Origin of the sequence: Sphingobium nicotianae (genome assembly GCF_018603885.1) — a bacterium.
Taxonomy (GTDB): domain Bacteria; phylum Pseudomonadota; class Alphaproteobacteria; order Sphingomonadales; family Sphingomonadaceae; genus Sphingobium; species Sphingobium nicotianae.
The window spans coordinates 277,211-333,140 of record NZ_JAHGAW010000004.1 but is presented as its reverse complement, the minus strand read 5'-3'; the positions used below and the strand labels follow the sequence as shown (position 1 = coordinate 333,140).

The 55,930-nt window shown below is 64.5% G+C and carries 55 protein-coding genes, 1 tRNA gene and 3 pseudogenes (2 of these 59 cut by a window edge); 20 read left to right on the top strand and 39 right to left on the bottom strand.

Features of this window, described 5'->3' with window-relative positions:
- The 3 genes from argC to KK488_RS08030 all read left to right on the top strand — a co-directional run.
- A protein-coding gene (gene argC, locus KK488_RS08040) for an N-acetyl-gamma-glutamyl-phosphate reductase (RefSeq protein WP_214622624.1) crosses the window boundary here: on the top strand, window positions 1-810 show its 3' portion. 111 nt of this gene lie to the left of the window's left edge; the window shows 810 of its 921 coding nt (coding positions 112-921); its start codon lies beyond the left edge, outside the window; the stop codon is at window positions 808-810.
- Between the two features lie 114 nt (window positions 811-924).
- Complete coding sequence (msrA, locus tag KK488_RS08035) at window positions 925-1,464, top strand: peptide-methionine (S)-S-oxide reductase MsrA (protein WP_214622623.1); 540 nt, start codon at window positions 925-927, stop codon at window positions 1,462-1,464.
- A 103-nt stretch (window positions 1,465-1,567) separates the two neighbouring features.
- Window positions 1,568-1,795, top strand: coding sequence for a hypothetical protein (locus tag KK488_RS08030; RefSeq protein ID WP_214622622.1), 228 nt, complete (start codon window positions 1,568-1,570; stop codon window positions 1,793-1,795).
- A gap of 27 nt (window positions 1,796-1,822) precedes the next feature.
- Here the strand turns inward: KK488_RS08030 and KK488_RS08025 are convergent, their stop codons facing one another.
- Both KK488_RS08025 and KK488_RS08020 read right to left on the bottom strand, forming a co-directional pair.
- Window positions 1,823-3,799 carry a glycosyltransferase gene (locus KK488_RS08025; protein WP_214622621.1) on the bottom strand — a complete coding sequence of 659 codons (1,977 nt, stop codon included), beginning with the start codon at window positions 3,797-3,799 and terminating at the stop codon, window positions 1,823-1,825.
- A gap of 259 nt (window positions 3,800-4,058) precedes the next feature.
- Window positions 4,059-5,015, bottom strand: a complete 957-nt coding sequence (locus KK488_RS08020; RefSeq protein WP_214622620.1) for an L-threonylcarbamoyladenylate synthase — start codon at window positions 5,013-5,015, stop codon at window positions 4,059-4,061.
- A gap of 87 nt (window positions 5,016-5,102) precedes the next feature.
- Here KK488_RS08020 and KK488_RS08015 point away from each other — a divergent pair, with 87 nt between their 5' ends.
- Window positions 5,103-5,951, top strand: a complete 849-nt coding sequence (locus KK488_RS08015) for an ATP-binding protein (protein WP_214622619.1) — start codon at window positions 5,103-5,105, stop codon at window positions 5,949-5,951.
- 653 nt (window positions 5,952-6,604) lie between these two features.
- Here KK488_RS08015 and KK488_RS08010 read toward each other — a convergent pair.
- Window positions 6,605-7,087: a GNAT family N-acetyltransferase gene (locus KK488_RS08010; protein WP_214622618.1), complete on the bottom strand. Its 483-nt coding sequence runs from the start codon at window positions 7,085-7,087 to the stop codon at window positions 6,605-6,607.
- On the bottom strand, window positions 7,084-8,466 hold the full coding sequence (locus tag KK488_RS08005) for a PQQ-dependent sugar dehydrogenase (RefSeq protein ID WP_214622617.1): 1,383 nt from the start codon (window positions 8,464-8,466) through the stop codon (window positions 7,084-7,086). The genes KK488_RS08010 and KK488_RS08005 overlap by 4 nt, the downstream gene beginning before the upstream one ends.
- Before the next feature lie 290 nt (window positions 8,467-8,756).
- On the opposite strand from KK488_RS08005, the gene KK488_RS08000 reads away from it, so the two are divergent.
- Entirely contained in the window at window positions 8,757-9,794 is a 1,038-nt protein-coding gene (locus KK488_RS08000; RefSeq protein WP_214622616.1) for a retropepsin-like aspartic protease, read from the top strand.
- Between the two features lie 16 nt (window positions 9,795-9,810).
- On the opposite strand, the gene KK488_RS07995 is transcribed toward KK488_RS08000, so the two are convergent.
- A complete protein-coding gene (locus KK488_RS07995) occupies window positions 9,811-10,005 on the bottom strand; it encodes a hypothetical protein (protein ID WP_214622659.1) in 195 nt (64 codons plus the stop codon).
- Window positions 10,006-10,212: 207 nt separating this feature from the next.
- On the opposite strand from KK488_RS07995, the gene KK488_RS07990 reads away from it, so the two are divergent.
- A complete protein-coding gene (locus KK488_RS07990) occupies window positions 10,213-10,422 on the top strand; it encodes a hypothetical protein (RefSeq protein ID WP_214622615.1) in 210 nt (69 codons plus the stop codon).
- Window positions 10,423-10,688: 266 nt separating this feature from the next.
- On the opposite strand, the gene KK488_RS07985 is transcribed toward KK488_RS07990, so the two are convergent.
- The 7 genes from KK488_RS07985 to KK488_RS07955 all read right to left on the bottom strand — a co-directional run bounded on the left by KK488_RS07985 (window position 10,689) and on the right by KK488_RS07955 (window position 18,305).
- Entirely contained in the window at window positions 10,689-12,374 is a 1,686-nt protein-coding gene (locus KK488_RS07985) for a long-chain-fatty-acid--CoA ligase (protein ID WP_214622614.1), read from the bottom strand.
- A gap of 205 nt (window positions 12,375-12,579) precedes the next feature.
- A complete protein-coding gene (locus KK488_RS07980) occupies window positions 12,580-13,248 on the bottom strand; it encodes a DUF1013 domain-containing protein (protein WP_214622658.1) in 669 nt (222 codons plus the stop codon).
- 149 nt (window positions 13,249-13,397) lie between these two features.
- The gene (locus KK488_RS07975; RefSeq protein WP_214622613.1) at window positions 13,398-14,450 is read right to left on the bottom strand and encodes a glycosyltransferase family 4 protein; all 1,053 of its coding nucleotides are present in this window, start codon (window positions 14,448-14,450) and stop codon (window positions 13,398-13,400) included.
- On the bottom strand, window positions 14,447-15,280 hold the full coding sequence (locus KK488_RS07970; protein ID WP_214622612.1) for a UDP-2,3-diacylglucosamine diphosphatase: 834 nt from the start codon (window positions 15,278-15,280) through the stop codon (window positions 14,447-14,449). The genes KK488_RS07975 and KK488_RS07970 overlap by 4 nt, the downstream gene beginning before the upstream one ends.
- Before the next feature lie 114 nt (window positions 15,281-15,394).
- The gene (locus KK488_RS07965; RefSeq protein ID WP_214622611.1) at window positions 15,395-16,015 is read right to left on the bottom strand and encodes a glutathione S-transferase family protein; all 621 of its coding nucleotides are present in this window, start codon (window positions 16,013-16,015) and stop codon (window positions 15,395-15,397) included.
- A 77-nt stretch (window positions 16,016-16,092) separates the two neighbouring features.
- Window positions 16,093-17,430: a surface lipoprotein assembly modifier gene (locus KK488_RS07960; protein WP_214622610.1), complete on the bottom strand. Its 1,338-nt coding sequence runs from the start codon at window positions 17,428-17,430 to the stop codon at window positions 16,093-16,095.
- Window positions 17,427-18,305, bottom strand: coding sequence for a transferrin-binding protein-like solute binding protein (locus KK488_RS07955; RefSeq protein WP_214622609.1), 879 nt, complete (start codon window positions 18,303-18,305; stop codon window positions 17,427-17,429). Before KK488_RS07955 ends, KK488_RS07960 begins: the two co-directional genes overlap by 4 nt.
- 539 nt (window positions 18,306-18,844) lie before the next feature.
- Here KK488_RS07955 and KK488_RS07950 point away from each other — a divergent pair.
- Entirely contained in the window at window positions 18,845-19,987 is a 1,143-nt protein-coding gene (locus KK488_RS07950) for a hypothetical protein (RefSeq protein ID WP_214622608.1), read from the top strand.
- Here the strand turns inward: KK488_RS07950 and KK488_RS07945 are convergent.
- Together KK488_RS07945 and KK488_RS07940 are read right to left on the bottom strand one after the other, a co-directional pair.
- Window positions 19,964-20,548 carry a nuclear transport factor 2 family protein gene (locus KK488_RS07945; protein ID WP_214622607.1) on the bottom strand — a complete coding sequence of 195 codons (585 nt, stop codon included), beginning with the start codon at window positions 20,546-20,548 and terminating at the stop codon, window positions 19,964-19,966. The genes KK488_RS07950 and KK488_RS07945 overlap by 24 nt on opposite strands.
- 105 nt (window positions 20,549-20,653) lie before the next feature.
- Entirely contained in the window at window positions 20,654-21,652 is a 999-nt protein-coding gene (locus KK488_RS07940; RefSeq protein WP_214622606.1) for an NAD(P)H-quinone oxidoreductase, read from the bottom strand.
- A gap of 129 nt (window positions 21,653-21,781) precedes the next feature.
- Between KK488_RS07940 and KK488_RS07935 the strand changes: the two genes are divergently transcribed.
- The 4 genes from KK488_RS07935 (at window position 21,782) to KK488_RS07920 (ending at window position 25,859) form a co-directional block, all read left to right on the top strand.
- Window positions 21,782-21,982, top strand: coding sequence for a DUF1192 domain-containing protein (locus KK488_RS07935; protein ID WP_214622605.1), 201 nt, complete (start codon window positions 21,782-21,784; stop codon window positions 21,980-21,982).
- Between the two features lie 143 nt (window positions 21,983-22,125).
- A complete protein-coding gene (gene clpA, locus KK488_RS07930; protein WP_214622604.1) occupies window positions 22,126-24,462 on the top strand; it encodes an ATP-dependent Clp protease ATP-binding subunit ClpA in 2,337 nt (778 codons plus the stop codon).
- A 24-nt stretch (window positions 24,463-24,486) separates the two neighbouring features.
- Window positions 24,487-25,161 (top strand): alpha/beta fold hydrolase, encoded by a 675-nt coding sequence (locus KK488_RS07925; RefSeq protein WP_214622603.1) that lies wholly within the window; start codon window positions 24,487-24,489, stop codon window positions 25,159-25,161.
- A 68-nt stretch (window positions 25,162-25,229) separates the two neighbouring features.
- On the top strand, window positions 25,230-25,859 hold the full coding sequence (locus KK488_RS07920; RefSeq protein ID WP_214622602.1) for a glutathione S-transferase family protein: 630 nt from the start codon (window positions 25,230-25,232) through the stop codon (window positions 25,857-25,859).
- A gap of 80 nt (window positions 25,860-25,939) precedes the next feature.
- Here KK488_RS07920 and KK488_RS07915 read toward each other — a convergent pair whose 3' ends face one another.
- The 8 genes and pseudogenes from KK488_RS07915 to KK488_RS07880 all read right to left on the bottom strand — a co-directional run.
- The gene (locus tag KK488_RS07915) at window positions 25,940-26,674 is read right to left on the bottom strand and encodes a Bax inhibitor-1/YccA family protein (protein WP_214622601.1); all 735 of its coding nucleotides are present in this window, start codon (window positions 26,672-26,674) and stop codon (window positions 25,940-25,942) included.
- A gap of 179 nt (window positions 26,675-26,853) precedes the next feature.
- Window positions 26,854-27,915, bottom strand: coding sequence for an OmpA family protein (locus KK488_RS07910; protein ID WP_214622600.1), 1,062 nt, complete (start codon window positions 27,913-27,915; stop codon window positions 26,854-26,856).
- Window positions 27,916-28,096: 181 nt separating this feature from the next.
- The gene (locus tag KK488_RS07905) at window positions 28,097-28,594 is read right to left on the bottom strand and encodes a DUF2793 domain-containing protein (protein ID WP_214622599.1); all 498 of its coding nucleotides are present in this window, start codon (window positions 28,592-28,594) and stop codon (window positions 28,097-28,099) included.
- A 36-nt stretch (window positions 28,595-28,630) separates the two neighbouring features.
- Complete coding sequence (locus KK488_RS07900; RefSeq protein ID WP_490166839.1) at window positions 28,631-30,124, bottom strand: phage tail protein; 1,494 nt, start codon at window positions 30,122-30,124, stop codon at window positions 28,631-28,633.
- Window positions 30,125-30,202: 78 nt separating this feature from the next.
- Entirely contained in the window at window positions 30,203-30,853 is a 651-nt protein-coding gene (locus KK488_RS07895) for a hypothetical protein (protein WP_214622597.1), read from the bottom strand.
- Between the two features lie 4 nt (window positions 30,854-30,857).
- Window positions 30,858-31,271 carry an NlpC/P60 family protein gene (locus tag KK488_RS07890; RefSeq protein ID WP_214622596.1) on the bottom strand — a complete coding sequence of 138 codons (414 nt, stop codon included), beginning with the start codon at window positions 31,269-31,271 and terminating at the stop codon, window positions 30,858-30,860.
- A 3-nt stretch (window positions 31,272-31,274) separates the two neighbouring features.
- A pseudogene (locus KK488_RS07885) lies at window positions 31,275-31,409 on the bottom strand (phage BR0599 family protein); the annotation flags it as partial.
- A pseudogene (locus KK488_RS07880) lies at window positions 31,408-31,674 on the bottom strand (non-contractile tail sheath protein); the annotation flags it as partial. The pseudogenes KK488_RS07880 and KK488_RS07885, both read right to left, overlap by 2 nt.
- A 75-nt stretch (window positions 31,675-31,749) precedes the next feature.
- Between KK488_RS07880 and KK488_RS07875 the strand changes: the two are divergent.
- A complete protein-coding gene (locus tag KK488_RS07875) occupies window positions 31,750-32,715 on the top strand; it encodes a hypothetical protein (RefSeq protein WP_214622595.1) in 966 nt (321 codons plus the stop codon).
- A gap of 122 nt (window positions 32,716-32,837) precedes the next feature.
- On the opposite strand, the gene KK488_RS07870 is transcribed toward KK488_RS07875, so the two are convergent.
- The 11 genes and pseudogenes from KK488_RS07870 to KK488_RS07820 form a co-directional block, all read right to left on the bottom strand.
- Window positions 32,838-33,263: a hypothetical protein gene (locus tag KK488_RS07870; RefSeq protein WP_214622594.1), complete on the bottom strand. Its 426-nt coding sequence runs from the start codon at window positions 33,261-33,263 to the stop codon at window positions 32,838-32,840.
- Complete coding sequence (locus tag KK488_RS07865; RefSeq protein WP_214622593.1) at window positions 33,196-33,456, bottom strand: phage tail assembly chaperone; 261 nt, start codon at window positions 33,454-33,456, stop codon at window positions 33,196-33,198. Before KK488_RS07865 ends, KK488_RS07870 begins: the two co-directional genes overlap by 68 nt.
- Window positions 33,453-33,770 (bottom strand): gene transfer agent family protein, encoded by a 318-nt coding sequence (locus KK488_RS07860; protein ID WP_214622592.1) that lies wholly within the window; start codon window positions 33,768-33,770, stop codon window positions 33,453-33,455. The genes KK488_RS07865 and KK488_RS07860 overlap by 4 nt, the downstream gene beginning before the upstream one ends.
- A pseudogene (locus tag KK488_RS07855) lies at window positions 33,767-34,178 on the bottom strand (phage tail tube protein). Before KK488_RS07855 ends, KK488_RS07860 begins: the two are co-directional and overlap by 4 nt.
- A 53-nt stretch (window positions 34,179-34,231) precedes the next feature.
- Window positions 34,232-34,627, bottom strand: a complete 396-nt coding sequence (locus KK488_RS07850; protein ID WP_214622591.1) for a DUF3168 domain-containing protein — start codon at window positions 34,625-34,627, stop codon at window positions 34,232-34,234.
- Window positions 34,624-35,163: a head-tail connector protein gene (locus tag KK488_RS07845; RefSeq protein ID WP_214622590.1), complete on the bottom strand. Its 540-nt coding sequence runs from the start codon at window positions 35,161-35,163 to the stop codon at window positions 34,624-34,626. Before KK488_RS07845 ends, KK488_RS07850 begins: the two co-directional genes overlap by 4 nt.
- A gap of 68 nt (window positions 35,164-35,231) precedes the next feature.
- The gene (locus KK488_RS07840; protein ID WP_214622589.1) at window positions 35,232-36,371 is read right to left on the bottom strand and encodes a phage major capsid protein; all 1,140 of its coding nucleotides are present in this window, start codon (window positions 36,369-36,371) and stop codon (window positions 35,232-35,234) included.
- Between the two features lie 72 nt (window positions 36,372-36,443).
- Window positions 36,444-36,866: an HK97 family phage prohead protease gene (locus KK488_RS07835; protein WP_214622588.1), complete on the bottom strand. Its 423-nt coding sequence runs from the start codon at window positions 36,864-36,866 to the stop codon at window positions 36,444-36,446.
- A complete protein-coding gene (locus KK488_RS07830; protein ID WP_214622587.1) occupies window positions 36,863-38,014 on the bottom strand; it encodes a phage portal protein in 1,152 nt (383 codons plus the stop codon). Before KK488_RS07830 ends, KK488_RS07835 begins: the two co-directional genes overlap by 4 nt.
- Window positions 38,015-38,374: 360 nt before the next feature.
- Window positions 38,375-39,022 (bottom strand): helix-turn-helix transcriptional regulator, encoded by a 648-nt coding sequence (locus KK488_RS07825; protein ID WP_214622586.1) that lies wholly within the window; start codon window positions 39,020-39,022, stop codon window positions 38,375-38,377.
- Window positions 39,023-39,471: 449 nt separating this feature from the next.
- Window positions 39,472-41,433 carry a flavin-containing monooxygenase gene (locus KK488_RS07820; RefSeq protein ID WP_250890169.1) on the bottom strand — a complete coding sequence of 654 codons (1,962 nt, stop codon included), beginning with the start codon at window positions 41,431-41,433 and terminating at the stop codon, window positions 39,472-39,474.
- 112 nt (window positions 41,434-41,545) lie between these two features.
- On the opposite strand from KK488_RS07820, the gene KK488_RS07815 reads away from it, so the two are divergent.
- A complete protein-coding gene (locus tag KK488_RS07815; RefSeq protein ID WP_214622585.1) occupies window positions 41,546-42,067 on the top strand; it encodes a DUF1993 domain-containing protein in 522 nt (173 codons plus the stop codon).
- A 47-nt stretch (window positions 42,068-42,114) separates the two neighbouring features.
- Here KK488_RS07815 and trmB read toward each other — a convergent pair whose 3' ends face one another.
- The 3 genes from trmB to KK488_RS07800 all read right to left on the bottom strand — a co-directional run bounded on the left by trmB (window position 42,115) and on the right by KK488_RS07800 (window position 47,678).
- Window positions 42,115-42,816, bottom strand: coding sequence for a tRNA (guanosine(46)-N7)-methyltransferase TrmB (gene trmB, locus KK488_RS07810; protein WP_214622584.1), 702 nt, complete (start codon window positions 42,814-42,816; stop codon window positions 42,115-42,117).
- A 418-nt stretch (window positions 42,817-43,234) separates the two neighbouring features.
- Window positions 43,235-45,820, bottom strand: a complete 2,586-nt coding sequence (locus KK488_RS07805; protein ID WP_214622583.1) for a TonB-dependent receptor — start codon at window positions 45,818-45,820, stop codon at window positions 43,235-43,237.
- Window positions 45,821-46,466: 646 nt separating this feature from the next.
- Window positions 46,467-47,678, bottom strand: a complete 1,212-nt coding sequence (locus KK488_RS07800) for an MFS transporter (RefSeq protein ID WP_214622582.1) — start codon at window positions 47,676-47,678, stop codon at window positions 46,467-46,469.
- A gap of 220 nt (window positions 47,679-47,898) precedes the next feature.
- On the opposite strand from KK488_RS07800, the gene KK488_RS07795 reads away from it, so the two are divergent.
- Complete coding sequence (locus tag KK488_RS07795; RefSeq protein ID WP_214622581.1) at window positions 47,899-49,488, top strand: FAD-dependent monooxygenase; 1,590 nt, start codon at window positions 47,899-47,901, stop codon at window positions 49,486-49,488.
- A gap of 247 nt (window positions 49,489-49,735) precedes the next feature.
- On the opposite strand, the gene KK488_RS07790 is transcribed toward KK488_RS07795, so the two are convergent.
- Both KK488_RS07790 and KK488_RS07785 read right to left on the bottom strand, forming a co-directional pair.
- Complete coding sequence (locus KK488_RS07790) at window positions 49,736-49,969, bottom strand: hypothetical protein (protein ID WP_214622580.1); 234 nt, start codon at window positions 49,967-49,969, stop codon at window positions 49,736-49,738.
- Between the two features lie 103 nt (window positions 49,970-50,072).
- Window positions 50,073-50,159 (bottom strand) — tRNA-Leu (locus KK488_RS07785).
- Between the two features lie 196 nt (window positions 50,160-50,355).
- Between KK488_RS07785 and KK488_RS07780 the strand changes: the two genes are divergently transcribed.
- Complete coding sequence (locus tag KK488_RS07780) at window positions 50,356-51,717, top strand: MATE family efflux transporter (RefSeq protein WP_214622656.1); 1,362 nt, start codon at window positions 50,356-50,358, stop codon at window positions 51,715-51,717.
- On the opposite strand, the gene KK488_RS07775 is transcribed toward KK488_RS07780, so the two are convergent.
- Complete coding sequence (locus tag KK488_RS07775; RefSeq protein WP_214622579.1) at window positions 51,692-52,525, bottom strand: zinc-ribbon domain-containing protein; 834 nt, start codon at window positions 52,523-52,525, stop codon at window positions 51,692-51,694. The genes KK488_RS07780 and KK488_RS07775 overlap by 26 nt on opposite strands.
- 182 nt (window positions 52,526-52,707) lie before the next feature.
- On the opposite strand from KK488_RS07775, the gene ftsE reads away from it, so the two are divergent.
- From ftsE to KK488_RS07750, 5 genes are all read left to right on the top strand, one after another.
- Window positions 52,708-53,418, top strand: coding sequence for a cell division ATP-binding protein FtsE (gene ftsE / locus KK488_RS07770; RefSeq protein WP_214622655.1), 711 nt, complete (start codon window positions 52,708-52,710; stop codon window positions 53,416-53,418).
- A gap of 2 nt (window positions 53,419-53,420) precedes the next feature.
- Window positions 53,421-54,335, top strand: a complete 915-nt coding sequence (locus KK488_RS07765; protein ID WP_214622578.1) for a cell division protein FtsX — start codon at window positions 53,421-53,423, stop codon at window positions 54,333-54,335.
- On the top strand, window positions 54,332-54,862 hold the full coding sequence (locus KK488_RS07760; protein ID WP_214622577.1) for a YdcF family protein: 531 nt from the start codon (window positions 54,332-54,334) through the stop codon (window positions 54,860-54,862). The genes KK488_RS07765 and KK488_RS07760 overlap by 4 nt, the downstream gene beginning before the upstream one ends.
- A gap of 12 nt (window positions 54,863-54,874) precedes the next feature.
- Window positions 54,875-55,606 (top strand): lysophospholipid acyltransferase family protein, encoded by a 732-nt coding sequence (locus KK488_RS07755; RefSeq protein ID WP_250890168.1) that lies wholly within the window; start codon window positions 54,875-54,877, stop codon window positions 55,604-55,606.
- A gap of 180 nt (window positions 55,607-55,786) precedes the next feature.
- On the top strand, window positions 55,787-55,930 hold the 5' end (the start) of the coding sequence (locus tag KK488_RS07750; protein WP_250890167.1) for a DUF1134 domain-containing protein. The gene runs 639 nt beyond the window's last position; the window shows 144 of its 783 coding nt (coding positions 1-144); the start codon lies at window positions 55,787-55,789; the stop codon falls past the right edge of the window.

Here is a 55,930-nt window from a genome sequence, read left to right as displayed (position 1 = left end):
AAGGATGATGCCGCACGGGCCGGCGCGATCAACGCCGCCGACATCGTCATCCTCTGCCTGCCCGACGAGGCAGCGCGGCAATCGGTGGCGATGATCGCTAACGGGACGACACGCGTGATCGACGCGTCGACCGCGCACCGCACCGCGCCGGGCTGGATCTATGGCCTGCCGGAGATCAGCGGACGCGAGGCGGTCGCCAAGGCCCGCTTCGTCAGCAATCCGGGCTGCTACTCGACCGGCTTCATCGCCCTGGTGGCGCCTCTGGTCGCGGCGGGCCTGATTCCCGCCGATGCCGCGCTGAGTTGCAACGCCGTCTCGGGCTATTCGGGCGGCGGCAAGTCGATGATCGCGGAATATGAGAGCGCGGACGGCGCTCCCTCGGCCTGGCGGACCTATGCCCTCGGCCTCGCGCACAAGCATGTGCCGGAGATGCAGGCGCGCTGCGGCCTGACCAGGCGTCCGCTGTTCGCGCCGGCCGTGGTGCCACTCTATTCCGGCATGGTGTGCGAGGTTCCGCTGTTCCGCGAGATGACGAACGGCTCCGCGGACCAGATGCGCACCGCACTTGCGGATCATTATGCCGGATCGCCGATCATTTCGGTGGCGCAGGATTACGAGCCGGCGACCTTGCCCGTTGAGATGCTGAGCGGCCAGGACAGCATGCGCCTCTTTGTCTTCGCCGATCCGGCGAGCGATCAGATCCGCCTCGTCGCGGCGCTGGACAATCTCGGCAAAGGCGCGTCCGGCGCGGCGGTGCAAAGTCTCAATCTGATGACCGACCTCCCGGAAACGACGGGGTTGCGGCTTTAACGCCCCGGTTCGAAAACTCTCGGTTGTTATGATGAACGGCTGGCTGGCGGATCATTGCGCTTCTCCTCAAACGCCTTATCTCTGTGGCCAACCTCTTCTTGAAAGGAGTCCCGCATGAGCAGCGCGATCGCGACGCTGGCCGGTGGCTGTTTCTGGTGCACCGAAGCCGTCTATCAAAGCCTTGAAGGCGTCAAGACCGTGGAGAGCGGCTATATCGGCGGGACGAAGGCCAACCCGACCTATGAGGAAGTCTGCACCGGACAGACGGGCCATGCCGAGGCGATTCGCATTACCTATGATCCCGCCGTGATCGGCTATGCCGACCTGCTCGACATCTTCTTCGCCACGCACGATCCGACGACGCTCAACCGTCAGGGAAATGACGTCGGCACCCAGTATCGCTCGGCCATTTTCCCGCACGACGAGGAGCAGCGCGCCGAGGCGATCGCGGCTATCGCCCGAGCGCAGGCAGACTGGGCCGACCCGATCGTCACTGCGATCGAGCCACTCGCCGTCTGGTATCCGGCCGAGGATTATCACAAGAAATATTGGGATCGCGTCGGCACGCGGAACCCCTATTGCATGGCGGTGATCCCCCCCAAGCTGCAGAAGCTGCGCAAGGGTTTCGCCGAGCGGTTGCGGGCGGCGGTCTGAGGTTATCGTGGCGTCGGGTCTTTGCTCGGCACCACATCGTCGCATCGTTCATATCTCGGCCATGATTTGTGCATAGAACGACCTCGTTCTAGGAGGCCGTCGCATGAACATGAAACCCATCGTCACGATCGCCCTGTGCGCCGCGGTGTTCCCGCTGCCCGGCTGCGTTGCTCGCACGGCCTATCATGTGGCCACCGCGCCGGTCAAAGTCGCCTCCAAGGCAGCCGACTGGGCGACGGTGAGTGGCGACGAAGCCGACCGCAATCGCGGCCGGGTGCTACGCAGGAAATGCCAAGAGCGCTACGACGAATATTATTGCACCAAGGACTGAGCGCCGCGTCGGTCGTTCCAGCGCTGATCAGTGCACGCTCTGGCTCGCCATTGCCGGCTCGGCATGGCGCGGTAGGGGCTGCATGGACATGACCGGCGCCGCTTGATGGGCTTGCGCCACGCGCGGGGGCACGGGACGGCGGACAGGCATACGGACCGGGCTCGAGCGCCGGATCGCCATCGCCGCCATCAGCGGCGCGCAGAGGAACTGGACGCCGAGGCTCGCGAAACCGATGAACGCCAGCAGCGCCGCACCGCTGCCCAGAAGCCCGCCCGACATCAGCAGCGCCACCCCGATCAGCAGGCAGATGCCGCCTGCAACCGTCTCAGGCTTGGTCGATGCAAAGGGCGACGGCTCCGCAGCCTGATCCGCGAACTTGGGTGTGCGGCGCCAGGCGAGCGGGCGCTTCGACAGGCCGGCGAGGCCGGCCACCAAGATCACATAGGTGAGCGACGCGCGGGCGATCTCGCCCCGGATCATATCTTCCATGTCGGTGCAGCCGGCGAGGCGATAGCGGTGCACGGTGCGCAGCCACCAGGTCGCGCCGCCGATCAGCATCAGCAATGGAACGATCGAGGGAATGTCGATCGGCTCCATCGAGCCCGTTGCGAGCGCGACGACCATCGCGACCATGCCGGCGATCGCCATGGCGAGCCCGGCCAGCATCTGCAGCGGCGCGAGGCAGCGCGTCACTTCGAGCAGCTTCGTCCAGCCCGGCAGGCGGGGAGCCAGCGGTGTGGGCAGGAACAGCCGCCAGTGCCGCCGAAGCTGCTGCACCGGGCCCGCCGTCCACCTGAACCGCTGCTTCTTATAGTCGTCGAATGTCTCGGGGATGAGGCCGCGACCGAACGTTTCGCCGAAATAATAGCCACGATAGCCGGCGGCGCGAATGCGCACCGAGACTTCGCTGTCCTCGGTCAGGCACCATTCCGCCCAGCCGCCCGCCTTGCGCAGCGCCTCGGTGCGTATCAGGCACATCGTCCCGATCGTGAAGGCGCCGCCATATTCGCTGATGCCTGGATAATCCGCCTTGTTGCAGGGCATATATTCCCAATAGGCGGCGGTGAGATAGCTATTGGCCTGATAGCCGCGGTAATCGTGCGGCGTCTGGATATAGCCGATCTGCGGATCGGCGAAGAAAGGCGCGAGGCGCGAGAGGAAATCGCATTTCGCGAAGTAATCGGCATCGACGACGCCGATCAGGTCCGCCGTAGGATCCATCTTGTCCATCAGCCAGTTGAGCGCGCCGGCCTTGGCGCCCGGCAGCGGGGCGACGTGGAAGAAACGGAACCGCTCGACACCCAGGCGCCGATTGAGTGCGGCGCAATGCGCCTCCAGCGGCCGCCAGAGCGCTTCGTCCTTGGTGTTGTTGTCACAAACGAGCACTTCGTAATCGGCATAGTCCAGTGCGGCGAGCCGGTTCATCGTCTCCATGACCACCTCGGGCGGCTCAGCATAGCAAGGGAGTTGCAGCGAGACCTTGAAGGGCTTTTCCAAGACCGGCGCAGCAGGCGCGGCGAAAGGCAGGCGCCAGCGCTCGTGCGTCAACACAGCTTCGCGCGCGAAGGTCGCGATCTGGGTGACAAGCATGAAAGGGACGGCGAGGCCGAAGCCGATCAGAGCCGAGACTTCGAGCCCGGTTGGAAGCCCCGCTTCCAGAATGAACTGGATGCTCCACGCGGTGCCGACGAGAAAACCGGCGCCGATGCAGGTGAGCGAGAGGATGCCCGGCATGCTGAGACGATGCACGAGATAGCGCGTCGCGGCCGCCGCGTTCATGCAGAACAGGAAGATCGGCAGGACGGGCAGCAGCTCGGTCGTCGCCAGCACCGTCGCGAGCAAGGCCGCGACGCACGATCCGATCAGCTCGATCCCTTCCTGCGCCACCGGGCGCGTCAGCCGGTGCGGCGCGGCGACCGCCCGCAGCGTCAGAAGCGCGGCAAAAAGGGCAAGAAAGGCAATGAAGACCAGCGAAGAATCGAGTTCGGCTCTGGAGGGTAACAAAATGCGACGTCCTTTTTATTGTCAGCTCCGCGCAATACTTTGACTGCTGCGGAGCGCAACCCGATGAAACAGGCCCTATCGTTCAGGCGGCGCTCGCAAACCCCGGAGCGACGAGCCGTGCATCAACAGCTTCGCATGGAACTCTCCCGCCTGCGGATTGAAATTCCAGCAATCAGAAAGGGTTGCGTCCGCAGATTGTAAAATCCTGCGCTGCGCGTCTGATCGTGCCGAAGTTGCGGCGGACGGGCGGGGATGGCGGCTATGCTGCGGCGCGGCGGAGCCTGTCGTTGATCGCGAGGCCAAGACCACGATGGGGAATCGGAGCGATCGTAATCCCGGAAAAACCGCTTGCATCGGCCTCGTGCAAGGTCGCGAAGAGATTGGCTGCCGCCTCGACGAGATCGCCGGAGGGGCTGAGATTGCGCTGACAGGCGCCGGGGCCGAAGCCGATGTGAAACTGGCCTTCCACAGCCTCGGCGCGGTCGAGCGTCACCGGCTTGGTAGGCGCATAGTGGCTCTCAAGCTGGCCTGGCGCAGTGATACCTTCGCCTTGCGATGGATCGAGCACCGCAAGGCCGGTGCGCCCCTCGATCGCTTCCGGAGTCACCGGGCCGGGACGAAGCAGCGTCACCGATCCGTCGCCCGGACGAACGATCGTCGATTCAAGGCCATCGCTTGCCGGCCCCGCGTCGAGGATGAAGGGAATGCGTCCACCCAGGCTCGCCAGGACATGGGCGGCGCGGGTCGGACTGATCCCGCCCGAGCGATTGGCCGATGGCGCGGCGAGCGGCACGCCGGCGGCCGCGATCAGCGCGCGCATCGCCGGATGCGAAGGCAGGCGGACGGCGAGCGTCAGCAGGCCCGCGCTGGCGAGTTCGGCCACCGGACAGTCGGGCAGGCGCGGCAGCACCATCGTGAGCGCGCCGGGCCAAAAGGCTCGGGCAAGCGCCTCCGCCGCGGGGGAGAAAGCCACGAGCCGTCGCGCCATGTCGACATCGCTGACGTGCACGATGAGCGGATTGAAGCTGGGACGTCCCTTGGCGGCATAGATGCGAGCCACCGCCATTTCGCTGGTGGCGTCGGCCGCCAGGCCGTAGACCGTCTCGGTAGGGACGGCGACGGGCTCGCCCGCGCGGATCAGCGCCGCTGCCTCGGCCAGAGACGCGCTGTCATAGGCGCGAATTTGCGTGTCGACGGTCCAGGCGCGGTTCGGCATCGTCGCGCATATAGCGGTGCTTTGTGACAGGATGAAGCCCGGAAAGCGGCTTTGCGCAGTGGCGCTCTTCGCCTAGAGACACGCGCCATGACGAGCGACACCAAAGACGAGATGCTGGCGCGCATCGCCGCCGCGCTGGAGCGGCTGGCCCCACCCGCCCCGGCCCCGGCGGACCTTGAGGCGCATCCGGCCTATCGCTGGGATGGCAAGACCATCAGCCCGATCGAAGCCTTCCAACCCGTTGATTTCGCGCTGCTGACCGGCATCGACGCGCAAAAGCAGGCCTGTCTGGAGAATTGCCGGCGGCTCGCAAGGGGCCATGCCGCACACGACATCCTGCTGTGGGGCGCACGCGGAACGGGCAAGTCGGCAACGGTGTCGGCCTGCGTCGGCCAGGTCCAGAAGGAAGGCCTGCCGCTCGCCATGATCGAAATCGCAACCGACGATCTGCGCAGCCTCGCCGCCTTGTTCTCGCTGCTGCGCGCGACCAGCCGGCCGATCATCCTCTACATCGACGATCTCGGCTTCGACGGCGATTTCGGCGCCGATGCCCGCGCGCTGCGATCGCTGCTGCAGGGCGGCGCGGGCGCGCGCGGCAGCCATGTGCGCGTCTATGCGACGTCCAACCGCCGCCACATCGTGCCCCGCTCGATGGGCGAGCAGGACGATCCGATCAACCCGCGCGACGTCATCGACGACCGGCTGGCCCTCTCCGACCGGTTCGGCCTGTCGCTCGGTTTCCATGCGCTCGATCAGGACGCCTATGTCGCGATCCTCGCAACCTATGCAGCCCGTCTCGGGCTTGAGTTCGATCCGCTGGCGGCGATCCAGTGGGCGACCCAGCGAGGCAGCCGATCGGGCCGCGTAGCCTGGCAATATGTCGTGGAACTGGCCGGGCGGGCCGGACGGACGCTGGAAAGTGACGCGCAGGTGTAAACTTCTTCACTCGTTAAGATTGAGATAATTGCTAATAAACAAAAACTTAATTATCGAAACTTCTCGAACATCATGCATATGGCGCATGTGTTTTTTTGAGAAGTTTCGGGTGAGGTGATAAGGAGCATGATTTTTCGGGAATGGCTCTCACGAGGTCAAAGAGCGGCACCATTCGGCGCGCGATGATCATATCATGAGAGGGCGCGCGTAGGACAGGCGGCGGCGCGCGCCCGAGCTGTCCGTTCAGATCACAGGCTGGCGACGCGGGCTGTTGGGCCACGACGCCTTATCCCTCATTGCGGCGCATGCGGGAATCCAGCTATGACCCTGCGACTCAGCGGCAGCGTGGAACTGGATCCCCGCGTGCGCGGGAATGACGGGGTGCGGTGGAGCAAAGGGGCCGCTTTCACGCCAATTCATGCCGTCCGCTATACTCGTGGCGTGTCCCGATAGCGGCCTGTCAGGATACGACGCCATCGCCGTCACTAGCCCCTCCTCTGAAGAGGAGGGGCTAATGGCCACTAACCACGACCTTTCAGTGGCTCAGGCCGCGCGCTCGGACTCCTGAAAGCGGTCGGTCGGGCACCCCTTTTTATGAGTTCAGGCCTCGACACGAACGGGAACGGCGCGCGGCAGGCTGCGCCAAACGGCCCCTAGCCCAACGCCCGCGACCAGCAGATGAGATCGCCATCCTCGTCATCATAGCGGGTGCCGGTGCGGGCGAAGCCGTTGCGTTCGAGCACGGCCTGAGAGGCGATATTGTCGACCGAGGTATCGGCGCGCAGGGAGGTCGCCAGCCCTCTGGAGATCACCTCCTCGATCAGCTGGCTAACCGCCGCGCGCGCATAGCCTTGCCGCTGGCAGGCGGGGGCGATGCCATAGCCGATCTCGGCGCTGCCCGTCGCGTCGGGCGGCTCCTTGAACGAGGTGAGGCCGACGAGCAGCGAGCCGTCGAGGATCAGCCACGAGGCGCCGCAGCCAGCGCGATGCAAAGCGGCGGTCATGCCGCGCACGATCTCCAGCACGTCGGGCGGTGCGACACCGCCATCGGGCAGGCCGAAATCGTCCGGTGCCTCGCCTTCATCAAGCAGCCATGCGAGATGCGCATCGGTCGCCGGCTGCAGGCGGACACTCATGCGGCCGGGTTGCCTGACGGCTTGGCAGGGGCTGGCCCCGCTGCGGGCTTGGGCGTGCTCGGATTGGTAATGCGCCAGACGATGCCGCCGACATCATCGCTGACAAGAACGGCGCCATCCTTCGCGATAACGACGTCGACCGGGCGGCCCTGGGCCTGACCCTTGTCGTTGAGGAAGCCGGTGAGCAGATCGACCGGCTTGCCCTGCGCCGTGCCGTCCGCGCTGAACGCGACATAGGCGACCTTGTAGCCGGCGAGCGGCTTGCGGTTCCAGCTGCCGTGCAGGGCGACGAACGCGCCATGATCGAAGGGTGCGCCGAGCGTCGAGCCGGGCGTGAAGATCAGGCCGAGCGGCGCGGTGTGGGCGCCGAGGCCGAAGGCGGGCCGGCGGGTATATTCGCGCAGATCGTCGCGGCGGGGTTCGACGCGGCTGTCGATGTAGCCGCCCCAGTAATTCCATGGCCAGCCGTAGAAGGCGGCGAACTCGACATCGGTCAGATAATCGGGGACCAGATCGGAGCCGAGCATATCGCGCTCGTTAACCACCGCCCACAGGCCGTCGCTCCACGGGTTCCAGGCAAGATCGGTCGGGTTGCGCAGGCCGCTCGCGTAGATATTGGACTCGCCTGCCTTGAGGTCTATCTCGAGAATGAGCGCGCGATTATCCTCGGCGTCGAGGCCATCCTCCGCGACATTGCTGTTCGAGCCGATGCCGACATAGAGCTTGCCGTCCGGGCTGGCGAGCAGGCTCTTTGTCCAGTGATAATTGGGCGCGTTGGCCGGCAACTTGGCGATCGTGCGCGGCTTGGCGGTGATCTGGGTGTCGCCCACCTTGTAGGGGAAGGCAAGCAGGCTGTCGGTGTTGGCGACATAGAGCGTCCCGCCGATGAGGGCCATGCCATAAGGCGAGTTCAGGCCTCTGATCAGGACATGTTTCTGCTCGGCCACGCCGTCCCCATCGACGTCGCGCAGCAGCGTGATGCGATTGGCCGAAGGCGCGCCGGCACCGGCCGCGCCCATGAGCTTGGCCATGATCCAGTCCTTGATCCCGCCTTGCGGGCGCGGCGGGCTGTTGGTCTCGGCCACGAGAATGTCGCCATTGGGCAGCAGCAGCATCTGGCGCGGATGATCGAGCCCGGTGGCGAAGCGCGCGACCTTCAGCCCCCTGGATGGGACCGGCGCGGCATTGGCGGCCCAGCCCACCGGGTCGGCGATGCCGACGGTCGGGATGAACTGCTTGCGCGGCGCGGTGAATTTGGGCTCGCGGCCTTCGAGATCGCTCTCGCTGAGCTGCGCGATGTCGGGTCGGGAAAGGTAGAAGAAGAGGCCGCCCGCGGCGAGGACAAGCGCGACGAGGGCCATGGCGATATATTTTCTCATGGGCGCTGATCTATGCCTCCTGACGTCCGGGCGCAACGGGCGCACGCGACGCTTCCGATGTAAAAACAGTGATTCCCACGCGCCGCGGACGCCCGTCGACGCTTTCCAAGCCTCGCCACTTCCCCTAGGTTCGGCGGGTGAAAGCAGCGCTGCTCTTCCTCGTCACTGTTTCAGGCGTCGCGCTCGCACAGGTGCCTGCACAGCAGGAAGATGTCGCGCTTTACGGAAAGCATGATTGGTTCGCCCTGCATGATCGCATGATCGCAGGTCAGGCGACGGATCTCCTGGCATTGGGCGCGACGGCGGTGGCGTTCGGCGAGGAGCAAAAGGCGCGTTCCTTTCTGGAGCCGCTTTTGAACGGGAAGCAGGCGGCCGACGCGCATGGGTGGCTGAGCTATCTGGATTTGCGGAAAGGGCGTTATCGCGCTGCGGCGATGCACATCGCAGCGTCCGAACCGGGCCAGACCAACCCGCTCGCGGTGACGTTACAAGCGCTTCCCGATCAAATCACGGTCCAAAACGCGTCCGCGATCGTCCGGCATCGCATCTTCCAGCGCAAGCTGTTCGTGCCCGTCTCAGTGAATGATCATCCCGCCGAACTGATTCTCGATTCCGACGCGAACTTGTCCTTCCTGAGCGAAAGCGCCGCCAAACGCATGGGTCTCACCATCCGCGACAGCGATGCGACGACCGCCGGGGCGCTCGGCGCCGCATCCCGCCTGCGGATCACGATCGCCGACATCCGGATCGGCAAGACGCATGTCCGCAACGTCGCGTTCATGGTGCTTCCCGACAATGCCAGCCTGTTCGCGCCATTAGCCCCACTGCAGCAGGGAGCTCTGGGCCTGCCGGTCATGCTCGCGCTGGAGCGGATGAGCTGGGACAGCGACGGCAGCTTTCGGATCGGCGCCGGCCACGATCCGACCCGCCCATCCTCGCCGCTCGCCTTTGACGGCGCCGACCCCATCGTCCGCTTTTTCCACGATCGAGTGGCCCTTGCCGGCGTCTTCGACACCGGAGCGGAAACGACCGACCTGTGGCCGCCATTCGCCGCGCGTTTCGCCGAGCAGATCCGGAAGGAGGGCACCGCAGGCAAGAAAATGGTGCGTGGTTTCGGCGGGAACGGCGAGATTCCTGAGGTGGTCGTGCCCGATCTGCCGCTCGATATGGGCGGCATACCGCTGCGGGCGAGACCGGCGCATATTCTCACGGCGACGACCACGGCCAACAGCGACTGGCAGGCCGGACGTCTGGGCCTCGACCTGCTACGACAGGCGCGGCGGGTCACGATCGACTTCCGCGCGAACCGGCTTCAATTGCTCGAGTGAGAAGGCAGTCCGGAGGTTAGCGCGGCCCCATCCGCCAGATCAGGATCGCGATCAGCACGCCGACGCCCAGCCCGATCAGCAGCCCAATGCTAGGCTGGTGCAGGAAGCCGCCGATGATCGTGCCGGCGAGGGTCAGCAGCGCGATCGGCGCGCCGCCGGCCATGCGGTTGCCGGGCTTCCGGGACGGTGGGGGCGTGGGATCGTCGCTCATGCCGCTGCCCTTGCCACGTCCCGGTGCGGGACGCCAGCCGTGCCGTGATGGGACGGCTGTCTCGCCAGGGGAAATGGTCAAGAGCCTCTTCACCAGCGTGATGCGGCGAAACCCGCCATCCGCGCAAACTGGCACGGGGCTTGGATGGTGAAGGACGGGCGGCGGGTGGCCGACCTGTAGATAAAACAAAGATACACGGGGTACGGCATGCATCTTCCAATTTTGGTGGATCGGCGCAGCTATGACGATGCTGCTGCGCTTCTCGAACGGTTCGGCGAACATGCCGGGGTCGAGGCGGCGCTGCGCGCCGATCGGTCGCGCGAGCGCGGCAACCACATTCATTTCTGCCACTGGCGACAGATCGAGCGAATGCTCGTCGTGCTCTGCGTCGATCAGGTGATGGGCACGATCCACTGAGCCGATCACGTCACCGCTTCTTGTTGCGACCCGTTTCACGCGTCGCTTAAGCCCCCCTCCCGGCTCGCTTACCAGTCCCCACTGATGAGCCGGGAGGGTGTGGTGCTCCGGAGCGACCAGCAGTCAGGCGATACGTAGCCGAAAAGCGTGATTTGTGAGCATCGGCGCGCAGCGTACTTCCGGTACGTGAGCACCGAAGCGCAGTAAATCGCGTTTTGCAGGCACGTATCGCCTGACTGCTGGTCGCTCCGGCGATTCGGTGCCTGCTAGAGTCCTGCCTTCGCGCGTTCCTCGGCGACCAGTTCCTTACGGGACAGTTTGCCGATCAGCGTTTTGGGCAAGGTCTCGCGGATCTCGACCGCGCTGACCCGCTCATGCTTGCCGAGCTGCGGGTTGAGCCACGCCTTGAGGGCCTCGTTGTCCAGCTCCCTGCCCTTGTCCGGCCAGAGCGTGACAAACGCCTTGGGACTTTCGCCGCGATATGGATCCGGAATGCCGATCACCAGTGCCTCGCGGACGGCGGGATGGCGATAGAGCACCTCCTCCACCTGGCTGGGAAAAACCTTGAACCCGCCGACCGCTATCATGTCCTTGATGCGGTCGACGACGGTTATATAGCCCTGCGCATCGATCGTCCCGACGTCCCCGGTGCGCAGATAGCCGCCGATGAAGACATCGGCATCTGCGGCGGGATTGTCCCAGTAACCACGCATGATCTGGGGGCCGGCCACGGCGATCTCGCCCGGCTCGCCCGGCGGCGCGGGGCGGGTGGGATCGTCCCGATCGAGGAACTTGACGCGGGTGCCCGGGAAGGGCTGGCCGATCGAGCCGGCCTTGCCCGGATTCTCATAAGGATTGCAGCTGATCACGCCGCTGCTCTCGGTGAGGCCATAGCCCTCGACGAGGCGGGCGCCGGTGGCGCTCTCGAACTTGCCCTTGAGTGACATGGGCAAGGGCGCCCCGCCCGAGATGCAGACGCGCAGCGACGAGAAATCGGTGCGCGGCAGGTCGGGGCAATCGAGCAGTGCCTGGAACATCGTCGGCACGCCGGGCAGCGAGGTCGCCTTGCTCTTCTGGATCGCGGCCAGCACCTGGCGCGCGTTGAAGCGCGGCAGCATGATGATGGCGCCGCCATTGGCGACGGTGCGGTTGAGCACGGCCGTGTTGGCGAAAACATGGAAGAAAGGCAGCGCACCGACGATGCGGTCCGGCGCATCGCGGTGCGGATCGATCAGGTTCACCTGGCGGGCGTTGGCGGTTAGGTTCTGATGGGTCAGCATCGCGCCTTTGGGCCGGCCGGTGGTGCCGCCGGTATATTGCAGCAAGGCAAGGTCGCGCTCGGGATCGATCGGCGGCAAGGGCCTCGATCCGTCATTGGAGAGGACGCTGGCGTAACGGGTGATGCGCGGATCATGCGGGACATGCTCGTCCTCGCCGCGCTTGAACAAGCGGTAGAGCAGGGCCTTGCCCGCCGGCAGCGCCTCGGCCACCGAGCCGACCACCAGCCGCTCGATGCAGCTGCTGTCGAGCACGGCATGGGCATTGCCGAACAGCGGCTTCGCAGAAAGCGTGACGAGCAGGCGGGTGCCGCTGTCCTCGGCCTGATGCGCCAGCTCCTCGACAGTGTAGAGCGGCGAGAAATTGACCGCGATGGCACCGGCCATCATCGCTCCGTAGTAGGCGGCGATATAATGGGGAACATTGGGCAGGTAGAGGCCGACGCGGTCGCCGGGCGCGATGCCGAGATCGATCAGGCCGCAGGCGAAGCGGCGGGCGGCGGCATAGCAATCGGCATAGCTGTAGCGCCGGCCTAGAAAGTCGATCAGCGTGCGATGGCCGCCCGCCTCGGCTGATGCCTTGAGCATGCCGGGCAGCGACAGGGGCGCGAACTGCTGATCCCATGCGACCGGGTGGTCATAATGATCGTGCCAGACCCAGTGTTCGCTCTCCATGCGGAAAGGCTAGGCTAACGTGCACGTCAAGGCAATGCGTTCGCGCAAACGCTACGGCGTTGGCATTCGTTAAGCGTGGATGGCGAACGACTCGGACGGCCTGCGAACGCTTGCTCCTGCGAAAGCAGAAGCCTAGGACCCAACCGACTGACCTAGCCGCCCCGATCCCCTGCTTTCGCAGGAGCACGAGTCAGGTGAGCAATCCTCAGCCCTGGTTCTGGCTGGTGAACGCCTCGGCCTCGGCGCGCAGAGCTTCCTCGACGCGCATTGTCTCCTCGGCGCGGCGATTATTCTCGTCGCGCTCCTGACGCAGCTCGGCGATCAGCGCCTCGCGGTCGCCGGCCAGGCGATTGTCGACCGGAGCCTCGATGCCCGCCTTCTTGGCGGCGCGGGCGACCAGCGCGTCCAGCTCACGCTGCGAGCAGAGGCCGAGCGTCACCGGATCCTTGGGCTGGATGTTGCTGATGTTCCAGTGCGTCCGATCGCGGATCGCCGCGATCGTCGTGCGCGTCGTGCCGATCAGCTTGCCGATCGCGCCGTCTGAAATCTCGGGATGATTGCGCAGGATCCAGGCGATGCCGTCCGGCTTGTCCTGGCGCTTGGACACCGGCGTGTAGCGCGGGCCCTTGGTGCGACGGACGGGATCCGGCCCCTTCAGCATGACGAGCGCGTAGTTGGGATCGGCCTCGCCCTTCTTGATCTCCTCGTTGGAGAGCTCATGAGCGCGGACAGGATCGCGACCGGTATATTTCGAGCCGGCCGTGTCATCGGCGATCGCCTGCACTTCGAGAATGTGCAGCCCGCAGAACTCGGCGATCTGCTCGAAACTGAGCGCGGTGTTGTCAACGAGCCAGCTGGCGGTGGCATGGGGCATGAGCGGCTGGGCCACGGCGAAATCCTTCTGTGCAAATAAACAGGGCCACCCCTCACGGGATGGCCTCGATCCTGCCAACAGATAGGCGATTGATGCATTTTGAGCAAGCGTCCGCGACGTTGCCGTCCGATTATCAGCGAAAAGCTGGTTCAGGCGGCCTGCGCGATTGGCGATTGCGACAGCCAGTGGAGGCTCTGGAGGAATTCCTCGGCGCTCCGCCGCCAGCTGAACTGGCTGCCGTAGACCGCGCAAGCTACGGGATCGAGCGTCAGCGCCTGCGCCGCCGCCAGCACCAGATTTTCGTCCATCGCCCCGACGGCAGGCGTCAGCACGTCGACCGGCCCCATCACCGGATAGGCCGCGACCGGCGTGCCGCTCGCCAGCGCCTCGATCATGACCAGGCCGAACGTATCGGTGCGGCTGGGGAAGACGAGCAGATCCGCGCCGCGATAGGCCTGCGCCAGCGGCTCGCCGGTTTGCAGGCCGAGGAACAGGGCCCCGGGATATTTGGCTTCCAGAGCGGCGCGCGCCGGTCCATCGCCGACCACGACCTTGCTCCCTGGCATATCGAGCGCCAGGAACGCCTCGATATTCTTCTCGACCGCGACGCGGCCGACATGGAGCAGGATCGGGCGGGGTAGATCGGCAAAGGCGGGGTGCGCCGGGCCATCGGGGCCGAACAGCGAGAGATCGACGCCGCGGCCCCAATGATGGGTCTGGTGGATGCCGGCGCGGTGCAGGCCGGCGCGGATCGACGGCGTGGACGTCAGCACGGCGCTGGCGGGGCCATGGAACCACCGGAAATAGGGCCAGAACCACTCGGCGGAAAGGCCGGTGCGGCTCTGCACATAATCCGGGAAATTGGTGTGATAGGCCGTCGTGAACCGGCGATTGTTGCGCAGGCACCAGCGCCGTGCGGCAAGGCACAGGGGCCCTTCGGTGGCGAGATGGATGGCATCCGGCCGGAATCCGGCGATCATCCGCCCGATGGCGCCAGGGGCCGCCATCGCGAGGCGGATCTCCGGATAGGTCGGGCACGGCAAGGTGACGAAGCGATCGGGCCCGATCACCTCGACGACATGGCCCATGGCGGTGAGCTGCGCGCGGACGGACTGGAGGGTGCGCACCACGCCGTTGACCTGCGGCGCCCATGCGTCGGTGACAATGAGAATGCGGCGCGGCTCGGCGGGGAGCTGGCTCAAGCGGCCAGCTCCAGCGCCGGCGCGGCATTGTGCCGCGCGGCCATCACATCGGCCCAGTGCAGCACTTCCATCGTGCCGTCATGATGCTCGACCAGCGCCGTGCAGCCTTCGACCCAGTCGCCGTCATTATAGTAAGTGACGCTGCCGAATTGGCGGATCTCGGCGGTGTGAATATGGCCGCAAACAACCCCGTCAACATGGCGGCGCTCGGCTTCGTGGGCGACGATCTCCTCGAACTGGGAGATGAAGGCGACGGCGTTCTTGACCTTGTGCTTGGCCATCTTGGAGAGCGACCAGTAAGGCAGGCCGAACAGGCGGCGGACCTGGTTGAAGCGGCGGTTGACCGCCATCAGCGCCGTATAAGCCGCGTCGCCGACGAAGGCGAGCCAGCGGTGCGCCAGCATGATCGCGTCGAACTCGTCGCCGTGCAGGACGAGCAGCTTGCGCCCATCGACCGTGGTGTGGATCTTCTTGCGGCGGATCTCGACGCCGCCGAAGCTCATGCCGGTGAACTGACGGAACATCTCGTCATGATTGCCGGGAATATAGATGACGCGGGTACCGCGGCGCGCGCGCTTCATGATGCGCCAGACCACGTCGTTGTGCGCGGTCGGCCAGTAGAGGCGTTTCTTGAGCTGCCAGCCGTCGACGATGTCGCCGACAAGATAGAGGATGTCGCTGTCGACGCTGTCGAGGAAATCGATCAGCATCTCGGCGTTGCAGCCCTTGGTGCCGAGGTGGATGTCGCTGATCCAGATGGTGCGATAATGGAGCCGCGAACGCCCGTTCTTCACGGAGCGTTCCGGCACGAGCGAGCTCAGTGCATTCATGGCTTTGCGCGGACCCCTGTCAGCCTTGTCTCGCGCCGGCTCCTAGCGGATGAATGTGACAATTCCGCTTGGAATATGACGGTTTTGGGTCAGTTTTCGCCGATTCGCGTCCCGTCAGTCCGACATCGGGACGTGGCCCGGCAGGGCTTCCATGCGCGCGATCCAGCGGCCGATCGACGGCCATCGCGCCAGATCGAAGCCCCCTTCCCCGGCGACATGCGTGTAGGGAAAGAGGCAGATGTCGGCGAGGCTGGGCGCGTCACCGACCAGCCAGTCGCGGCGGTTCAGCTCGTCCGCCATCAGGGTCAGCGCCGCCTCGCCGGCAGCGCGCTTGCCCGCGATCTGGCTGCGCTGCATCTCGGTGAGCGCGCGCTCGCCGATCGATGCGAGCCAGAAGCGCAAGGTCGCGACATTGGGCTCGTGATTATATTGCTCCCAGAACATCCAGCGGAGCATGTCGGCCTGACCGAAGCGATCGGACGGAATGAGCACCGAGCCGGCCGCGAGCCAGTGACAGGCGGCATTGCTCTCCGGCAGGAAGCGGTTGCCCACCTGAAGCACGGGAATGCGGCCATTGGCGTTCACATTGGCGAGGAAATCCGGCGTGCGCGTCTCGCCCTTCAGGATGTCGTAGTTGCGCCGCTCGATCGGAATGCCGAGCAGGGCGGCCGTCAGCCGGATCTTATAGCAGTTACCCGAGGGGGCATATTCGTGGAGGATGACGGCGTCGCTCATGAGACGCGCTTCTAGGCCGGGAAAGCGCGGATTGAAATGCCCGCGAGCAGACATGTCCCGCTTTTCTAACCCCGCTTTCAGAAGGTCGTGGTCAGCCCGAGTTCGACGCGATTACGATCGAAGCTGTAGAGCGGGATCGTGCTGTGCTGGTAGGTATAGCTGTAGCTCAGCCGCGGTGTGAAGCGCGACAGCACGATATGCCGGTTGAGCAGATTGATCATCGTCGAGGACGCAAGATCGACGCGGCGGGCGCCGAAGGCCGGCAGCGACGCGTCATAGCTGCCGACGGCGAGCGAGGTCTCGACATAGGCGGAGAAACCGGCCGGCAGATCGCGGAAGTAACCGGCCGCCAGATAGCCGCTCCAATTGGCATAGGCGTCGGCCCGCGCGCGGGTGCGGCTGATCCCGGCCCGGCCGACGACGCCACTGGATGGGGTCAGGGCGTAGACGATCGTTTCGCCGAGCGAGCTCAGCAGGCCGGTCAGATGCGTCGCCGCATCATAGCGGACCGTCTGCACCGACAGATCGGTGGTGAGGCCGACCTGCGGCGTCACATAATAGGTCGCGGTGATGCGGCCACCCGCCGCGACGTCATAGGGCCGCGCGCCATACCAGCGCCGGCTGGCGGTGGCGAGCAGGCTGAGATCCCAGCGGCGCATGACGAAGCGCGGGCCGGCATAGAGCGCGGCCGTCATGTCGTCGAAGCGCGATCCCGAATATTCGCGCCGCTGGAGGCTTGCGCCCAACCGCAGCCGGCTATTCGCGCCGAGATGCGGCGCCCACTCCCCCGTCGCGCCCAGTTGCGCGCCGACGCCGCTGTGCCGCTGCGCCTCGTCCGAGAGATCGAAGGGAAGCCCGTACAGCGTCACCTCGCGCGACGACGAGCCGCCATTGAGATTGCTGTCCGGCGCCAGCGACAGGTCCAGGCTGTAGGACAGCGCCTTGGCCTGGCGGATCGCATAGAGATATTTGTCGATATTGGCCTGCACGACGGGCGGCGGATGGCCGGCGCTGGCGAACTGGAACTGGCGGGCGGCGTTGCCATAGTCTCCCGCGACGAAGAAGGCGCGGCCCAGCTCCAGCCGCACGCGCTCGGCCTTGGGATGATCGATCAGGATCGCGCGGAACAGGCGGATGGCGCGCTGGTGATCGTCGCGTTCCATGGCGACCATGCCGGAGAGGAAGAGCAGGTCCGTGTTCCGGGGATCGCTTGCAAGCAGCGAGGCGAGAACGGCATCGGCCTCCTGCGCGCGATGCTCCTCGAGCAGGGCCTCAATCAGCGCGTCGATGGGAATCGGCGCGTCGGCGGCCCCCGGAGGCGGCGCCGGTGGCGGATCGGCGAACCCCGCTGCTGCGGCAGCGGCGGGAGCGAGAAACGAAAGAGCCGCCGCGGCTGCCCCGAGCGGCCGCCTCACTGCTTGGCGACGAGATAACCCGTGGCGCCGCGCGTCCCGTCGTGCACGCCCCAGATTGCGCCGACTTCCTGCGCGGTTGTGCCGAAGAACTGGCCGCTGAGCGGTCCGGTCGCGCCCGTGGTCAGTGAGAAGGGACTGCCCGGACTGCTGGAGACGGTCGTCGTGCCGCTGAAGCTGGTGGCCCCGCTCAGAATGGTCCCGGAGAAGGACAGATTGTTCCAGGACTGATTGGCCTGCGATCCGAGCGGAAGCGGCGCGGCGACGATCGATGAGGCTGCGCCCGTGATCGCGCCGGAGGTCCAGTTGACGTTCAGCTGAACCGTGCCGGTAAGGCTGGCCACCGGAAGCCCGGAGCCGTTCGGTGCGAGCGCGGCACCCTCCAGGAAGCCGTTGAACGTGGCGGTGCCGCTCGTCGGTTTGCCGGACAGCGGCGTTTCGAAGCCGGCCACATAGACTGCGCTGTTAAGCACGGCGCCCCCTGAACTCGCGATGTTCCAATTGCCATAGACCATCCAGGAGAATTGCGCCGTCGTGCTGATAATGTCCCGATTGAGGTAGACGGTCAGAATGCGCCCATCGGCAAGCGTGACCTGTCGAACATCCTTGCCGTTGACGACGGTGGTGGCGAGGGGCAGCGCCTGATTGGTGACGCCAAGCGCGCTGTTCCCGATTGTGAAGACGAGCGCGGACGGGCCGCTCGATCCCCAGGTCACCTTGGTGGTCGCGCCGGCCGCATCGGTGGTGGCGTCGGCCTGGCTGGTGGGCGGCCCGCTCGTCCAGCTTCGCGAGCTCTGCAACAGGCGGAAGGTCGTCGTCCCGGAGGTCGGCGGTGTATCGAAATTGACACCTGCCGTCGCCGTGGCGCCGGTGGTCACCGAGCCGTAGGTCGCGGCCGAGAAAGGCCCGACCGACGCGGTGGGTGTGGGTGTGGGTGTGGGCGTCGGACTTGGCGTCGGCGTGGGGCTTGGGGTTGGACTTGGCGTCGGCGTTGGACTCGGAGTTGGCGTAGGCGTCGGAGTAGGTGTCGGACTTGGGGTCGGCGTCGGGCTCGGTGTGGGCGTCGGACTTGGGGTCGGCGTCGCGCTCGGCGTGGGAGTCGGTGTTGGCGTCGGAGTTGATCCCACGCCGCCCTCTCCGCAGCCGGACAGCATCAGTGCGAGGCTGATCACGCCCGCAGAGGTGAACAAATAAGAACGCGGCCTCGCGGACCGAGCAATAACGACTGTCATGATTTGCCTCCCAACCCAGATTCTGAAGGCGACCCACGACGCCGATCATCGGCATTTCTATATTTGCCACATGGAGTTGAGGGCATTCCCCCTCGGGGGAGGCTGTTTATCCTCCCCCGAGGGGGAGGCAAATAGCTCTATATCTGCGACGAGCCGAATGATACGCCCTCATGGGGAGTGGGGTATTGAGCAGGAAAACGCGCGCGGGCGGCGCCATTCGCAAACGCAGAATCATCGAGCATATCGCACTTCTGTGCCATTGCGGCGTCGGGATCGAGGCCATCGTCTCGTCCCTGTGCGAGGCCGTCCGGCAATTGCTGGGCGCCGCATCGGGCTCGCTGTTCTGGCTCGACGAGATGGGCCTGCCGCAAGGCTTTTATCATGATTGCGCGTCCGCGGAGCTCAAGGACCTCTTCATCAGCCAGTTCGACACGCTGTTCTCAGGGCCGGCAGAGGTCAGCTTCGTCAGGCTGGTGGCCATGACCGGCCCCGCCATCGGTCGCTGCCTGGAACCGGAGCTGATCGATGCCTTCTGGAAAGGCAACATCTACCGCTATCTGTGCGTGCCGCTCGGGCACCATCATATGCTCGATCTGAGGGTCGATCATGACAATCGCGGGCGGGCCCTTTTCGTGGCGTGGAATCCGCGCGAAAAGCCCTTTTCGCGAGCCGAGGCCGATCTGCTCGAACCTGTGCGGCAATTGATGCAGCACGCCATCGCGGCGCACAAGCAGCATGCCCGGTGGACCTCCAAGGACGGTGACTATGGCCATTTCGTCACGGACCTGTCGGGGCAGCGCCTGCTCGCAATCAATGCGCAGGCGGAGGCGATCCTGACGACGAGCCAGCTGCTGTTCCAGAACGTCTCGACCACGCGCATCAATCGCGCGCCGAGCTTCGCCGCCGCGCTGGCGCAGATTGTGGCGCAAACCGGGCGTGCGACGATCCACCTCCCCGTCCCCGACGGCCGGCTGGTCGCGGAAGCCTCGGAAATGCGGCTGATCGAAGCGTCGGGCGCCGACAGCCCTCGCGGTCTGTTCGTCAAGCTGGGCATCGAAGTGGCGGCGGAAGTGCGCGCCGTCCATTATCTGACCGGCCTGCCGCTGACCCCGCTGCAGCGCAGGATAGCCCTGTTCGCCATGCTGGGCGGTCACCGGGCGGACTGCCACGATCATTTCAGCGTGAGCGGCGAGGCGCTGAAGAAGCATCTGCGCGCCGTCTTCGAGGCGACCGGCGCAGCCAACTGGCTCGAGCTCGGCCGCCTCGAGGAATTGAGCCCGGCCCGTCGCGGGCCGGGCATCAGCTTACATGCCGAAGCGCGCCAGTGACTCGGGCTTGAGGGTGAGCGGGCGCGCATAAGAGCGGTCGTCGCGGTTGCGCAGGCTCCAGGTCGTCTCGGGCGGCAAGCGGCGCGTGCCGACGATGACGTTGAAATCCAGCGGCACCTCGCGGTGCATGATCACCCAGCGATCCTCGTAGCGCACCAGCCGGTCGATGTAGCGCGCGCCGCCGAGCACGCACCAGTCGCCCGGCTCGGTCTCCAGCACGGCGGTGATGACGTAGGTCTCGGTGTGAGCCTCGTCGCCCTGAATATCGATGGTGAAATTGGTGATGTAGTGCGCCGTGTACTTGTAGGGCTTCAGGACTTCCATCAGCCAGTCGATGCGCGCCTCGCGGCCGAACGGGTGGCGGCCCCTCTCCTTCTGGCCGACCGTGTCGTAGGGCGCGTCGCGATCGTCCGTAGCGTCGGGATGGAAGGCACTCATCGCCAGCTCGCGGTCCATGCGGTCGAGACCGCGCGTATAGCGGTTGAGCGCATCGATGATCTGGGTGCGGTCTTTCAGATAGCGGACGTCGGCAGCCAGGGCTGCGAGATCGACTTCACTCATGGCATGTCTCCTACACGGATTATCCGGATGGTTGTCCAAGCCAGATTATTATCATGTGTAGCAAATTGCCAGCGTGATTCTTATCATGTTTAGCAATTGTCCGGTTCAGCGCACCTTGAGGACGATCTTGCCGACATGATCGCCCGCTTCCATGCGCGCATGGGCGTCGGACGCCTGCGCCAGAGGGAAGATGCGGTCCATGGCGGGTCGCAACTCCCCCGCTTCGGCGTGAGGCCAGACGTTGCGCAATATCTCCTCGACCAGCAAGGCCTTGAACCCGGTGCTGCGCGGGCGGAGCGTCGATCCGGTCATGGTGAGCCGGCGGACCATGAGATGGCGGATGGCGATCTCAGCCTTGCCGCCGCCCAGCACCGCGATCGAGACGTGGCGGCCGTCTTCCGCCAGACAATCGAGATTGCGCGCGATATAGTCGCCGCCGACCATGTCCAGCACGGCGGTCACGCCGGTGCCGCCGGTGATGCGCTTGACTGCCTCGACGAAGTCCTCGGCCCTGTAATTGATCGCATGGCCCGCGCCCCAGTCGCGCGCGGCCTGGCATTTCACCTCGCTGCCGCAGGTGACGATCGTGGTGATGCCGAACAGCCGGCAGAGCGAGATCGCCATCGTCGCGATGCCACTGGTGCCGCCATGGATGAGGACGCTGTCACCGGTGACGACGAAGGCGCGTTCGAACAGATTGTGCCAGACCGTCATCAGCGTCTCGGGAAGGGCGGCGGCCTCCTCCATCGACAGCGCGGCGGGCACCGGCAGACAGTGGCCGTAGGGCGCGATTACATATTCGGCATAGCCGCCGCCGGCGACCAGCGAGCAGACGAGCTGGCCCATGACGACCGGATCGACATCCGCTCCCACGGCAACGATCGTTCCGGACACTTCGAGGCCGGGCAGCGGCGAGGCGCCGGGCGGCGGCGGATAGGCGCCCTTGCGCTGGAACACGTCCGGACGATTGACGCCGGCGGCGGCCACCTCGATGAGAACTTCGCCGGGTCCAGGCACCGGCACCGCGACCTGGGTTTCGACCAACACTTCAGGGCCGCCGGGCGCGCTGATCGCGACCGCCCGCATCATTTGTGGCACTGCCATTCTTCCAAGGCCCTCCCCGGCCAAGCTCCCGTCGAGGCTCTGTCTAATCAGCGCTGGGAAAAACGCCAGCCCATTACAGCCTGCCTCTCAACGGTTGACTTGCGCGCGCCGCCGCGCGACCATGCCGGGATGGACTTTGAGGACGCCGTACCCCGGGCGCGGCCCGATGACCTGATCACGCAGCTCGTGCGCCAGGATCTGGATCGGCTGTCCGTTGCCGAACTCGACGAACGGATCGCGTTGCTCGCTGCGGAGATCGAGCGCACGCGCGCGAAACGGGAAGCGTCCGTTAACCACAAGGCAAGCGCAGAGGCGCTATTCAAGAAATGAGGAGAGTGGGGGCAGGATCGCCTTGGGGCGCATATCGGCCACCGGCAGATGGATCGTTGGGATGCTGCTCTTGAAGGCGGCTGCGGCGGTTCCGACATTGGTCAGGACGCAGGCTGACACTCAGCCTGCAGGAGTAAGATAATATGCCATCCTTCGCCCCCGCCCTGGAAACCACGCTGCACAATGCGCTGGCGCATGCCACCGAGCGCAATCACGAATATGCGACGCTCGAGCATCTGCTGCTGGCGCTCATCGACGATGAGCATGCCGCCAAGGTGATGCAGGCCTGCGGCGTCGAGCTCGGCGAGCTTGGCGACACCGTCACCCATTATCTCGACACCGAGCTGGAGAGCCTCAAGGTCACCGGCAGCGTCGATCCCTCTCCCACCAGCGGCTTCCAGCGCGTCGTCCAGCGCGCGATCCTGCACGTCCAGTCCTCCGGCAAGGAGGAAGTCACCGGCGCCAACGTGCTCGTCGCCCTCTTCTCCGAGCGCGAGAGCTATGCCGTCTATTTCCTGCAGCAGCAGGACATGAGCCGGCTCGATGCGGTGAGCTATCTGAGCCATGGCGTCGGCAAGGGCGCCAGTGCCGCCGAGACGCCCAAGGCCGCACCCGCCGAGGAAGAGAAGAAGCCGGACGCCAAGAAGAAGGACGGCGCGCTCGACCAGTTCACCGTCAACCTCAACGAGAAGGCCAAGGAGGGTAAGGTCGATCCGCTGATCGGCCGCACCGCCGAGGTCGACCGCACGATCCAGATCCTGTGCCGCCGCTCCAAGAACAATCCGCTCTATGTAGGCGATCCGGGCGTCGGCAAGACCGCCATCGCCGAGGGCCTTGCCCGCAAGATAGTCAACGGCGAAGTGCCCGACGTGCTCAAGGAAGCGGTGATCTACTCGCTCGACATGGGCGCGCTGCTCGCCGGTACGCGCTATCGCGGCGATTTCGAGGAGCGGCTGAAGGCGGTCGTCAACGAGCTGGAGAAGATGCCGCACGCGGTGCTCTTCATCGACGAGATCCACACAGTGATCGGCGCCGGCGCCACCTCGGGCGGCGCGATGGACGCATCGAACCTGCTGAAGCCGGCCCTCTCGGGCGGGACGATCCGCTGCATCGGCTCGACCACCTACAAGGAGTTCCGCAACCACTTCGAGAAGGACCGCGCGCTGCTGCGGCGCTTCCAGAAGATCGACGTGAACGAGCCGACGGTCGAGGACACGATCAAGATCCTGATGGGCCTGCGCTCGGCCTTCGAGGATCATCACCACGTCAAGTACACGCCCGATGCGATCAAGGCGGCGGTCGAGCTCTCGTCGCGCTACATCAACGATCGCAAGCTGCCGGACAAGGCGATCGACGTGATCGACGAGGTCGGTGCGATGCAGATGCTCGTGGTGCCCTCCAAGCGCAAAAAGATGATCACGCCGAAGGAAATCGAGTCAGTCATCGCGACCATGGCGCGCATCCCGGCCAAGACCGTGTCAAGCGACGACAAGACCGTGCTGGAGACGCTCCAGACCGATCTCAAGCGCGTCGTCTTCGGCCAAGACAAGGCGATCGAGGTGCTCAGCTCCGCGATCAAGCTGTCGCGCGCCGGCCTGCGCGATCCGGACAAGCCGATCGGCAATTATCTCTTCTCCGGCCCGACCGGCGTCGGCAAGACCGAGGTGGCGCGCCAGCTGGCGACCCTGCTCGGCATCCCGCTGCAGCGCTTCGATATGTCGGAATATATGGAGCGCCACTCGGTCAGTCGCCTGATCGGCGCGCCTCCGGGCTATGTCGGCTATGATCAGGGTGGTCTGCTGACCGACGCGATCGACCAGAACCCGCACTGCGTGCTGCTGCTCGACGAGATCGAGAAGGCCCATCCGGACCTGTTCAACATCCTGCTGCAGGTGATGGACAATGGCCGCCTCACCGATCACCACGGCAAGACCGTCGACTTCCGCAACGTCATCCTGATCATGACGACCAATGCCGGCGCGTCCGACATGGTCAAGGAGTCGATCGGCTTCGGCAATATCGGCCGCGAGGACGTCCAGGAGGAAGCGGTCAAGTCGCTCTTTACGCCGGAGTTCCGCAACCGCCTCGATGCGATCGTGCCGTTCGGTTATCTGCCGACGGAGGTCGTCGCCCGCGTGGTCGACAAGTTCATCATCCAGCTCGAGCTGCAGCTCGCCGACCGCGATGTCCACATCACGCTCGACGATGATGCGCGCGACTGGCTGACGGCGCGCGGCTATGACAAGCTCTATGGCGCCCGCCCGATGGGCCGGCTCATCCAGGAGAAGATCAAGCAGCCGCTCGCCGAGGAGCTGCTGTTCGGCAAGCTCGTCAATGGCGGCGAGGTGCATGTCCATCTCAAGGACGACACGCTCACCTTCGAGATCACGCCTGCCGCGCCGAAGCGCGGCAAGGCCATCGCAGCGCCCAAGGCGGCCGGCGGCGGCAGGAAATCGAAGGCTAGCGCGCCGAAGGGTTGACCTGACCGACGCAGCACACGGCCGATGGCGGACATGAAGCCAGACCAGCCGGTCGTGTTGCTGTTGCACGGTTTTGCAGGCTTCAGCGTGATGAATCGCCCGCTCGGACGCATGTTGCGCCGGGCGGGCTATCGCCCTGTTGAGCTGGGTTATGACAGCTGGGGGCGATCGCTCCATGAGATTTGCGAATTTCTGCGGCCACGTATTGCAGACTATGATCGGCCTGGGGCGCCTCCCCTGCACATCGTTGCGCATTCAATGGGTGGTCTGGTCGCACGCGCGCTAATCCATCGACAGAGACCCAAGGCGCTCGGTCGTGTCGTGATGCTCGGCACGCCCAATGGCGGCAGCGAGATCGCCGATTTTCTGAATCAGCATGGCCTGTTGCGCCCCATTCTGGGTCAGGCGGCAGGAGCGTTGGTGACGCGTCGGCCGGCGGCCGTCGATGGCCTGTTCGGGCCGATCGACTATTCGCTCGGCATCATCGCGGGCGATCGGCCGATCCTGCCGATCGCTGCAGCCCGCCTGTTGCCGCGACCAAGCGATGGCAAGGTCAGCGTCGCGTCGACCCGACTGCCCGAAGCAGCGGACCATATCGTGCTGCCGCTATCCCACGGAATGTTGCCTTATCATGCCACCGCACACCGACAGATCCGCCATTTTCTGACGCACGGCCGTTTTGCGCAGACGTCGTCATGACACGCACATCGCGATAGGGACTCGCGCGTCCAGAATGTTCCTGCTATGTTCCACAGCAGGAGGTGCCTATGTCCAACATAGTTTTCTACACCAACCCGATGTCGCGCGGGCAGACCATCCGCTGGATGCTGGAAGAAGTCGGCGAGCCCTACGAGACGCATATTCTCGATTATGCGGAGAAGATGAAGGCGCCGGATTATCTGGCGATCAATCCGATGGGGAAAGTGCCGGCGATCGTCCATGAGGGCAAGGTCGTGACGGAATGCGCCGCCATCTGTGCCTATCTTGCCGACGCTTTTCCGGCGGCCGGCCTGGCGCCACGTCCGCACGAGCGCGCCGATTATTATCGCTGGATGTTCTTCGCGGCCGGCCCGGTCGAGGCATCCGTGACCAACCGCGCGGCCGGCTTCACGGTCGAGCCGGGACGCGAGCGGATGTTCGGGTACGGCACCTATGATCTGACGATGGATGTTCTTGAAGGCGCCGTCAGTGGACGCGACTACATTTGCGGCACGCGGTTCACCGCCGCCGACATCTATGTCGGCTCACAGATTGATTGGGGATTGATGTTCGGCTCGATGCCGGACCGACCAGCCTTCGCGACTTATGTCGAGCGTCTGCGGCAACGGCCAGCCTATCAACGCGCCAAGCAGATCGACAATGCGCTGATCGCGAAGATGCAACCACCGGCGGGCTGATATCCGGCCGGCGCAGGCGCAAAAAAAGAGCCTCGGAAGATGATCCTCCGAGGCCCCATTCAAGATCGCTCTTATTGGCATCAGTTGCGTCTGCCGAACAGCTGCAGCAGAAACAGGAACATGTTCACGAAGTCCAGATAGAGCTTCAGCGCGCCCATGATCACGGCCTTGCCCATGAAATCCGTTCCGCGCACATAGCTGTACTGGCTCTTGAGCGCCTGCGTGTCATAGGCCGTCAACCCCGCGAAGATCAGCACACCCAGGATGCTGATCGCCAGCATGAGCGCGCTCGACTGCAGGAACAGGTTGATCAGCGACGCGACCAGGATACCGACCACGCCCATGATGAAGAAGGTGCCGAAGGCGGACAGGTCCCGCTTGGTCGTGTATCCGTAGAGGCTGAGACCCGCGAAGGCCGCTGCCGTTGCGAAGAAGGTCGTTGCGATCGACTCCCCGGTATAAACGAGGAAAATCGAGGCCAGAGACAGCCCCATCACGATTGCATAAGCCCAATAGAGCATTTGCGCTGTGCTGGTCTGCAGGCGGTTGATGCCGAAGCTCAGCACCATCACGAAGACCAGCGGCGCGAACATGATGACGAACTTGAGCAGGCCAGGGCCGGCAAGGATCTGATAGGCCAAGCCGCTCTGCGCGAACAACAGGGCGACGATGCCCGTGACCAACACGCCGCTCGCCATATAATTATAAATTGACAGCATATAGGAACGCAGGCCCGCATCGAACGCGACATCGGTTGCGCTTGCGGACCCGCCAAGGCCCGCCGAACTTGTCCGGGGATCCGGCCAGTTTGCCATCTTCTTCACTCCTAGCGGCCGGCGTCATGCTGGCCTTGCCACGCCAATATCATAAGTCGGGGGGCAGGATTCAAGAAAATCCGGCACAGGGGTCCATAGGCTGCGACATTTGATTACAAATGAAAAGGGGCCGGCAAGCCGGCCCCTTCCATTTTTCTGCCGCTTTCGCGACGAACCGCTTAGTTGCCCGAACCCGGACCGTAGGTGATTTCCACACGACGGTTCTGGAGTTCGCGGACACCATCGGCCGTTTCGACGCGGGGACGAGACTCACCGAACGCCTCGGACGAAATCACGCCGTCCGAAATGCCATGCGAGGTCAGGTAACCACGGACCGAGGTATTACGGCGAGCCGAGAGACCGACGTTATACTTCGGCGAACCGGACTTGTCCGCGTGGCCGGCCAGCATGACCGCAGCGCTGCCGCAGTTCGCATAAGCCGAGACCGCGTTGTCGAGGATCGCGGCGGCATCAGGCGTGATGTCAGCGCTATCCCACTCGAAGAACACGATATACGGCCCAGGCGCGCACTGTGCCACCGGCGGAGGCGGCGGAGGCGGAGGCGGCGGGGGAGGCGGCGGAGGCGGAGGCGGAGGCGGGGGAGGCGGCGGCGGCGGCGGCGCAGCACCGAAGTTATACGCAATGCCAACCATGAAGCTGTGGGTCTTGACCTCAGTCTCCAGGCCCACGCCCGACGTGTTCCTCAGCTTGATGTTATTCTGGTTGAAATAACGATACTTCAACGACAGATCGACATTCTCGGTGACCGGATAACGGATACCGGCGATCGCCTGCCAGGCGAAGCCGCTGTCCGAATCGCGCGTGTCAGGCAGCGAGATCTTCGAACGCGCCACACCCGCACCGCCGCCGACGAAGCCCTGCAGGCCGTCGTCCGGACCAAAGTCCAGCAGGGCGTTCAGCATCAGGCTGTCAACGCGAGCCATGCCGCCGGGAAGATCCGTCGACCGGTTCGAGTAATAGCTGTTCTTGTTCGACGCCTTCTTGTGCGAATATTCAGCCTCGAGGCGGAACATGCCGAAGTCGTAACCGACATAGCCGGCAGCATCGTAGCCAGTTTTGTGCGGGGTCTTTGCCGTGACGCCGTTGGCGTAGGTGGAATCAGCGCTTTCTGCAATGAGCGCGCCAATGTCGCCTCCAACATACCAAGCCTTATCCTTGGCGATCGACGGCGATGCCATCGCAGTCGAAGCGAGCGCTATGGCGATGCCAAGCTTCCGCATATCATTCCCCTTTCAGAGTTTAGGTCGTAAAAATGCTGCGTTGCTGCTTTAGTGATGGCCGTAACGAACTTCAAGCTCGTAAAGTTCCCGAGTTGCGGAGATGCAGCAGTTTTTACGATATTTGACGCTATTCCGCGTCGCTTTTGGACGAAAGTGCGACATGTCTGCCGCAGGTTTAAAGTTAATTTTCGATGAGTCCGTGCACGCGCAGCGCGGAGAGGATTGCGGCGATTGCGGCGCGGGCTTCGCTGTCCTGAACGGCACCACCGGTCACTGACACAATCGCCCCCTGGCGCGCACCGACGACGCGCTCGTCATCGACATAATATCCGTCGTCTTGGGCCGGTTCGTCTATCCAGTGCGCACCGTTGAAGCGGACCCCGTTTGCGCGATCGATTGCCCAGACGCGCCAGCCCGTCCGCGGCGACGCGAATAGCCAGCCGCTTGCCGTCCAGGCGGCAAGCATGGCGTCGCGATCCGCCCACTCTCCTGTAGCGCCACTTCCGACAATCCAACATTGACCGGGAGACGGCGTCATGGGCGGAGCCGCCAGATCCGCGCTCTCAACGGCGGCTTGGGTCAAGCAGTCGAGCAGAATCAGCGCTTCGTTATGCGTCACCTCCTTTTGCGCCTGCCCCGCCGCGAGCAGCGGCAAGCCAAGTCGATCGGTCTGCGCCATGGATCTGTCCTTTTTGGTTGGGAAAGGGAGGCGGGTTCAGAAGAGGTCGAGCAAAAGCGGACGGCTCACGCCCCACATGCCTTTCTGTCGGATTTCGAGCTGAAGCGGCCAAGGCGCGCCAGCGGCGGCATCCTCCGCGATCTGCGCGGCGGCGTAGGTCGCGGCGGATGTGCCCGTCTCCCATTCGCGCAGCACCCTGCCATTGGCCGTCACACGCAAGAGATAGCTTTCCAGTTCTTCACCGAGCGGCACATCGGTGCCGTCCGGCCAGTTCCAGCCGAGCCGGCTGCGCCGCACCCAGCCGATCGCCATGTCGCCTCCGGTCAACATGATGACGCGCCCATGCACGGGAGTCGGCGGCAGCATCGCGCGCCCGTCGATCAGCCGAGACGCCTCGGCCGGAACGGCATCCCCACTCCCCACCGCGCGGAGCGTCAAACTACGCCCGACGTCGACAGTGGCCAGTTCCACCGATGCCAGACGCGCAGCATCCAGCAGCACGAAACGCTCATCGATAGCATGATCCGTACTTGCCCATTCCGTTCCGTGCCAACCGCGGATCAGGCGCGAGAGACGATAACGCCCAGGTCCGATAGGCACGGCACGACCGAATTGCAGCAGCTCGTCGCCGATCTGGCAGAGATTCGCGCTTTGCAGCAATTGCGAGTCCTCCGCCGAAACAAGCACATCGGCTTCGTTATCGAGGGTCACTTCGACCATGCCGAGACGGTCGATCCGCCAGGGCGCGCCGCCGGGAAGGATCGTAACGGCAACGCCCAGCACCGCACGGGGTGCCGTCCGGCCGATCGGTTCGGCCACTTCCAGCTCGGGACGATAGCGAAACAGCGCGGCGCGGCGCCATCCCTGGTTGGCTCCGGTGGCAGCGCAGAAGACCGTGGGCACCGTCGCGAGCGCGACACCATCAGGCGGCAGCTCGACGACCGCCACACTGGTCGCGCCCTGCGCCAGGTCACGCTCCAGCAAAGCCGCACCGGAATCGCCCGCAAGGGCGGCGGGCTGCGTCCCGGTCTCGAATGCGCGCAGACGCAACCGCACGGCCATGTCGTCCCAGTCGCTGGCCTCGACCAGCCAACGCCCCAGCTGGTCACCCACCGTCACGACGTCGCCAATTTTGAGATCCAGCGCCGTGCAATCGCATGCGCGTTGCAAAAGATGCCGTCGCTTCAGCGCAGTCCGCAATTTGCGATCGGCCAACCGCCGCGCATCATCGGCGCCGAGGACCGCCGGGAGATCATGCTCCTCACTGGTGCGCCCCGGCCCCGGCCGCTCCGCAGTCTGAATCCCAACCTGGAAATCGCGCGCCGGATCATGATGTCGGATGCCCAGGCGAACCGGCACGGCTTCGATCGGCGTCCGCTGTTTCCGTCCGGGCTGTTGTTCTTCACCGTCAATTCCGCGAACCTCCCGGGACGAGGCGAGCGCGCGATCGGTGACCTTCCCGGCCGCGAGTGCGAGCGTCCCTTCTCCTTCACGCCATTGCAGGTCGTGCACGCTCATCAGCGGCGCAATTGCCTGACGCAGATCCTCACCATCCGCCGAGAAGCCTGAATAGACCGGCTCATTTCCATCGCCGACATAGGCTATTGATTATCCCGTCAGATCAGAGACGATCGCGGCAACGCCCATCGGCTCAGCATCCCCGATCACCTCGAATGTGAGCGAGGGAATACGGTTCCCGAAGTCGGCCAGTTGCAGATCCTCGAATACGGCATAGGCGCAGCCGCGATAGGCCGGCGCCTCTTCGATACCCACGTCCGCTGCGATCAGCGGATCGATCATTTGATCTTCCCCGCCGGGATATATCCTGAACGCTCCCACCGGCGCCTTGAAGTCACCCGCAGCACCGCGCAACAGATTGCCGTCCGCCCAGATGCGCCCGATCCCGATGATCGATCGTGCCGACAGGAGAACGGCGAAGCTGCTCGAATAGCTGTAACGCGTGATGGTCGGCTGGCCCTTGCCGCCGCTCGATGCGCTGTTTTCCTGGAAATCGGTGGACCAGATCACAGTGCCGGCGGCACGGATCGTTCCGTAAAGACGCGGTACCCCCGCGCCATAGCGCGACGTCTGCACATGCAGGTCGCTGAGCCTCGGTCCGGAACGCGAACCCGGACGAAAGATCAGCGCGTCGACCGACTGCCCCGCCAGGGCGCCAATCGCGCCGCCGACGGCCGCACCGATACCCCCAATGGTGCCGCCAACCGCGCTGTCAAGCGCGGTAAGTACCAATGTCGCCATGTCTTTATCCCCGATCGCCCGAAATACGGAAACGCCATTGTCCCTGCACCGGCCAGGGCGAGGGGGGCGGCATCAGCACGACGCGGGCCAATCCAGCATGCGCATGAACAAGTCCCCGGCCCGTCACAATCATGAGGTGAAGCTGCATCGGCCTGCTCCGCGCCAAGAGCACATCACCCACGTCGCCAAGCGCGACCGGCACCAATCCTGCCCCGCGCAGGCCATCCTCCACGGTGGCAAGGCCGATCCCGCGCAACTGATACGCCGGCAGCCGCCCAACCTGAATGCCCGCCCGCGAGGCGGCGAGAGCCACGAGCCCAACGCAATCAACTCCGGTGGTCGCAGACCGGCCATGCAGCCGGAACGGCGCTCCAACCAGCGCCAGCGCCTCGGCGGCGATCCTTCCGTAAATGTCCATCGCTCAGCTCCCCGGATAGCGCGTGAGCAAATCCATGCCGGGAAGATGCGGCTCACCCCCGAAATTCACGGCATTCGCAAACCGCCCGGAACAGCTCGCGAGCCTCTTGTCGCATCCCTCCGTCAGGAGCGCCCGCGCGAAAGCACAGCGTGCAGCCGGAATAGGTCCGGCGCGTGGCATAGCGCAGCAGTGGATGATCCCATCGATCCTCGGACTCCCAGATAAGCCCGGCTAGGTCGCCAGATGTATGAAACACCGCATCGACCCGCAGCGCGGCCGGGCCCGTCGTCACCACGCTCGCCATCATCGGCCGTGGAAAATTGACGGTCCAGTATGGCGGCGAGAAACGCTTGATGACATCGCCCTGCTGAAATCGCCGCTCGGTCGCGAGCCAATATGCCATGTCTGCCCTTCGCTTTTTGACTGATCGTACTGCGTCGTTGCGTCAGCACGTCCGGTGACGCACACGAGCATCGTCATGACCGCCGCGCTTGAAACCCTGCGACATGCAGCCTCGATCACGCTGCCGCCCCTGCCGATGGGCTGGCAGGTCGTGACCTATGCCGCGCTGGCCGATGGCTCGCTCGCCATTCTCGGCACGGATGTCGATCTGCGCGCAGAGCATCGCCGTGGCTCGGATGGGGCGCCGGGCGCAGGCGATCCCTTCCGTCTTGCCCGCCGCGCCACGGCGCGGCTCTGGACCTTCGACGGACATGCGCTCGCGGAAGGGCCGACATTCCCGATGGCATCGCCCTCTCTTCGCGTCGATCGTTTTCCCGATGGCCGCTGGCTTGTTGTCCGCACGCGTTCTGACGTTGACTGCGGCGAGCGCATCTTCGCACCTGGTGGCGCGATCCTGGGCTCGGTTTATCTGGGTGATGGCATCGAGCACCTGAAGATCGATGACGACGGACGGATCTGGGTCGGCTGGTGTGATGAAGGCGTGTTCGGAAACAGCAGCTGGCAGATTCCCGGCAGAGATGCGCCGCCCAGCGCCGCTGGCGTCGCCTGTTTCGACGAGCAAGGGGGTCTGCTCCACCAAGCCGAGCAGACCGAGCCGCTGATCGCCGACTGCTACGCGCTCAACGTGGCAGGCACCGCGGCCTGGGCATGCACTTATATGTCGTTTCCCATCACCGCTCTGGGCTCCGGACCGCAGCGGCGCTGGGCGACATCTCTGGCCGGCGTCAGAGCTATTGCCGTGGCCGGCGACCATGTTCTCGCGGCAGGCGGTTATGGGGAAGAAGACAATCGGCTGACGCTCCTCAAGCTCAATGGGGAGGGCGAGGAGGCAGGGACGCTATGCGAAGGTCGACTCCCATTCTTCCCCGAAAAACGATATCCAGACGTCCACCCCTACCTCGACGGACGCCGCGACCTCCTGCATCTCGTCGATGGCGGCATCTGGCACCGCTGGTCCGTGCAGGACTTCCTGACGGCCTGAGCTCATTCCGCAAGTGCGCCGCGCACTGCTTTGGCCACCTGCCGCGCACTGCGCGCAAGTACCTTCGGCGCGTCCTGACCGCTTCCGTTCACGGTAATGGACACCCGGACCTCCCGGCCGCCCTACGCACCGGCGCCCGGCAATATCTGCCCGCTATTTGTCGGCAGGAAAATCTCGGGTCCGCGCTCTCCCACGAGATAGGCCTGCCCCGGCCCCACCGGCCCGCCAGTCATCCGCCCCGGCAGACCGAGCGACCCAAATATCGTCGCGACGATGCCGCCGAGCCCATTTCCACCCGGCTTCCCGCCGAGAATAGTGTCCAGGCCGTTGCGCACGGCTGATTGCGCGATCTGCGACATGATCGACATCGCAATTCGCCCAAGATCCTCGAACCCGAACCGCCCCGTTCTCACTACCCGCAATAACTCCTGCTCGATCGTGCGGCTCACCCGCTTTGCTTCGATTTGCAGCGCTTCCAGCTCAATACGGGCTTCCTCGGTCTCTTTTGGCCTCTCGGTCGGGGCGAATAAGTTCATGTCTTGCATCATCGGGGTGCAGCTCCATCAATCTGTTGAAAGCCTCGCGATCGAGCGCATCGCCCGACATGCCCGGCAAGTCGCGCCAAGCGCCCAGTGCATCAGCGAGCCCGTCGGGCGTTGCGCGCCAGAACTCATCCGGCCGCCAGCTGAGCAAAAACCCGGCCTGTCCGGCCAGACGGCGCGCCGCTCGCGCGAAGCTCATTGTCCGGCCGCGAGCGCCTGACGCAGGATCATACGCAGTGCCGGCAGCGCCGTACCAATCCCCTGCGTCACCAGTGCCTCGCCCAGGTCCGCCCGCGGCATATCGTCGGGCCGGTCGGCAAGACAATGCCACACCAGCGCCTCGATTTCGGCCAATGTCAGCCGCCCTTCGGCCGCCCGCTCGACCAGCGCCAGCAAAGACCCGACCTCGCTCTCTGTCGCGACCAGTGCCGCGAAGCTCGGCCGCACCAGCATCGCGCGCCCATTGACGGCAATCTCCGCCTCGCCGCGTGCGACGTTCGCGAGCCCCGTCACAGCGCACTCACCGCGCCGCTGCTCTCCAGTGACAATGTGTAGGTCCGCTCACCGTTATAATCTCCGGCATAGTCAAGCCGCGTCACGAGGAACTTGCCCCGCAACTTCTCGCCGCTTTCGAAGCTCAGCTCATAAATAATCGTCGATCGCGGCGCTCAGCGCATGATCACGCAGCCGCACTTCGGCCGCGGACCCGGTAAAGATTCCAGCTCCCGATACGCTCACCGAACGCACCCCCGCGTCCGGCAGCAATTGCCGCCAGCCGCCGCTGTCCTTGCTCGTGATGTTGACCGTCTCGCCATTCACCGAAACCAGCGTCGTTCGCATGCCCGCAATGGTCGCGTAGGCCGCCGGTGCCCCGCCATTGCCAATCTTCAGGAGGAACGCACTGCCCTTTTCCACAGCCATGAATCGATCCTTTCAAATTCTCGAAGTTGATCTTCGGTGACGTCGGTGACGGGCTAGGAGAGCCGCGCCATCCGCACCGCATAGTCTATGCTCGCCCGCCACTCGGTCCGGCTCCGCACGATCCGCGAGCGCTCGAACCGCAGACTGGTGAGACGCCAGTCGCCGAGCGCGCTGTCGATTCCGGTCAGCGCATCATCGACGCGCGTCAGAATATCGGCCACGCGCCCGAGTTCGTCCCCGCGCAGGACCAGCAACAATGTCTGGCGCAAGGCGAGTCCATCAACGCCCCGCGCACCCCAGCCGCTCGCCATCGCATCCCCCAGCATCAACCAGGGCGCGCTCGCCTTGACCGGTTCGCCATCGCTCACCTGATTGACCATTGCCATGAGCGCCGCATCACCACGCAACGCGCTGAGGATCGCGCCGCGCACAGCCAGCTCGCCGCTCATGACAGCGCCATCCTTCGCCAGGGACGCAGCAGCGCTGCGACGGAGACTGGCATGTCCATCTCGAGGCCCTCGCGCCGGGCATGAAGTTCGCCTGCAAGCCGCAAGATGCCATGCTGGATCGCATCGGATACGCCGCCATCATCGTCCGCCGTCCCCGCGGCATAAGTCACGCGGACCCGACCCGCCGATCCGGGATTGAGTATCCGCAGCCAGCCGGTGCCGCCTGCGTCGATATCGATTGCATAACTTTCGACCGGCAACGCGAACTCGGCGCCTTCCGCCGGTATGCCGACCAGCCCGGTGACGCTGCGCACCGGCCGGACCGCCAGCTTCTGCCAGCCGCTCCTCGCGCTCAACACTTCGTCGATCGCACGGATAATGACGAGGCCACCGATGAATCGTTCGATCGCCTCGCTCGCTGTCCGGATAAGATCGACCAGCGTTTCGTCTTCTTCGCCGAGACCGATCTTGAGATAGGCCTTGAAGTCGTCGAGTGGCACCGCGAGCGGTCCGCCCTTCGCAATGGTGACGGTCATGGGGGAACCTTTCGCGCTGAAGGAAAAAGACGAGATGGAGAGGGGTTTCTGCCCCTCTCCATTGCCGCTCAGCTTGCCGCGAACTTCATGAGCTTGATTGCTTCGCTGTTCGTCACCGCTCCGCCGATCCGCTTGACGGCATAGAAGTGGACGAACGGCTTGTTGCTGTATGGATCGCGCAGAATGCTGGTGTCGTTGCGCTCAGCGATGACGTAGCCATGGGCGAAATTGCCGAAGGCGATCGACAGGCTGTCCGCCGCGACATCGGGCATGTCCTCCGCCTCGATCACCGGATAGCCGAGCAAAGTCGCCGGCTGCCCCACCACCATGGCCGGCTGCCAGAGGAAAGCGCCGTCCGTCGTCTTGAACTTGCGGATGCGCGCCAGGGTCGCCGAGTTCATCACGAAGGACGCGCCTTGCCGATAGGGTGCGCGCAGCGCCTGAACGAGGTCGATCAGCTTGTCCTGGGGGTTGGATGCCGGGAAGCCACCGGCCTGACCGGAGGCGACATATTGCAGCGACCCGAATGCGCGCGCCGCGTCACTTTCGTTGGTGGTCGTATAAGTGAGAAAGCCCTTGGGCTTGTTCGTGCCGTTGCCGTTGACGAACGCGGCCCCCTCGGCTCGCGCGAACTCCTGCGCGATCTCGCCGGCGAGCCAGCCTTCAACGTCGAACTGGGCATCGTCCAGCATCGCCTGACTGGCGGAAGGATTGGCGTAAAGCTCCCCGCTCGGCGGGGCGATTTCCTGGTAGGTCGGCGTGCCGGTTTCCGGTCGCGTCCCCGTTTCCGAGGCCCAGCCCGACACGACGCCACCGGTCGTCACCAGCTTGCGATAGCCCGCGCTTCCCGTGCGCACGACGTTGGCGATGCCGCGGATCGGCGACATCGATTTGAGCGCCATCTCGATCATCTGGTCGATCTCGCGCGGCACGGCATAGCCACCCGAAGCGCCCGTCGCACCGCTGAAGCTCTTGAGCTCCACGCCCGCTTCGACCCCGCGGCGCAGATAGCGCTCGGTGAACGCCGCGCGCGCGGGATCCACCTCACCGCCCTTCGCGCCGTCGAGTGGCGGCCGCCCCACACGCTCGGCCTGTATCTTCAGCGCATCGTCGAGCGCATCCATCCGGGCTTCGATGCCCGCCACGCGGTCCGCCTGCAGGATCGCGTCAAAGCTCTCCTCCAGCGCATTGGCTTTCACTTCCAGCATAGTCACGTCTCCTGCAGTCAAAAAGAAAAAGGGGCCGGAAGGCCCCTCCATGCTCATCGAAATCGGATGGACTCACTCCACCCCATGCACCCGCGCCAGCGTCTGCATGGGGTGCGTCACCAGGCTCACCTCGACGAGATCGAGCGCGTCGAGCCGCCGCGGTCGCTCGCCCTGAGCGCTCAACACCCGATAGCCAAAGGACAGCCCGTCAATCCGCCCGTCCTTGAGCAGCGCGGCTGCCTGCCGTGCCACCGCGCTCTGCCCGCCGATCTCGCCGATGACGCGCAGCCCCCGTTCGTCCTCACCCGCCATCTGGATCCGCCCGATCGGTTGATCGGCGCGATGCTGCCACAGCAAGGGCAGCCCCTCCCCGCCCCGCCGCGACAGGCTCGCCGCAAAAGCACCTGGCGAGATGATGTCGCCGCCGATATCGATCCGGTCGAAAATCGCGGCATAGCCGGCAAAGCGTACTGGCCGCGTTCCCAGTTCGCTCATGATGCCTGCGTCTCCAGCCCAAGCCCCAGCATCGCACGCTTCTCGTCGGTCGAGAGAAATTCGGCCGATGCCACGCGATCCCAGAGCATCATGCGGTCCTCGACCAAAGCTGGCAGCTTGTTCAGATCCACGGAGAGCAGCAATCCGGGCACGAAACCGCGCAGGCCCTGAGCCAGCCCGCCGAGTATCTTGTCGGCGAGAGGCAACACCGTCTGCCGCCAGAGCGCCTTGTTGGCCTCGCGATAGTTGGAATAGGTGCCGTCGCCCGGCAGGCCGATCAGCACCGGCGGCACACCGAATGCTAACGCAATGTCGCGTGCCGCCGCCGCCTTCAGTTCGACGAAATCCATGTCCGCCGGCGACAGGCTCATCGATTGCCAGTGCAGCCCGCCTTCGAGCAGCATCGGCCGCCCCGCATTGCCCCGCCCCTGAAAACTGGCTTCCAGCTCGGCCTTCAATCTGTCGAACTGATCGGATGAGAGCACGCTCCCGTCCTTGGGTTCATAGACCAGCGCCCCGGACGGTCGCGCCGCATTGTCGAGCAGTGCCTTGTTCCAGCTCGTCGCCGCATTGTGGATCGCCACCGCTCCGGCGGCTGCACCGAGGCAGCCCAATCCGTAATGATCGTCGGCCGGATTCAGCGCCTTGAGATGGATGATCGCCGTCCGCCCCGCCGCGTCCTCGCTCGCATAGCGCACCTCGCTCTCGTCCGCCCGATATCGATAGGCGATGGGCCAGCCCTGTGCGTCCCCTTCGATGCTCACCCGATCCGGTCGCAGCGCATAGAGGTTCGCCGGCTTGCCGTCCGGATCGTGGCTGATCTGCACATAAGCGTTGCCATGCAACAGGATGTGACTGGCCAGTGTTTCGATCACATTCTGTCCAGCCGCGCGACGCTGGATGAGGCGCAGCGTCGCCAGCGCATCTTCCGTTTCATCGCTCGTCGCAACCAGCGCCGCGCTGCCTGCCGCCTCGCTCACCAGCCGCATCGCCCGCTGCGCCACCGGATTGGCCAGGACCGCCGCCTTCAATTGCACCTCATAGCTCTGCGGCCAATCGCTGGCGCCGATCCAGCCCAGCCCGATCCAGGCGCGTGCCAGTGGCGGCCGCGGCGTTCCAGCCGCGCCCTTGCGTCCAAACCATTTCATGTTGTTGCTCCCTAGAGCGCTCTCAAGCGCGAATGAGGCCCGTGCTGACACCGTTGATGACCGCCGGCATCCGGTCGGCCAAGCCGAACTTGTCGAAGATGCCCCGCAATACGTGTCCACCATCCCAGTCACGATGCGATGGTCGACCGCTGTTCTGGTCCGGGCGATGAGCTGCGGGGTCACCATTTCGCGCAGTGACGGAACATCCCGGACCTGACCGGTATCGGCCGCAGCGGAAGGTCGGCAGATGCGCCATGGGCAGCGGCGTCAGATTGCCGGCCTCGAAAACATGGTGATGTCGGGCGCGCACTGGGACAGCCCACGCATACGACAGTGCGGTCCGAACACGGGCAGGCCCAATCAGGCTGCGATAAGCCCCAGCCCAACTCCCTTCACAGCCGCGGAGGTTCGGTCTGAAACTTCCAGCTTTTCGTATATTCGCCGCATATAGGTGTCGACGGTCCCCGGCGAAATCGCGAGGATCTCCGCGATCACATTGTTGCTCTTGCCGCGCGCCACCCAGTCGAGAATTTCCTTCTCCCGCGTCGAGAGCTGGCGATCGCGCGTCACCTCGTCGGCAAACAGCGCGCATATGCGCAGATGAGCGGCCTGCGCGGCGAAATGCAGCAGTGCCATGTGACTCGGGCTCGCATCGGTGTGCGGCGTCATTCTGCTTACGCCAACGACGGCATTGCGGTTGTTGGGCCCGTAGCAAGGCATCGAGAAGCCGTCGGAAAAATTGATTTCCCGCAATGCGCGCAGAAAATCACGTTCTTCGGATGTCAACTCGGTGTTGCGCCACATGTCGGTCCAGCGCACCGGCATGCCCGCTGCCAGCGCAGCGCGCGGCACGATGTCGAGCCGCTGGAAATCGAGCGAAAGATAGAGCTCGATCTCTTCCTTGGAGAAACCATGTTGGAGTGGGATCGTGGCGGGAAGATTCGTACCCGTCCGCACCCAGTAGTAGCTCAAGCCATCGAAACCATGCCGGCTGAAGTAGCGGGTCATCTGCCGCCACAAGAGCGGCAACGTCGACGCGTCCGCTATCTTCCTCAGTATGTCATCCACCCCGGAAGCCTCCGCAGGGCTCTTCCCACTCGATCATGGTCCGCCTATCCGCCTGCAAAAGCAAGCGATTCGGGCGCAACGTTAAGAAGCTGAGTTATAACATTTTTCTAAGCACTGTGCATCCGCGCGTTGCTGAAGGCGCATAAACTATTCATCAAGCATCGCAGCCCATGCCCGCGCTTCGTCGGCAAGAAACCAGACGCCGTTGAGGATTGCGGTTGACCAGCATACCGAGAAGGCCAATGCGCGCCATACCGACGTTATTCCGATCACCTTGCTCGATCAACCGGATGCTATGCCTGCGGCGACTCGTACTGCGATCTTGCACTTTTCTAACCAAACAGCGTGACACTGTCAATCATTATTTTGCCAAATAGGTTTTTCTCACGTCATTTCATATTCATGTCGTTAAAATCGGGATAGCGCATAAACTGGTAGTTTTCCGTGGCGGTCAGGGGATTCATGCCAGGCGACCGACCGCCGTCCCAATAATAGCTGTGCGCCCTTTTGTCGCTCCACACCCGCCGGCTGTTCCGCTCGTCAACGAAGCGGCTGTAGCGCCAATAAGCCTCCTCCTTCACCTCGATGGTTTCCTTGCGCTCGAGGATTAGTTTCTCGATGCATTGCAGCGCATAGAGGGTGGTCAGCTCATGATAGGCCGCGACCTGCAGGCCGCCATTGGTATTGGGGCCATAGATCGACCAGAGATTGGGGAAACCCGGCATCATGCAACCCAGATAGGCGCGCGCGCCGTCGACCGCCCAGAGCTGATCGATCGTGAGACCATTCCGGCCGGTGATCTTCATCGGATAGAGATAGTCGTTGGCCTTGAATCCTGTCGCATAGACGATGACGTCCACATCATGCTGCTTGCCTGCGCCATCGACGATGCCCGCCGTGTTGATCCGCTCCGCACCGCTCGTCACCAGTTCGACATTGTCGAGCTGCAACGCGTCGAGGATGCAATCATCACTATCCACCAGCACGATCCGCGCCGACCAGACCGGGTGCTTGGGCGTCATGATCTCGACGAGACTCTTGTCGCCCAGCATGCGGTCGCCAAGCTTCTTCTCAAGAAATTCGACCGATCGATCACGCAACGCTTTGTTGGCCGCGCTGACGCTGTAGGGATCGTCGAAATCCGGATCGATCTCGGTCACCTTGCTGAAGAAATCGCCGATGCGATACGCATGGCGCAGCCGCATGAAATTGGTGTGGTACGGCATGTTGCGGTCGAGCCATTTCAGCCCATCCGGCACCTCGGCCAGATAGCCCGGCATCGGCATCAGCCATTGCGGTGTGCGCTGGAAGACGCTGATGTGCGCCGCTTCCTTGGCCAGCTCAGGCACCATCTGATAGCCCGTGCAGCCCGTCCCGACGACCGCGACGCGCTTATCTGCAAGGTCCGCTCCTTCGGGCCAATGCACCGTATGCCAGCTCGGACCGCCGAACGTTTCCATCCCCTCGATCTGCGGGATATTGGGCCTGTTGAGGAATCCCACCGACGTGATCACTGCATTCGAGCGATGCGTCTCCTTGCCGTTCGGACCGATCGCCTCGATCTCCCACATGGACGCCTGCTCGTCCCAGGTGAGCGCTGTCACTTCCGTGTTGAAGATGATCTCGTCGCGCAGCCCGAACTCGTCGGCGACCCAATCGAAATAGGCCTGGTTCCGTTCCTGCGGCGCATAATTATAGGGGCAGGGGAAATCGACGCCGAACAGATGCGAATAGGTCCGGCTCGATCCGTCCACGCGCGCGCCCGGATAGCGGTTTTCATACCATGTGCCGCCAACGCCATTATTCTTCTCGAAGATCATATAGTTGATTCCCGCCCGCTTCAGCTGCAACGCGGCGTTGAGTCCGCCCATGCCGGTCCCGATGACCGTCACCGAAAAGGCTCCCAGCCGCTTGGAATCCGGCGTGGATTGCCACTGGAGCGAACGCGCCCAGGGATCGAGTGCAAGCTCCTCGGTCGCCATGGCGAGATCCTCCTCCGGAATTCTGCCGGCGAGCACCAGTTCCATGCTGTCGCGGACATGCTTCGGCGCGCCAAAGCCGATCGGGCCCGCGCCACCGTCACGATAGGCTTTGAGGAAATCGGCAGCCTTGCGGCGGATCATCGCGACCTCCTCGTCGCTCGCCGGAACGATCGCGTCCATCTGCCCATAAGCGACGGTCTTGGTCGCCATGGTCTTGAGCTCGGGGTCACCGGTCAGCAGATAGACGAGGCCGCGCAACACCATCGGATCGCCATAGGTAACCGCGTCGTCGATCGTCGCGTCGCTCGCCGCCAACAGATCCGTCCGCGCCTCCTTTTGGGCTCCCGTCTCGACCATCTTCGTCGCCATCCTCAACCTGCCCCTTTTCTCCATCACCATATCAAGTTAACATGATAATCAATTCCGGAGCAACAGGCAGGCGGCAAGTCGTCACAATCCGCCCAAACCATGGGAGAGCAGCATGGCCTTCACCCTCTACGCAGCGACAATTCCCGCTTATCTGCAGATTCTGGGCTCGATGTCAGGCCTGATCGACAAGGCCGAGGCGCATTGCCGCGATCAGGGTCTTACCGCCGATACCCTGCTGGGTGCACGTCTCGCCGACGATATGCATCCCTTCGCCTATCAGGTGAAATCGACGGTCGTCCATTCGCTCGGCGCGATCGAAGGCGTGCGCAAAGGCAGTTTCTCACCCGACACCTCGCCTCTCCCGACCGACTTCGACACGTTGCGTGATCGCGTGGCCGGTGCCGTCAAAGCCCTCCAGGCGATCGACCCCGCCGAGATCGACGGTTTTATCGGCCGCGACATGTGCTTCGAGTTCGGTAGCTTCCGAATGGACTTCACCGCAGAGGACTTCCTCCTCTCCTTCTCTCAACCCAATTTCTATTTCCACGCGACTACGGCCTATGCGATTCTTCGCATGAAAGGCGTGGAGGTGGGCAAGCGCGATTTCATGGGCCAGACGCGGCGCAAGCCCTGAGGAAAGATCGCGAATCTCGGGCGGAGGGATTGCCTCTCCCTGACGCGTCAGGCCGTCACCCGCCGATAGCGAAAATACCAGACCTCGTGGCCCTTGCGCCGTGCCTTGGCTTCATAGCGGGTTTCCGGCCAGCCGCCCGGACGCTTGAGAAAATCGGATGACTGGCTCGCCAACCATTCGAAATCCGCCCGCTCCCGCATCTGCATCAGCGCCCAGCGCAGATAGACCGGATGATCGGTCCCGAAGCGGAACTCGCCGCCGGGTTTCAGCTTGGCGGCGATCATGTCGATCGGACCGGGATTCATCATCCGCCGCTTGGCATGGCGCGCCTTGGGCCAGGGATCGGGATGCAGCAGATAGACGAAGCTTAGCGTGCCGTCCGGCACGCGCGCCAGTACTTCCAGCGCATTGCCCATGTGCAGACGCACATTCGCCAGATGCAGGTCGCGCACATGCAGCAGCGCACCGACGACGCCATTGAGGAACGGCTCGCAGCCGATGAAGCCATGATCGGGCAGCATGTCGGCGCGATGGGCGAGATGCTCGCCGGAACCGAAACCGATCTCGAAATGCAGCGGCCGATCCTCGCCGAACAGCCGGCGCGCCGTGATTTCGCCTTCGTCGGGCACGCTGATCGCCGGCAGCAGTGTGTCGACCAACTCCTGCTGCCCCATGCGCAGCTTGTGGCCGGACTGGCGCCCGTAAAGACGATTGAGCGTAGTCGGGTCGCCGGATTTATGCGCGGTCATGCCCGGCCGCCTAGCGCAGGACAACGCAAATGGAAATGGCCCGGCTGAGCGCCCGTCACGATGCCATCATTCGCACGAGCGATTGGCAGGCCGGGGACGGAGCTTCATGATGATTGAGCCAAAGGCGCTCGGGCACGATGCGGCGCTTGCAAAGTGCGGACTGCCATTCGGCAAGAGCCAGCCGGTCGCTAGGCGGTGTGACCTTTGGGCAATCCAGACCGGCCGGGCCGGGCAACATGGTTTGCCAGGAACGACCGCTCGAAACTGTCCACGCAGCTGGAAGCGAAGCAGGGTAATCGAGCCGCATGCCGTATTCGCCCTGGATCGCCAGGCGCCGCACGATCAAACAGGCACAAGAAACCGCAGCGATCCGGACCAGGGTTCGGACCGCTGCGGCGGGGACGTAGGCTCGCTTTCACTAAAATTCCTTGCGCACCGTGAGCATCCATTCGCGCGGCTCGGCCACACGGGTCTGATCATCGAACGAACCGGAAAGAACCTGATAGTGGTAAAATTTGTTCGCCAGGTTGGTAACAGCCAGCGTAGCCGACCAATCCTTCGTCGGTGTCTTATAGACGATCTGCGCGTTCCAGATCGAATAGGGATTGATTACCACGTTAGGCAGCGGCGCACGCGTGCTGGATGCCTGATCGTATGTCTGCCTCGACTGCCAGGTCCAGTCCAGTCGAGGGGTGAACGTGCCGACGCCGGGGTCAATATCGTAGCTAATATCGGCGTGCATGTTCCATTCGGGCTGACGCAGGTTGCCCGGGTAGAGATAACCCGGCTGCCCCGGCGCGGCGCTCGACTTGAAGTGGTTGTAACCACCCGAGAAATCGATGTTCAGCGGCGGGATCGGCCGCGCCGTGATTTCCCACTCGACGCCCTTGATCTTCGCGGGGATGCCCACATTGTAGCCGTAGCGGGTCGGCACGGGATTGCCCGGATAGATCTTGCACGCCTCCACGGCGGCCGGATCGGTATACAGGACGTTGAAGAAGGTGGCCTGTCCCGTGCCAGGCTCGTTGAGGCACTGGCTGCCGGTCGCGCCGGTCGAGAGCTTCTGATAGTCGAGGTAGAAAGCCGTCAGGTTGGCGCGCAGGCGGCGATCGAACATGTCCGCCTTGAGACCAAGCTCATAGCTGACCAGCGCTTCGTCCGAGGTCGGCGCCACCTGCCGCGCATTGGCGACGATCGTGGTGAGGCCCGGCGGACGCGAGCCGCTCGCCGCGTTCGCATACACCATCACGCGGTCGCTGATCTTGAAGTCGGTCGAGATCAGCCAGTCCCACCGGTTCTGCACGCCGTGGCGCGGATCGACAAGCTGGACGCCGGCATTCGGATTGTCGATGGTGATCGCGATATCCGTGTGCGAATAGCGGCCGCCGCCGGAAACGCGCCACCGGTCGGTGATGTCATAGTCAAGATGGGCGAAGGCCGAACTCGACTTGTTGAGACCGCGCACCGAGCTGAGCTGCTGGATGTTGAGGTAGCTCACCAGATTGTTCTGATAGCCGATGGTGCGGACGGTGAAGCCGCCGAGAACCCACTGCAGCTTGTCGTCGAACAGCTTGCCGTCGAACCGAAGCTCGCCCGAGCCCATCTCGTCAAGATTGATGAAGTGGCTGATCGCCCCGGCCAGCGGCGTCTGGTCGCCTTCCTGCGTATATTCGTTGCTATACTTGGTGTAGGCCCCGATGAGGGTCATGTTGATCTTGTCCGTGATCCCCCATTCCAGCTTGCCGGACACAAGCGTGTGCTTGGCCTTCTTGCCCTGCGGGAAGCAGAAGCCTTCCGAGAAGTTGGACGGGAACGTCGTGGGCGGCGCGCCGGGAACGACGCTGGGAAGCGCCGCGGACAGATCAATGTCGGGACGGCAGTTCGTGGCATAGGTATCGTAGACGCCGCCGTTGCGCAGTGGCGGTCGGAAGCGATTGTCGATGATGATGCCATATCGGTTGTAAACGGACAGATTGTAGAATTGGGCAAGGGCCGAGCCCGTGCAGGGCTGCGGACCATAGCCGTTGGGCAGGCCCGGCGCCTTGCCAATGCAGCTGCTGTTGTAGGTCAGCGCGACTTCGGGCGTTTCCTCGAGATTGTCGTTGCGGCGGCTCGCCGTGATCAGCAGCTTGACGTTGTCGGTGGGCTTCCACTGGATCTTGACCTGCCCATACATCTTGTCGCCGCCGCCCAGATGGCCGATGACGCAGCCCTGCTTGGCGAGATCGGGCTGATAGGAGGGCAAGGTACCGGCCAGCTGCGGCGTGCCGAGTTTCGCCATCATGCACGGGAAGTCGAGACGGTTGACGAAGCCGGTCTGCCGCTCGAAGTGCGCCAGGCCGCGCACCGCCAGGGTGCTGGTCAGGCCGACGTCGATCGCGGCCGCCGCGTCGACATGGTCGAACGAACCATAGCCAAGGCTGGCGAAACCCGATCCGTCGCCCTTGGGGTCCTGCGTGAACAGCTTGATCGAGCCGCCAAGCGAAGCGTTGCCCGAGAGGGTGCTCTGCGGCCCGCGGTTGACCTCCACGCGCACCACGTCGGTGAAGTCCAGATCAGAGCCTGCGACGGTCGAATGATAGACGTCGTCGGTGTAGATTGCGACGGCCGGCGGAATCGCGATGCTCTGCACCGCGCCGGCGCCCTGTGACACGCCGCGCAGCGAAATCGTCGGCGCGCTTGCCGACTGGGAGTCGGCCGGGCTGGTAAACAGATTGGGAACGACGGCGCCGAGCGTGGCCGTGCCGGTCACGTTCGCGGCAACCAGCTGGTCGTTGGTCTTCGCGGTGATCGCGATCGGCGTGTCCTGGATATTCTCGGCGACATAGCGCGCGGTGACGACGATGTCCTGAATGCCGCCTTCCTGCGGCTCCTGCGCTGTTCTCTGCTGATCCGGCGCTGGCCCGCCCTGCGCAAGCGCAACCTGCGGCAGCAGGGCCAAGCCTGCAATGGCGCTGCCGGCAAGCAGCCGCCAGCCAAGACACAGTTTTCCCTTTGGTGACATGGTTATCTCCTCTCCCGCGCCAGTGCTCCAACCCTATTTTGTCAGGAAGGTAACAATGTGGCGCTTCTTCATCACACCGATAACATGTTAACTATATACCCTGAAAACCACATGTCAATTGACTAGCATTTTCGCGCCTTTTGACCTGATTATCCGGCCCTTGCGCGATCATGTGTCCGTGAGCCGACATCGAGGCAGCCCGGCGTGATTCAGGGCGGAGCATCACGATTTTGACGTTTCGCAGAGATCATAAGGCGCCTGGACACCCCTGGTGCCACTTTGGTCATGATGCCCCGATTGGGTCGCGGAGCTCTCGAGGGAGGCGCTCCGACGATCACTAAACAATACTTATTGTGATAAGTATATGTTGAACTTCCGTGTGACGGAAACGCTGAATTTCCGAATGATTTATCGACAAGTGAAACAGTGTATCGAAAGTTTTGCGTGCCCGAATGCCTGCCTCCGAGGGGCAGCAAGCGGCAAGACGTTTATAGGATCGTGAGCAGGTTTCTGCAGCCCGATGCCTTTCCAGCGGGTGAAGGCCGCAAGGCCGCCGCTGTCGGGCACCGACCTTGCTAAACGGAAGATCGAGGCCGCCATTCCGGGTGATCCTCGCTCCCGGAAATCCCTGAAATGTCACCAGGGCTTAGCGCGCCGGCGCTTCATATCGCGGCATCGGGAGGATCAGGCCGAGCAGAGGCAGGACCAACATGCCGACTCCTGAGGCCAGCAGCGCGGCCGCGACGCCATTTCCTTGTGCGAAATGACCCCATAGCCAGCTGCCGAGCGCGATGCCGCCGAATGTCAGGCTGCTCACCATTGCGGTGATCCGGCCGACGAGCGGACGGGGCGACCATAATTGCCCGGCGACGGAGAAACCGGACAACGCCTGGACCCAGCCCGCGCCGCTGGCAACCAGCAGCAGGAGCATGACCGGCAGCCCCGGTCGCAACGCAACGCCGATGCACCCGGCACCGTAGATGAGCCCGGCGGTGCGGACGATCGTCTCGCTGGCGAACCGGGCGCGAAACCAGGTGCTGCTCGCTGCGCCGACGACCGCGCCCAGTCCGAGCGCGCCAAGCAGCAGGCCGAACGTGACGGAATTTTGGCCGAGCAGATCGCTGGCCACGAGCGGCATCAGCGCCCAAGCGGCGCTGCCCGTGGTTGTGAAGGTGACCGCGCGCACCATGATGGTGCGCACTTCCGGCGAGCGGCGCGCGAAGTGGAACCCTTCCGCGATCGCGGATAGAAATGCCGGTCGCGTCTGCGGCGGGGAAACATGCTGCCAGCGCCAAAGCACCGCAATAACGGCAAAATAGCTCAAGGCGTTCGCCACAAACGCCGCTTTCGCGCCGCCCATAGCCACAATCGCACCGCCGACGGCGGGCCCGAGACTGCGGGCGACATTGAAGGCGAGGATGTTGAGCGCCACGGCTGCGGCGAGTTCGGTACGAGGTACGATGCTGCCGATCGACGCGGCCAGCGCGGGATTGAAGCAGGCCACCCCGCAAGCAAGAAGTGCCGTGAGACCGACGACGACCGTGGGAGCCACGATGCCGGCGAAGCTGAGGACAGCCAGCAGGAGCGATAACATCAGCATGGCGACCTGGACGATCAGCATGATCGCGCGGCGGTCGAACATGTCGGCCCATGCACCGGCCGGGAGAGCGAGAAGCATGATCGGCAAATTGGTGGCGCTTTGAACGAGCGCCACGACATCGGCAGGCTGGCCGGTCGCGGTCATCTGCCACGCCGCCCCAACCGATTGGATCGCATTGCCGAAATTAGACAACAGGCTGCCAAGCAGGATCAGCAGGAAGGGCCGATAACGCAGCGGAGAGAGAGTGGAGCCACTCATCGATTGAACATCCTCCCGCTTGCGTCGCGCATCGTCGCGTTGAGCCTCCTTGGCGGAGAGCATCGGCGGGTGCAAGGCGGCTTCCCCCTCCGTTTGGGTCTTTCCGCAGGCCGGATCGGCCGGTTGCTGCAGGCTGTGACACGCACATGGATATTCGTGAATGGGCATGACGGCCGGGGATGATCACGCTAGCATCGGCGCTGGAAGAGGAGGCCGATCAATGGACGAACAAGTCCCGATCCTGATCGTCGGCGGAAGTCTTGTGGGGCTGACGATGTCGGCTCTGCTTGGCCATCACGGCGTCCCGAACATCGTCGTCGAGCGGCACAGGGGAACCGCGATTCATCCCCGTGCCGCAGCCTTCCATCAGCGCACCATGGAGATTTTTCGCTCCATCGGCCTGCAGGAGGAGGTCGAAGAGGCTGCGGAACGGGAATTTGTGCAGAATGGCGCGATCCTGTCGGTTGACACGCTCGGCGGCAGGGAACTTGCCTGCTTCTACCGGTCGGTCAATGAGGGTGTGGAACAGCTGAGCCCGACAAGCAGGCTGTTTATAACACAGATTGGCCTGGAGCCGATCTTGCGTCGCCGCGCCGCTGAGCTTGGCGCCGACTTGCGCTACGGGACGGAGCTGACCAGCTTTACGCAGGACGCTGACGGGATCGTGGCGACGGTCAAAGCGCGTGACGATGGCGCCGAACGCATCATTCGCGCCAAGTATCTGATTGCTGCCGATGGCGCGCATAGCGCTGTGCGCCGCGCGCTCGGCATCCCGATGGAAGGGCGTGGCGCCTTCGCCCAGTGCGCCACCATCTATTTCAAGGCCGACGTCCGCGCCCTTTTGCGCGGTCGTAATCTGAGCGTTGTCTATGTGAATCAGCCGGACCTGCTGGCGTTTTTCCGCTTCGCGATAACGGCCGATGCCGGTTTTCTCGCTGTGTTCGCGACGTTCGACGATCAGGGGCGCCGGAGCACGGAACTGGAGGGGGAGCTGTCGCCTGCCCGTTACGCGGCAATGGTGCGCGACGCGCTCGGCGTGCCGGACGAGTTCCCGGTCGAGATCGACAATGTGCAGCGCTGGACGGCGACCGCCGCGACCGCCTCGTCCTTCCGTGACGGCCATGTTTTCCTCGCGGGCGACGCGGCGCATCTCATGCCGCCGACGGGCGGTTTTGGCGGTAACACGGGCGTTGCCGACGCGCATAATCTTGCCTGGAAGCTCGCCATGGTTCTGGACGGCCGCGCGGCCGTTTCGCTCCTCGATAGCTACGAAGCGGAACGCCGACCGGTCGCGGCGCTTACCGTCGAGCAAGCCTATCGGCGCTATGTCGAACGCGTCGATTCCACCTTGCCTGCGACCAACCTCGCCGCAAACATATCCGATACGGCGATCGAACTGGGCTCCTGGTATCATTCCGGCGCAGTGTGCGAGGGCGACGCTGGCGATGACCTGACCGAAAACCCGGAGAATCCAAGTGGTGCGCCCGGGACACGGTTGCCCCATGTCTGGCTGCATCGCAACGGGTTGCGCATATCGACGCTGGATCTGGTCGGGCGGGATTTCATGTTGCTCGCGGCTCCTCAGGCTGAGGCCTGGATCGACGCAGCGAAGCAGGTCGAAGCCATCGACATGCATAGGATCACCGAGCCTGCCGTTGCCGACATGCTGGGCATCGCGTCCCAGGGAGCGTTGCTGATCCGGCCCGATGGCGTGGTTGCGTGGCGAACGGACCACCCATTGCCGGACCCCGGAGCGACGCTCAAGCATGCGCTCGAGCAATTGGGAAGGGATTTGCGCCAGGGTCGATGACCGAGACGTTCGCCAGCGAGGTCATGGCGGTAGCCGAAATATGAGCCTGACCGACGAGCTCCCTGCCGGCCATCCCCGGGTATCGCGGCTCTATGGCGATGCGATGTCGAGTGCGCTCGAACCGAAAATTGCCGCTAGATCGCCCCGTTTCCTCAAGAGATCGGCCAGCGTGTAGCGATCGAGCACGGCCATGAAGGAAGGCGCGGCATTTGTCCCCATCCTTCGTCGACATGGCGGACATTCATTTTCATCGATCGGCGGTGACGATCGGATGGCTCATCCGTAGATCATCGACCAGATGCTCGATCATCGCGATTTCCGAGCTGGTGCCCGTCGGATGAATCGCCCAGTTGCAATGAGCATGTGTCTTGAGGCTGTAGATCTGAACCGGCCCTATCAGCTTGCGCCAGCCATGCTTGGTTCCGCCATGCTCGCGAAGCAGCCGCGCAACGAGCACATCGGTGAGCTGAGCTTGCATCATGCAGGATCGACCTCGTTGACCAGTAATCCGGAGCGCCGAGATAGGCCTCAAGCTCACGCCAATGAAGCCTCGGCCGGGTCCGCTCCCGGCAAGCGACACTGTCTGGTGCGGTCGAGAAGACTCGAACTTCCACGGGCTTTCGCCCACAACGACCTCAACGTTGCGCGTCTACCAGTTCCGCCACGACCGCACATCAGGAAGGGAAGGACCGGGCGGCCCTTCAGGTAGGCGGCGGCCATTAGCAAAGCGGTCGATGCGATGCAACCACCGTTCACCACTGTTTTTCGAGAGGGCGGCTGGACCGGTTTTTGGCGACCTTGGGCTTGACTTGACGGGCCGGTCTGACCCAACGCGGCGACCCGTATAAGGAGCGGCACGTGACAGTCATGAGCGCGCAACGCGAAGACGGTCTCCTGCCCGAGGCGCGGCGCATCGCGCGGTTGGCGTGGCCGATCGTCCTCACCAATCTCAACTGGACGATCATGCACCTGATCGACGTCACCGTGGTCGGCTATGCCGGCACCGGCGAGCTTGGTGCGCTGGCCGCCGGGCGCGTGGTGATGTTCGTCATCCTCATGCTGTTGCTCAGCGGCATGTCCGGCGTGCTGGTCTTCGCCAGCCGGGCGGACGGCGCGAGCGACCTGCCGCGCACCGGCGCGCTGTGGCGCGAGGCAGTGCTGACCGGGCTGCTGCTCGGCATACCGAGCGCGCTCGTCATCGGCCTCGCTTCCACCTCCCTGCTCGGCCTCACCGGCGTCGCGCCGGAGCTGGTCGCGCCGGGCGCGCTGGTGCTCACCGCCTTCATGCTCGGCCTGCCGGGGCAGATGCTCTCCATTGCCTGCGGCTTCTTCCTGGAGGGCGTGAGCAGGCCGCAGCGGGTGCTGGCGGTCAATCTCGGGACGCTGCCCCTCAATGCCCTGCTCGCCTGGGCGCTGACGCTCGGTCATCTCGGCGCGCCGGAGCTGGGAGCGGTCGGCGCTGCGATCGCCACCTCGATCAGCAGCACCGTCGGCGGCCTCGCCATGGCATTGATGGCCTGGACCTTGCCGAGCGCCGGTCCGCGCCAGCTCCGCCGCCTCGACCTCGCGGCGTGGCGCGATGCCCTGGGCGGCATCCCGGCTATCGTTTCCTTCGGCATCATGCCCGGCTTCGGCGCGGCGATGGAAGTGCTGGGCTTCTCCTTCCTGATGATCCTCTCCACTCGCATGGGCGAGGTGATCGCCGGCGGCTTCCAGGTCATGCTCTCGCTGCACAATATCGGCTTCGCACTGGCGCTCGGCCTCGGCTCGGCGGCTGGCGTGCGCGTCGGCAATGCCGTCGGCGCGGGCGAGCCGTGGATGGCGCGCAGTCGCACGCTGATCGCCTGCGGGCTCTCGATGCTGATCATGGGCGCCGTGGTGCTGGTCTATCTGCTCTTCGCCGGGCCGATCGTTCGCGGCCTCACCGCCGATGCGGCAGTGGCGCACGAGGCGATCGTGATGGTGATGATCCTGGCGCCGTTCATCCTGTTCGACGGGCTGCAGGCGATCTTCGTCTCGGCCTTGCGCTCATTGGGCGATCAGGTCGTGGCGGGCACCAACGGCATCATAGCCTTCTTCGGCATTCTCAGCCTCGCCGGCTGGGCGGCCTATGCCTGGCACTGGGGATCTGCGGGTCTCGCCATCGCCTCGGCGCTCGGCATGGTCGCGGCCTTCGCGCTGCAGGGCGGCCGCTTCTGGTGGGTCAGCTCGCGCTATCGACGAACCTGAGCTCGAGGTTGCGGGCATTCTTCGGAATGTCGAGCCGGCTCTCGGAAACGCGCGCTTCCTCATTGGGCTTCAGGCGTGACTTGTCCGCCTTGGTCATCCAGCTGAACACCAGCCGCCCCTGATCGTCGCGCAGCTCGACCACGACGGGCGGCACGGTCAGCTCATGATCGCTATCGTTGAGGATGCGCGCGCTGAACGCGAAATATTCCTCGCCGGTGGGAAGGTTTCGCCGCTCGGGCGGCTTGGGCAGGTAGAAATTGAGCCCCGCCTCCTGATTGCGCGCGCCGATGCCGAGATTGACCGCCCAGTTGGGCGACCCGAAGTAAACGAGCGCGCCACCGGCGGCGCTGACCACCAGGGAGAAGACCACCGCCGCGATCGTCCAGAGCTTGGCCGGATTGCGGCGCGCACGCACGGGCGGTTCATAATTGTCGTCGGGATAATGGATGAATTCTTCGGCTGGTGCGGGCGGCGCGGCCACGGCAGGCGCGGGTTCGACGGGATCATGACGGGGCACAGTCTGCCCGGTGGCGACGGTCTCCGGCGTTTCCGCATGCTCGAACGGCTCGGGCCGCATCGTTTCAGTGACCGGCGGCGATGGCGGGGACGCGACGGGCGCTTCGGCCGTCGGGCCGCTTTGCGTCGCCGGGGCTGCCTGCGCGAGCACGGGCTCGGGACGCTGCATTTCCACGCCGTCCTGGAACCAGCTGTGGCGGCAGGCCGCGCAACGGACCTGCCGGCCGGTCGGACCTATGGCACTGTCCGGGACGACGTAACGCGTGGCGCATTGCGGGCAGATGAGGATCATTGGCGCCCCATAAACACCGCTTTGTGCGCAAGAGCAAGACAGCGTTTACCAACTCGGTGGCGGAAGCCGATCCTGCGGTGCGCTTCGCCTTGCCCGAGGCGGGAGGCTGTGCCATTCACGGGCGCAACGACCTTGCAGGCGCGCAGCCAAGCGCCCTCACAACCGGGAAACGCACGGCCGCGATGGCAACGATTGTCCAGTTCGAGAATGTCGGGCTGCGCTACGGCCCCGGCCCGGAAACGCTGTCGGACCTGACGTTTTCGCTGGACGAGGGCGCCTTCTATTTCCTCACCGGGGCGTCGGGCGCGGGCAAAACCTCGCTACTGAAGCTGCTCTACCTCGCGCAGCGGCCGAGCCGGGGTGCGATCCGACTGTTCGATGCCGATATCGTCACTTTGCCCCGCGCGCGCCTGCCCGGCTTCCGGCGCCGCATCGGCGTGGTGTTCCAGGATTTCCGGCTGGTGCCGCACTTGTCCGCTTTCGACAATATCGCGCTGCCGCTGCGCATCGCCGGCGTCACGGACGATCAGCTCCGCCCGCCAGTCGAGGAAATGCTGCACTGGGTCGGCCTCACCGATCGCGCCAACGCGCTGCCCGCGACGCTCTCGGGCGGCGAGCAGCAGCGCGTCGCCATTGCCCGCGCGGTCATCGGCCGACCCGAGCTGCTCGTGGCCGACGAGCCGACCGGCAACGTCGATCAGGAGATGGCGACGCGGCTCATCACCTTGTTCGAGGCGCTCAACAAGCTCGGCACGACCATCGTGGTCGCGACCCACGATTTCAATCTGCTCGGCAAGGTCGCGGACGGTCAGATGCTGCGCCTTGAAAAAGGCCGTCTCGCCGATCCGACGGGAGGTTTGCGCTATCCGCCACGTCACGGCGGAGCGGGCTGAGCGTGGCGCGCGAACCCACACAAACGGCGCCCCGGCCCTACACGCCCGGCTCGCTGCTGCCGCAGGGGCGGATCACCGGGCCGATGCCCTGGGTGATCGCGATCATGATGTTCCTGACCGTGCTGGCCACGGCGGCAGGCCTTGCGCTCGATCATGCCGCGCGGAGCCTCAGCGCGGACGTCTCCGACCGTGTCACCATCCAGATCGCCGAGGCGGACGCCGAGCTGCGTGGCCGGGCCGTGCGCCGCATCGTCACCCTGCTTGGCGAGACCGAAGGCGTCGGCAATATCGCGATCGTGCCCGAGGAAGAGCTCTCCGCCCAGCTCGCGCCCTGGCTGGGCAGCGATATGAAGATCAACGACATTCCCCTGCCCGCCCTGGTCGACGCCGATCTCGCCGTGCCGCAGGAGCGGCGCGACGAACGCATCGCCGCGCTCGACAAGGCGGTAAAGACGATCAATCCCCAGGCGAAGGTCGAGCCCCATGCGACCTATCTCGCCCCCCTCGCCAGGCTGGTCGGCGCGATCGGCCTGCTCTCCTTCGGCGTCGTCGCGCTGATGGCGATCGCCACCGGCGCCGTCGTCGTCCTGGCGGCGCGCGGCGCGCATGCCACGCATCGCGGCACGATCGACATCATGCACATGCTCGGTGCCACAGACACGCAGGTCGTGCGCCTGTTCCAGGAGCGCATGACGCTCGACGCCTTGTTCGGCGCCGTAGTCGGCTTTCTCGCCGCCGTGATCATCATCATGCTGGTCGGCCGGTCGATGACCGCCATCGCCTCCGATCTCGTGCAGAGCGCCTCGCTGCCGCTGGCCGCCTGGATCCTGCTGCCACTGCTGCCGCTGCTCGGAGTGGCGGTCGCCTTTCTCTCCGCCCGCTTCACCTTGCAGCGGGCCTTGAGGCGTTCGCTATGATCCGGCGGCTGCTCGCTCTCCTCGTCATCCTCTGGGCGCTCGGCTTCGCCTGGTTCGCCTTGCTGTTGCCGCAGCCGCATGGCGACGAGAAGACCGACGCCATCGTCGTGCTCACCGGCTCGGCCGGCCGTGTCGACCGGGGCGTGGCGCTGCTGCGCCGCCAGCAAGCCGAGCAGATGCTGGTTTCGGGCGTGGACCATGACGTGAAGCCCCGGGAATTCGCGGCCGCCTATGGCGTGCCCAAGGACCTCATGAAATGCTGCATCACCCTCGGGCGCGAGGCGATCGACACGCGCTCCAACGCGATCGAGACCAGCCGCTGGCTCGCGCGGCGGCATTATAAGTCCGTGCGGATCATCACGGCCGACTGGCACATGCGCCGCGCCCGGTACGAGCTCTCGCGCCAGCTTGAGGAGCCGGTGACGATCATCCCCGATGCGGTCCGCTCCGCCCCGAGCCTCACTGTGCTGCTGCGCGAATATCACAAATATCTGCTGCGCCGCCTTGCCGGCCTGATCGGCATCTGACGGAGCCGAACCATGCCGCCGCTATCGCCTCTGGGCACCATCATCACCATTATCCGCTCGGCGTTCTTCGCGCTGATTTTCTATGGCTTTACGGTGCTCCTGCTGATGGTTGCCGTCGTCGCCACGCTGTTCGGCGTGCGCGGCGTCGCGCCGGTCGCGACATGCTGGTCACGCGTGCACCGGTTTCTCGCGCGCTGGCTGCTCGGCCAGCGCATCGTCGTCGAGGGCATCCTTCCCCAGGGGGCCCAGTTCATCGTCTGCAAACATGAGTCCATGTTCGAGACTCTGGATGCCCTCTGCCTCTTCGATCGCCCGATCATCGCCGCCAAGCGCGAACTCGCCGACATTCCGGTTTGGGGGTTTATCGCGCGTGCCTACGGCCTGATCATCGTCGATCGGGAAGGCGGCGCCCAGGCCCTGCGCGGCATCCGCGCCGGCGCGCGCGCGGCGTTCGCGGCCGGCCGCTCGGTCATCATCTATCCGGAAGGGACGCGCGTGCCGCACGGCGAAATGCCCCCGCTGAAATCGGGTTTCGCCGGCATCTATGCCCTGCTCGACTGCCCGGTCATCCCCATGGCAGTCGACAGCGGACGCGTCTCGCCCCGCAACAGCTTCCTCAAACGCGCCGGCACGATCACATACCGGATCGGCGAGACGATCCCCGCCGGCCTGCCCCGCGCCGAAGCCGAGCGTCAGGTGCTGGTCGCGATCAATGCGCTCAATCGCCGCGACGCCGGCCTGTAGGACAAGCCGTTCCGATCCGTAGGCGAGCCGTTCAGCGCAAACCGACTCGGTCTGGCCCGAAATCGATTCGGCTCGCCGTTCGTTCATTGTCGTTTCATCCTTGGATGCGGATAGACCTGATCGACAATGGGTCGCGCCATGCGCGCAAGAAACGGCCGCTGGCCGCAGGAGACATCGGGGATGAATCGGACCAAATCTTTGCTCCGCCGCACGAGCGGGATCGCGCTTGCCGTGCTGGCAGCCGCGGGGCTGATCGCCTCACCAGCACTCGCGCAGGTCAGCACGGTCGATCCCAATACCGCCATCGACGCCGATCTGGTGCCC

Coding starts and splice junctions, on each gene's coding strand:
- KK488_RS07905 (WP_214622599.1), bottom strand. CDS start 28,594: ATGGCGCAGACCGATCGACTTGGCTTGCCGCTGCTCGCGGCGGGGCAG.
- KK488_RS07890 (WP_214622596.1), bottom strand. CDS start 31,271: ATGGACATTTACGGAAGGATCGCCGCCGAGGCGCTGGCGCTGGTTGGA.
- KK488_RS07775 (WP_214622579.1), bottom strand. CDS start 52,525: ATGATCCTCATCTGCCCGCAATGCGCCACGCGTTACGTCGTCCCGGAC.
- KK488_RS07845 (WP_214622590.1), bottom strand. CDS start 35,163: ATGACCGTCACCATTGCGAAGGGCGGACCGCTCGCGGTGCCACTCGAC.
- KK488_RS07780 (WP_214622656.1), top strand. CDS start 50,356: ATGAGCGCGCAACGCGAAGACGGTCTCCTGCCCGAGGCGCGGCGCATC.
- KK488_RS07825 (WP_214622586.1), bottom strand. CDS start 39,022: ATGACCCGCTACTTCAGCCGGCATGGTTTCGATGGCTTGAGCTACTAC.
- KK488_RS07875 (WP_214622595.1), top strand. CDS start 31,750: ATGACCGCCGCGCTTGAAACCCTGCGACATGCAGCCTCGATCACGCTG.
- KK488_RS07865 (WP_214622593.1), bottom strand. CDS start 33,456: ATGAGCTTCGCGCGAGCGGCGCGCCGTCTGGCCGGACAGGCCGGGTTT.
- KK488_RS07920 (WP_214622602.1), top strand. CDS start 25,230: ATGTCCAACATAGTTTTCTACACCAACCCGATGTCGCGCGGGCAGACC.
- clpA (WP_214622604.1), top strand. CDS start 22,126: ATGCCATCCTTCGCCCCCGCCCTGGAAACCACGCTGCACAATGCGCTG.
- KK488_RS07870 (WP_214622594.1), bottom strand. CDS start 33,263: ATGATGCAAGACATGAACTTATTCGCCCCGACCGAGAGGCCAAAAGAG.
- KK488_RS07800 (WP_214622582.1), bottom strand. CDS start 47,678: ATGAGTGGCTCCACTCTCTCTCCGCTGCGTTATCGGCCCTTCCTGCTG.
- msrA (WP_214622623.1), top strand. CDS start 925: ATGAGCAGCGCGATCGCGACGCTGGCCGGTGGCTGTTTCTGGTGCACC.
- KK488_RS08005 (WP_214622617.1), bottom strand. CDS start 8,466: ATGAGAAAATATATCGCCATGGCCCTCGTCGCGCTTGTCCTCGCCGCG.
- KK488_RS07790 (WP_214622580.1), bottom strand. CDS start 49,969: ATGATGCAAGCTCAGCTCACCGATGTGCTCGTTGCGCGGCTGCTTCGC.
- KK488_RS07935 (WP_214622605.1), top strand. CDS start 21,782: ATGGACTTTGAGGACGCCGTACCCCGGGCGCGGCCCGATGACCTGATC.
- KK488_RS07895 (WP_214622597.1), bottom strand. CDS start 30,853: ATGGCGACATTGGTACTTACCGCGCTTGACAGCGCGGTTGGCGGCACC.
- KK488_RS07995 (WP_214622659.1), bottom strand. CDS start 10,005: ATGAGCGACGATCCCACGCCCCCACCGTCCCGGAAGCCCGGCAACCGC.
- KK488_RS07815 (WP_214622585.1), top strand. CDS start 41,546: ATGGCCTTCACCCTCTACGCAGCGACAATTCCCGCTTATCTGCAGATT.
- KK488_RS07940 (WP_214622606.1), bottom strand. CDS start 21,652: ATGGCAGTGCCACAAATGATGCGGGCGGTCGCGATCAGCGCGCCCGGC.
- KK488_RS07970 (WP_214622612.1), bottom strand. CDS start 15,280: ATGAATGCACTGAGCTCGCTCGTGCCGGAACGCTCCGTGAAGAACGGG.
- KK488_RS07990 (WP_214622615.1), top strand. CDS start 10,213: ATGCATCTTCCAATTTTGGTGGATCGGCGCAGCTATGACGATGCTGCT.
- KK488_RS07820 (WP_250890169.1), bottom strand. CDS start 41,433: ATGGCGACGAAGATGGTCGAGACGGGAGCCCAAAAGGAGGCGCGGACG.
- KK488_RS07925 (WP_214622603.1), top strand. CDS start 24,487: ATGGCGGACATGAAGCCAGACCAGCCGGTCGTGTTGCTGTTGCACGGT.
- KK488_RS07755 (WP_250890168.1), top strand. CDS start 54,875: ATGCCGCCGCTATCGCCTCTGGGCACCATCATCACCATTATCCGCTCG.
- KK488_RS07830 (WP_214622587.1), bottom strand. CDS start 38,014: ATGAAATGGTTTGGACGCAAGGGCGCGGCTGGAACGCCGCGGCCGCCA.
- KK488_RS07945 (WP_214622607.1), bottom strand. CDS start 20,548: ATGAGTGAAGTCGATCTCGCAGCCCTGGCTGCCGACGTCCGCTATCTG.
- KK488_RS07795 (WP_214622581.1), top strand. CDS start 47,899: ATGGACGAACAAGTCCCGATCCTGATCGTCGGCGGAAGTCTTGTGGGG.
- KK488_RS08020 (WP_214622620.1), bottom strand. CDS start 5,015: ATGCCGAACCGCGCCTGGACCGTCGACACGCAAATTCGCGCCTATGAC.
- KK488_RS07850 (WP_214622591.1), bottom strand. CDS start 34,627: ATGAGCGGCGAGCTGGCTGTGCGCGGCGCGATCCTCAGCGCGTTGCGT.
- ftsE (WP_214622655.1), top strand. CDS start 52,708: ATGGCAACGATTGTCCAGTTCGAGAATGTCGGGCTGCGCTACGGCCCC.
- KK488_RS07805 (WP_214622583.1), bottom strand. CDS start 45,820: ATGTCACCAAAGGGAAAACTGTGTCTTGGCTGGCGGCTGCTTGCCGGC.
- KK488_RS07985 (WP_214622614.1), bottom strand. CDS start 12,374: ATGGAGAGCGAACACTGGGTCTGGCACGATCATTATGACCACCCGGTC.
- KK488_RS07965 (WP_214622611.1), bottom strand. CDS start 16,015: ATGAGCGACGCCGTCATCCTCCACGAATATGCCCCCTCGGGTAACTGC.
- KK488_RS07835 (WP_214622588.1), bottom strand. CDS start 36,866: ATGAGCGAACTGGGAACGCGGCCAGTACGCTTTGCCGGCTATGCCGCG.
- KK488_RS07760 (WP_214622577.1), top strand. CDS start 54,332: ATGATCCGGCGGCTGCTCGCTCTCCTCGTCATCCTCTGGGCGCTCGGC.
- KK488_RS07915 (WP_214622601.1), bottom strand. CDS start 26,674: ATGGCAAACTGGCCGGATCCCCGGACAAGTTCGGCGGGCCTTGGCGGG.
- KK488_RS08030 (WP_214622622.1), top strand. CDS start 1,568: ATGAACATGAAACCCATCGTCACGATCGCCCTGTGCGCCGCGGTGTTC.
- KK488_RS08010 (WP_214622618.1), bottom strand. CDS start 7,087: ATGAGTGTCCGCCTGCAGCCGGCGACCGATGCGCATCTCGCATGGCTG.
- KK488_RS07910 (WP_214622600.1), bottom strand. CDS start 27,915: ATGCGGAAGCTTGGCATCGCCATAGCGCTCGCTTCGACTGCGATGGCA.
- KK488_RS08015 (WP_214622619.1), top strand. CDS start 5,103: ATGACGAGCGACACCAAAGACGAGATGCTGGCGCGCATCGCCGCCGCG.
- KK488_RS07980 (WP_214622658.1), bottom strand. CDS start 13,248: ATGCCCCATGCCACCGCCAGCTGGCTCGTTGACAACACCGCGCTCAGT.
- trmB (WP_214622584.1), bottom strand. CDS start 42,816: ATGACCGCGCATAAATCCGGCGACCCGACTACGCTCAATCGTCTTTAC.
- KK488_RS07840 (WP_214622589.1), bottom strand. CDS start 36,371: ATGCTGGAAGTGAAAGCCAATGCGCTGGAGGAGAGCTTTGACGCGATC.